This is a genomic window from Streptomyces sp. NPDC030862 (genome assembly GCF_055571835.1).
Genome location: NZ_JBVIEN010000004.1, coordinates 393513 through 448232 on the forward strand (window position 1 = coordinate 393513; position 54720 = coordinate 448232).

General features: G+C 72.6%; 53 protein-coding genes. 20 read left to right on the forward strand and 33 right to left on the reverse strand.

All coding sequences use genetic code 11. From position 1 onward, the window contains the following. Nucleotides 1-58: 58 nt before the first annotated feature. From ACZ42X_RS13595 to ACZ42X_RS13690, 20 genes are all read right to left on the reverse strand, one after another. Entirely contained in the window at nt 59-193 is a 135-nt protein-coding gene (locus ACZ42X_RS13595) for a hypothetical protein (protein ID WP_468288312.1), read from the reverse strand. Between the two features lie 15 nt (nt 194-208). Then, complete coding sequence (locus ACZ42X_RS13600) at nt 209-724, reverse strand: hypothetical protein (protein ID WP_468288314.1); 516 nt, start codon at nt 722-724, stop codon at nt 209-211. Nucleotides 725-913: 189 nt separating this feature from the next. After that, nucleotides 914-1750 carry a helix-turn-helix domain-containing protein gene (locus ACZ42X_RS13605; protein WP_468288317.1) on the reverse strand — a complete coding sequence of 279 codons (837 nt, stop codon included), beginning with the start codon at nt 1748-1750 and terminating at the stop codon, nt 914-916. Next, nucleotides 1747-2469 (reverse strand): DUF6879 family protein, encoded by a 723-nt coding sequence (locus tag ACZ42X_RS13610; protein ID WP_468288320.1) that lies wholly within the window; start codon nt 2467-2469, stop codon nt 1747-1749. Before ACZ42X_RS13610 ends, ACZ42X_RS13605 begins: the two co-directional genes overlap by 4 nt. Nucleotides 2470-2922: 453 nt before the next feature. Next, a complete protein-coding gene (locus ACZ42X_RS13615; protein ID WP_468288323.1) occupies nt 2923-4380 on the reverse strand; it encodes a catalase in 1458 nt (485 codons plus the stop codon). Between the two features lie 218 nt (nt 4381-4598). Continuing rightward, entirely contained in the window at nt 4599-5489 is an 891-nt protein-coding gene (locus tag ACZ42X_RS13620) for a 2-hydroxy-3-oxopropionate reductase (RefSeq protein ID WP_361416295.1), read from the reverse strand. Between the two features lie 36 nt (nt 5490-5525). Continuing rightward, the gene (locus ACZ42X_RS13625) at nt 5526-6365 is read right to left on the reverse strand and encodes a TIM barrel protein (protein ID WP_468288326.1); all 840 of its coding nucleotides are present in this window, start codon (nt 6363-6365) and stop codon (nt 5526-5528) included. Between the two features lie 238 nt (nt 6366-6603). After that, nucleotides 6604-7335, reverse strand: a complete 732-nt coding sequence (locus ACZ42X_RS13630) for a hypothetical protein (protein WP_468288329.1) — start codon at nt 7333-7335, stop codon at nt 6604-6606. Nucleotides 7336-7360: 25 nt separating this feature from the next. After that, a complete protein-coding gene (locus ACZ42X_RS13635) occupies nt 7361-7972 on the reverse strand; it encodes a hypothetical protein (protein ID WP_468288332.1) in 612 nt (203 codons plus the stop codon). Then, on the reverse strand, nt 7945-9285 hold the full coding sequence (locus tag ACZ42X_RS13640) for an MCE family protein (protein WP_468288334.1): 1341 nt from the start codon (nt 9283-9285) through the stop codon (nt 7945-7947). Before ACZ42X_RS13640 ends, ACZ42X_RS13635 begins: the two co-directional genes overlap by 28 nt. Continuing rightward, on the reverse strand, nt 9282-10592 hold the full coding sequence (locus tag ACZ42X_RS13645; protein WP_468288779.1) for an MCE family protein: 1311 nt from the start codon (nt 10590-10592) through the stop codon (nt 9282-9284). Before ACZ42X_RS13645 ends, ACZ42X_RS13640 begins: the two co-directional genes overlap by 4 nt. Nucleotides 10593-10648: 56 nt before the next feature. Further along, entirely contained in the window at nt 10649-11773 is a 1125-nt protein-coding gene (locus ACZ42X_RS13650) for an MCE family protein (RefSeq protein ID WP_468288337.1), read from the reverse strand. Beyond that, nucleotides 11770-12750, reverse strand: a complete 981-nt coding sequence (locus tag ACZ42X_RS13655) for an MCE family protein (RefSeq protein ID WP_468288340.1) — start codon at nt 12748-12750, stop codon at nt 11770-11772. The genes ACZ42X_RS13650 and ACZ42X_RS13655 overlap by 4 nt, the downstream gene beginning before the upstream one ends. A gap of 32 nt (nt 12751-12782) precedes the next feature. Beyond that, nucleotides 12783-13823 (reverse strand): MCE family protein, encoded by a 1041-nt coding sequence (locus ACZ42X_RS13660; RefSeq protein WP_468288343.1) that lies wholly within the window; start codon nt 13821-13823, stop codon nt 12783-12785. Next, a complete protein-coding gene (locus tag ACZ42X_RS13665) occupies nt 13820-15085 on the reverse strand; it encodes an MCE family protein (protein WP_468288346.1) in 1266 nt (421 codons plus the stop codon). The genes ACZ42X_RS13660 and ACZ42X_RS13665 overlap by 4 nt, the downstream gene beginning before the upstream one ends. A gap of 5 nt (nt 15086-15090) precedes the next feature. Beyond that, nucleotides 15091-15897, reverse strand: coding sequence for an MlaE family ABC transporter permease (locus ACZ42X_RS13670; RefSeq protein ID WP_361416279.1), 807 nt, complete (start codon nt 15895-15897; stop codon nt 15091-15093). Between the two features lie 4 nt (nt 15898-15901). After that, nucleotides 15902-16672, reverse strand: coding sequence for an MlaE family ABC transporter permease (locus tag ACZ42X_RS13675; RefSeq protein WP_468288350.1), 771 nt, complete (start codon nt 16670-16672; stop codon nt 15902-15904). Beyond that, the gene (locus ACZ42X_RS13680) at nt 16669-17619 is read right to left on the reverse strand and encodes an ABC transporter ATP-binding protein (RefSeq protein WP_468288353.1); all 951 of its coding nucleotides are present in this window, start codon (nt 17617-17619) and stop codon (nt 16669-16671) included. Before ACZ42X_RS13680 ends, ACZ42X_RS13675 begins: the two co-directional genes overlap by 4 nt. Nucleotides 17620-17723: 104 nt before the next feature. Next, on the reverse strand, nt 17724-18755 hold the full coding sequence (locus ACZ42X_RS13685) for an RNA polymerase sigma factor (RefSeq protein ID WP_468288356.1): 1032 nt from the start codon (nt 18753-18755) through the stop codon (nt 17724-17726). Nucleotides 18756-18805: 50 nt separating this feature from the next. After that, on the reverse strand, nt 18806-19849 hold the full coding sequence (locus ACZ42X_RS13690; protein ID WP_468288782.1) for a lytic transglycosylase domain-containing protein: 1044 nt from the start codon (nt 19847-19849) through the stop codon (nt 18806-18808). Nucleotides 19850-20053: 204 nt separating this feature from the next. Between ACZ42X_RS13690 and ACZ42X_RS13695 the strand changes: the two genes are divergently transcribed. The 8 genes from ACZ42X_RS13695 (at nt 20054) to ACZ42X_RS13730 (ending at nt 27504) form a co-directional block, all read left to right on the forward strand. Beyond that, nucleotides 20054-20317, forward strand: a complete 264-nt coding sequence (locus ACZ42X_RS13695; protein WP_361416271.1) for a YkoF family thiamine-binding protein — start codon at nt 20054-20056, stop codon at nt 20315-20317. Continuing rightward, on the forward strand, nt 20314-20691 hold the full coding sequence (locus ACZ42X_RS13700) for a helix-turn-helix domain-containing protein (RefSeq protein WP_361416269.1): 378 nt from the start codon (nt 20314-20316) through the stop codon (nt 20689-20691). Before ACZ42X_RS13695 ends, ACZ42X_RS13700 begins: the two co-directional genes overlap by 4 nt. 154 nt (nt 20692-20845) lie before the next feature. Continuing rightward, nucleotides 20846-21391 carry a 2-oxo-4-hydroxy-4-carboxy-5-ureidoimidazoline decarboxylase gene (uraD, locus tag ACZ42X_RS13705; protein WP_468288360.1) on the forward strand — a complete coding sequence of 182 codons (546 nt, stop codon included), beginning with the start codon at nt 20846-20848 and terminating at the stop codon, nt 21389-21391. Then, nucleotides 21388-21777 (forward strand): hydroxyisourate hydrolase, encoded by a 390-nt coding sequence (gene uraH / locus ACZ42X_RS13710; RefSeq protein WP_361416265.1) that lies wholly within the window; start codon nt 21388-21390, stop codon nt 21775-21777. The genes uraD and uraH overlap by 4 nt, the downstream gene beginning before the upstream one ends. A gap of 7 nt (nt 21778-21784) precedes the next feature. Continuing rightward, nucleotides 21785-22708, forward strand: a complete 924-nt coding sequence (pucL, locus tag ACZ42X_RS13715; RefSeq protein WP_361416263.1) for a factor-independent urate hydroxylase — start codon at nt 21785-21787, stop codon at nt 22706-22708. Nucleotides 22709-22778: 70 nt separating this feature from the next. Then, complete coding sequence (locus ACZ42X_RS13720; protein WP_468288364.1) at nt 22779-24260, forward strand: nucleobase:cation symporter-2 family protein; 1482 nt, start codon at nt 22779-22781, stop codon at nt 24258-24260. Nucleotides 24261-24311: 51 nt separating this feature from the next. Further along, nucleotides 24312-25712 (forward strand): 8-oxoguanine deaminase, encoded by a 1401-nt coding sequence (locus ACZ42X_RS13725; RefSeq protein ID WP_468288367.1) that lies wholly within the window; start codon nt 24312-24314, stop codon nt 25710-25712. Between the two features lie 322 nt (nt 25713-26034). Beyond that, nucleotides 26035-27504, forward strand: a complete 1470-nt coding sequence (locus tag ACZ42X_RS13730; RefSeq protein WP_468288370.1) for a nucleobase:cation symporter-2 family protein — start codon at nt 26035-26037, stop codon at nt 27502-27504. 170 nt (nt 27505-27674) lie between these two features. On the opposite strand, the gene ACZ42X_RS13735 is transcribed toward ACZ42X_RS13730, so the two are convergent. Together ACZ42X_RS13735 and ACZ42X_RS13740 are read right to left on the reverse strand one after the other, a co-directional pair. Beyond that, nucleotides 27675-28250 (reverse strand): TIGR03086 family metal-binding protein, encoded by a 576-nt coding sequence (locus tag ACZ42X_RS13735; protein ID WP_468288373.1) that lies wholly within the window; start codon nt 28248-28250, stop codon nt 27675-27677. Nucleotides 28251-28350: 100 nt separating this feature from the next. Next, complete coding sequence (locus ACZ42X_RS13740; protein WP_468288375.1) at nt 28351-28944, reverse strand: hypothetical protein; 594 nt, start codon at nt 28942-28944, stop codon at nt 28351-28353. 138 nt (nt 28945-29082) lie between these two features. On the opposite strand from ACZ42X_RS13740, the gene ACZ42X_RS13745 reads away from it, so the two are divergent. Further along, nucleotides 29083-31254 (forward strand): hypothetical protein, encoded by a 2172-nt coding sequence (locus ACZ42X_RS13745; RefSeq protein WP_468288378.1) that lies wholly within the window; start codon nt 29083-29085, stop codon nt 31252-31254. Here the strand turns inward: ACZ42X_RS13745 and ACZ42X_RS13750 are convergent. After that, complete coding sequence (locus tag ACZ42X_RS13750) at nt 31235-32200, reverse strand: hypothetical protein (RefSeq protein ID WP_468288381.1); 966 nt, start codon at nt 32198-32200, stop codon at nt 31235-31237. The genes ACZ42X_RS13745 and ACZ42X_RS13750 overlap by 20 nt on opposite strands. Next, complete coding sequence (locus tag ACZ42X_RS13755; protein ID WP_468288383.1) at nt 32104-33504, reverse strand: flavin-dependent oxidoreductase; 1401 nt, start codon at nt 33502-33504, stop codon at nt 32104-32106. Before ACZ42X_RS13755 ends, ACZ42X_RS13750 begins: the two co-directional genes overlap by 97 nt. Before the next feature lie 286 nt (nt 33505-33790). Between ACZ42X_RS13755 and ACZ42X_RS13760 the strand changes: the two genes are divergently transcribed. Both ACZ42X_RS13760 and ACZ42X_RS13765 read left to right on the forward strand, forming a co-directional pair. Next, nucleotides 33791-34531 (forward strand): hypothetical protein, encoded by a 741-nt coding sequence (locus ACZ42X_RS13760; RefSeq protein ID WP_468288386.1) that lies wholly within the window; start codon nt 33791-33793, stop codon nt 34529-34531. 87 nt (nt 34532-34618) lie between these two features. Then, the gene (locus ACZ42X_RS13765) at nt 34619-35611 is read left to right on the forward strand and encodes a fibronectin type III domain-containing protein (RefSeq protein WP_468288389.1); all 993 of its coding nucleotides are present in this window, start codon (nt 34619-34621) and stop codon (nt 35609-35611) included. Between the two features lie 22 nt (nt 35612-35633). On the opposite strand, the gene ACZ42X_RS13770 is transcribed toward ACZ42X_RS13765, so the two are convergent. Then, on the reverse strand, nt 35634-36230 hold the full coding sequence (locus ACZ42X_RS13770) for a TetR/AcrR family transcriptional regulator (RefSeq protein ID WP_468288392.1): 597 nt from the start codon (nt 36228-36230) through the stop codon (nt 35634-35636). 65 nt (nt 36231-36295) lie between these two features. Here ACZ42X_RS13770 and ACZ42X_RS13775 point away from each other — a divergent pair, with 65 nt between their 5' ends. Beyond that, on the forward strand, nt 36296-36694 hold the full coding sequence (locus tag ACZ42X_RS13775) for a DUF6463 family protein (RefSeq protein ID WP_468288395.1): 399 nt from the start codon (nt 36296-36298) through the stop codon (nt 36692-36694). 69 nt (nt 36695-36763) lie between these two features. Here ACZ42X_RS13775 and aceB read toward each other — a convergent pair whose 3' ends face one another. Both aceB and ACZ42X_RS13785 read right to left on the reverse strand, forming a co-directional pair. Continuing rightward, nucleotides 36764-38386, reverse strand: a complete 1623-nt coding sequence (gene aceB / locus ACZ42X_RS13780) for a malate synthase A (RefSeq protein WP_468288397.1) — start codon at nt 38384-38386, stop codon at nt 36764-36766. Between the two features lie 240 nt (nt 38387-38626). Beyond that, nucleotides 38627-39253, reverse strand: coding sequence for a nucleotidyltransferase family protein (locus ACZ42X_RS13785; RefSeq protein ID WP_468288400.1), 627 nt, complete (start codon nt 39251-39253; stop codon nt 38627-38629). A 106-nt stretch (nt 39254-39359) separates the two neighbouring features. On the opposite strand from ACZ42X_RS13785, the gene ACZ42X_RS13790 reads away from it, so the two are divergent. Next, a complete protein-coding gene (locus tag ACZ42X_RS13790; RefSeq protein WP_468288403.1) occupies nt 39360-41195 on the forward strand; it encodes a serine/threonine-protein kinase in 1836 nt (611 codons plus the stop codon). A gap of 129 nt (nt 41196-41324) precedes the next feature. After that, complete coding sequence (locus tag ACZ42X_RS13795) at nt 41325-41687, forward strand: DUF5955 family protein (protein WP_468288406.1); 363 nt, start codon at nt 41325-41327, stop codon at nt 41685-41687. Between the two features lie 136 nt (nt 41688-41823). On the opposite strand, the gene ACZ42X_RS13800 is transcribed toward ACZ42X_RS13795, so the two are convergent. Continuing rightward, nucleotides 41824-42444 (reverse strand): response regulator, encoded by a 621-nt coding sequence (locus ACZ42X_RS13800; RefSeq protein ID WP_468288409.1) that lies wholly within the window; start codon nt 42442-42444, stop codon nt 41824-41826. Further along, on the reverse strand, nt 42441-43637 hold the full coding sequence (locus ACZ42X_RS13805) for a sensor histidine kinase (RefSeq protein WP_468288412.1): 1197 nt from the start codon (nt 43635-43637) through the stop codon (nt 42441-42443). The genes ACZ42X_RS13800 and ACZ42X_RS13805 overlap by 4 nt, the downstream gene beginning before the upstream one ends. 112 nt (nt 43638-43749) lie before the next feature. Between ACZ42X_RS13805 and ACZ42X_RS13810 the strand changes: the two genes are divergently transcribed. Together ACZ42X_RS13810 and ACZ42X_RS13815 are read left to right on the forward strand one after the other, a co-directional pair. Beyond that, the gene (locus ACZ42X_RS13810) at nt 43750-44826 is read left to right on the forward strand and encodes an ABC transporter permease (protein WP_468288415.1); all 1077 of its coding nucleotides are present in this window, start codon (nt 43750-43752) and stop codon (nt 44824-44826) included. Nucleotides 44827-44831: 5 nt separating this feature from the next. After that, nucleotides 44832-45521, forward strand: a complete 690-nt coding sequence (locus ACZ42X_RS13815) for an ABC transporter ATP-binding protein (protein ID WP_468288785.1) — start codon at nt 44832-44834, stop codon at nt 45519-45521. A 57-nt stretch (nt 45522-45578) separates the two neighbouring features. Here ACZ42X_RS13815 and ACZ42X_RS13820 read toward each other — a convergent pair whose 3' ends face one another. Then, entirely contained in the window at nt 45579-46391 is an 813-nt protein-coding gene (locus ACZ42X_RS13820; protein ID WP_361416220.1) for an IclR family transcriptional regulator, read from the reverse strand. Nucleotides 46392-46767: 376 nt separating this feature from the next. Between ACZ42X_RS13820 and allB the strand changes: the two genes are divergently transcribed. Next, nucleotides 46768-48120 carry an allantoinase AllB gene (allB, locus tag ACZ42X_RS13825; RefSeq protein WP_468288419.1) on the forward strand — a complete coding sequence of 451 codons (1353 nt, stop codon included), beginning with the start codon at nt 46768-46770 and terminating at the stop codon, nt 48118-48120. A 5-nt stretch (nt 48121-48125) separates the two neighbouring features. Further along, nucleotides 48126-49238, forward strand: a complete 1113-nt coding sequence (gene alc, locus ACZ42X_RS13830) for an allantoicase (RefSeq protein WP_468288422.1) — start codon at nt 48126-48128, stop codon at nt 49236-49238. A 228-nt stretch (nt 49239-49466) separates the two neighbouring features. Here the strand turns inward: alc and ACZ42X_RS13835 are convergent, their stop codons facing one another. Continuing rightward, complete coding sequence (locus ACZ42X_RS13835) at nt 49467-50216, reverse strand: SDR family oxidoreductase (protein WP_468288425.1); 750 nt, start codon at nt 50214-50216, stop codon at nt 49467-49469. Nucleotides 50217-50429: 213 nt separating this feature from the next. Here ACZ42X_RS13835 and ACZ42X_RS13840 point away from each other — a divergent pair, with 213 nt between their 5' ends. After that, a complete protein-coding gene (locus ACZ42X_RS13840) occupies nt 50430-51050 on the forward strand; it encodes a dihydrofolate reductase family protein (RefSeq protein WP_468288788.1) in 621 nt (206 codons plus the stop codon). Between the two features lie 43 nt (nt 51051-51093). Here the strand turns inward: ACZ42X_RS13840 and ACZ42X_RS13845 are convergent, their stop codons facing one another. Both ACZ42X_RS13845 and ACZ42X_RS13850 read right to left on the reverse strand, forming a co-directional pair. Then, the gene (locus tag ACZ42X_RS13845; RefSeq protein ID WP_468288427.1) at nt 51094-52518 is read right to left on the reverse strand and encodes a hypothetical protein; all 1425 of its coding nucleotides are present in this window, start codon (nt 52516-52518) and stop codon (nt 51094-51096) included. Beyond that, a complete protein-coding gene (locus tag ACZ42X_RS13850) occupies nt 52515-53537 on the reverse strand; it encodes a hypothetical protein (RefSeq protein ID WP_468288430.1) in 1023 nt (340 codons plus the stop codon). The genes ACZ42X_RS13845 and ACZ42X_RS13850 overlap by 4 nt, the downstream gene beginning before the upstream one ends. A 194-nt stretch (nt 53538-53731) precedes the next feature. Here ACZ42X_RS13850 and ACZ42X_RS13855 point away from each other — a divergent pair. Further along, a partial coding sequence (locus ACZ42X_RS13855) for a DMT family transporter (protein WP_468288433.1) occupies nt 53732-54720 on the forward strand: 989 nt, incomplete at its 3' end.

Below are 54720 nucleotides of genomic sequence, written 5' to 3' on the forward strand. Positions count from 1 at the left end.
CGGCCATCGTGTCGCTCATCTGTGCCTCCTGTGTAGGTGGTGCCGGATGTGGCGGGGCTCAGAGGTGGCGCTCGGTCGAGGTGCGCCGGGTGTACGGGGCGTCGCGCGGTCCGCAGTCGGGATGCCGGTAGTCGTCCGGACGGGCGCCGGACCCGCACTCGATGGGCTCCAGCTTCTCGGACTCGCCGTGCACCGCCGTTCGATCCCGTCATGGCCTCCTCCGCTCGTAGGCGCGGCGCAGGTGGCCGCGCAGGAGGCGGGGGTCCGTCAGCACGCCGTCGCCGGTCGGCGGATACAGCCACGTCCGGCCGCGACCCGTCACACCGGGCGCCGGGCAGAGCAGCGCACCGCCGCGCCCCACGCACACCGTGCCGCGCAGGTCCTCCCACGTCTCGACCGCACCCGCCGGTACGAGAAACTCGACGGTCTGGCGGGGCCGGCAGTACAGCACGGGCCCGAGCGGGGCGGGCATGTTGGCCAGCTCGTCCAGGGCCCGCATACCGAGGGAGTCGGTGGCGCGCAGGACGTCGAACCGTACGCCGAGCGGTACGTCGGCGAGGTGGTCGGGGTTGTCGGCCCACTGGGTCAGGATGATCGACGGCGGGTCCATCACGGACGCGAGCCACAGGGCGCCGGCGCTGGTCCGGCTGGGTGCCCGGGTCGGGAGCACCTTGTACAGCGGGGATTCGCCACGGTCCGCCGCGCACTGCTGATGGGCGAACACGTGGTACCCGCCGTGCTCATCTCTGTGGACCCGCACACATGCGTCGGCGTCCGGCCTCGGACAGTAGGTGCAGTGCCTTCGACTATCAGTGATCGCCGTCATGGGCAGGACGGTAGGGATGCGCGAGAATCTACGGCGCCCGTGATTCCGAATGATTCTCAGGACGCCTTCGGTGATTCCCGTGGATGCTCAAGCAGCGGCGAGCGCGGCCCGCGCCCGGGCGATGATCCTGTGGGCGGAGGCACCGTAGACGGCGGGCTTCTCCAACCGCTCCCACACCCGGCGGTACAGCTGCAGGCTGTCGTTGTCGTCGAGCCACTGCTCGGCGTGCCAGTCCTCGACGATCACCAGGCGCTCGTCGTACATCCAGAAGCCACCGGCAGGCGGGAGGACCGCGGCGGCACCGAGCGGGACGATGCCGAGACGGACGGTATCCAGGCCGATAACACCGACAAGTCGGTCCAGTTGGGCGGCGAGGACCGCCGGGGGGCACACGGCAGCGTAAAGGGCGGCTTCCCACATGACGATGTCGAAGACGCGGCCGGGCTCGTAGAGGAGCGCCTGGCGCCGCATGCGCGCCCGGACTGCGTCGTCGGTGTCCCGAACGGACTGGTGCAGCTCGCTGTAGCGGGTGAAGATGGCCCGTGCGTAGTCGGCGGTTTGGAGAATGCCCACGATCATGGAGCTTTCCCACGCCCGTAGGTGGGACGACCGCTCGTACTCGGCGGTGAGGGCGTCCTGCACAGGCCGGTGTCCGGCGGACAGTTGCCGGCGCCAGGAGCGCACCCTCGATTCCAGGCCCTGTACGCGGGCCACCAGCTCGGCCGCGACCTCCGGTTGCTCAGCAGCCTCGGCCCACGCGCGGACGTCATCGACAGTGGCGGTCTGGCGGCCCGTCTCCAGTTTGGAGACCTTCGACTGCCCCCAACCGAGGCGTTCCGCGAACGCGCGGCCCGACACAGGGCCGCGCAGCTCGCGCAGGCGCTCACCGAGGGCGGCACGGGCCTGCTGGAAGTCGGTCGTCACCTCTTGGACGGTACCGCGTGATGCCACGCGGCTTCGCGTACTTGGCAGTAACGCAGCACCTCGACGGGATTCGTGACCAGCTCTACCCCTGTCAGCTCGTCCGCCTGGTCGAAGTGGAGGAGTGCGACAACGCGAGAGTCGAAGATCCAGAAGTCCTCTTCGGGGAGCCGCAGCTCCTCGGCATGGGCACGGGTGAGCGTGCGGATGTCCTCACCCACGGCACGGTTGCGATGCGCGTTGTTGGCGAGGTACAGCTGCCCGGGTGTTGCAGGCGTATCGACGATCCGTACGCGCTCGAACCGCTTGCCGAGCGCGGTCTGCTCGCGACGCTCGCGGCACCACGGGTCATCGAGGTCCCACTCGACCAGGGCGCCGGCCGCGAACTGGCGGTACGTGTCCTGGTGCTCGTCCCAGGCGTAGCGGCGACGGGACTCCAGGCGCCACGCGGAGTGCTTGAGACTGGTGAACATGCCGTCGAACTCGTCAAAGCCGATCCACTGCGGCACGTGCACGGGCTCCTTCGGGCCGAAGTTGGCGAGGAGCTCGCGCGGCACGACGACGGCGCCCTCCTCGTTCGTGAGGTTGTCGAGTTGGCTGAGCTCGGCCGGGTCGGTGACCCTGTCGCCCTGGACGATGTAGGCGCCGGTCGGCGTCTCGTAGAGGGTGGGGCAACCGTTGTTCCCGCTGTTGGTGCCGACCTTGCGTAGGCGCCGTGCCATGCGTCCCCCTGGTGTCGGGCGAGTGGGTGCCCGCACCGTAACGGAGGATGCTGAAAGGGCAACACCACGCCGCCACAGCTGGAAGCGAACACAGAAGAGCGCGGCGTTGGGGACCGTAAACCCAACGCCGCGCTCGGCTCTGCGATCTTCAGTTGCTCACACGTGGATACGTGGTGACCGTCCGACGGTGCGAGGCTGGCGCGACAGGACGTTCGCGCCGCCGGACGGAGATCATGGGGGAGGTATCGGGACCGCGGCGGCGGCGACGGGAGGTTCCGTCGTCCCTTCCTTCAGGTCAAGAAGGGGACGGGCTCCCTACCACCGCACTGGCTCGCACGCCGCCACGGTCCTCGATCTGGTCCGTCACACCGACCACCCCTCATCCGGGCCGGTGTTCCGGACCGCGTACGGCGACAGACCTCCCGTCGGTCGCCGTACGCCGCCTGGTGAGGCTCAGTCCTCGCGCAGGGCGCGGACCGCCTCCTCGACGCGCTTGCCGTACTCCGGGTCGGCGGCGTGGAAGTGGGCCAGGTTCTTCTCGATGACGTCCTCGCGGGAGACCTGCGACAGGCCGCCGGCGATGTTCGCCACCAGGCGCTGCTTCTCCTCCTCCGACATCAGGCGGTAGAGCTCACCGGCCTGGAAGAAGTCGTCGTCCTTGGTGTGCAGCGGCGCGGCGTGCGTGCCGGTGTAGCCGGCGACGGCCAGCGGGGCGGAGAGCGCCGCGTCGGTCTGTGCGGGACCGGCGTAGGAGTTGGGCTCGTAGTTCTTGTCGTGGCGCGAGCCGTTGCGGGTGGCCATGAAGCCGTCGCGGCCGTAGTTGTCGGCGACCGTCGCCTTGGGGGCGTTCACCGGGAGCTGGGTGTGGTTGACACCGAGGCGGTAGCGGTGGGCGTCCGCGTAGGCGAAGAGGCGGCCCTGGAGCATCTTGTCCGGGGAGGGGCCGATGCCGGGAACGAAGTTGTTCGGCGAGAAGGCGGCCTGCTCGACCTCGGCGAAGACGTTGTCCGGGTTGCGGTCCAGGACCATGCGGCCCACGCGCTGGAGCGGGTAGTCGGCGTGCGGCCACACCTTGGTGAGGTCGAACGGGTTGAAGCGGTAGTCCGCCGCCTCGTGCGCCGGCATGATCTGCACGTACAGGGTCCACGAGGGGTTCACACCGCGCTCGATGGCCTGGAGCAGGTCGGTCTGGTGCGAGTTCGCGTCCTTGCCGACCACCTCGGCGGCCTGCTCGGACGACAGGCAGCGGATGCCCTGGTTCGTCTTGAAGTGGTACTTGACGAAGAAGGCCTCGCCCTGGGCGTTCGTCCACTGGTAGGTGTGCGAGCCGTAGCCGTTCATGTGACGGTACGAGGCCGGGATGCCGCGGTCACCCATCAGCCAGGTGATCTGGTGCGTCGCCTCGGGGGCGTGCGCCCAGAAGTCCCAGACGTTGTCCGGCTCCTGCTTGCCCGTGAAGGGGTCGCGCTTCTGGGAGTGGATGAAGTCGGGGAACTTGATCGGGTCCTTGATGAAGAACACCGGGGTGTTGTTGCCGACGAGGTCGTAGTTGCCCTCTTCGGTGTAGAACTTCACCGCGAAGCCGCGCGGGTCGCGGACGGCGTCCGCGCCACCCAGCGAGTCGGCCACGGTGGAGAAGCGGATGAAGAGCTCCGTGCGCTTGCCGACCTCGGAGAGGAAGTCCGCCTTGGTGTACGCGGTGACGTCGTCGGTCACCTCGAAGTAGCCGTACGCACCGGAACCACGGGCGTGCACCACGCGCTCCGGGATGCGCTCCCGGTTGAAGCGGGCGAGCTTCTCCAGCAGGTGCTGGTCCTGGAGGAGGAGCGGGCCACCGACGCCGGCGGTGGCGGAGTTCTGGTTGTCGGCGACCGGGGCGCCGGACTCGGTCGTAAGCACGCGCTTCGACATGGTGACCTTCCGTGCAGGAGCTGCTGAGCGGTGTCAGGAGCGTAAATTCGCTCCCGATGAATCGTCAACAGTTTGTTGAAATGAAGGTGGTGAATCCGGGCCGCGGCTGCGCTTGGGCGCGACAGGACAGGTGTCAGCGCAGCCACGGCCCGGATGCCGGGGGGAGGGCCCTCAGGCCCTCGGGCGAGCCGCCGGGCGGAACCGGCGGCTCACCGGGATCAGACCTGCTGGCCGGAGAGGCGCTCGACGGCGCGCAGCAGGGCCGAGTGGTCCAGGCCGCCGTCGCCCTGCGCGCGCAGGGAGGCGACGAGCTGCGCGACCACGGCGCCGACCGGAAGGGCCGCACCCACGTTGCGGGCGGCGTCGGTGACGATGCCCATGTCCTTGTGGTGCAGGTCGATCCGGAAACCGGGCTTGAAGTCGCGGTTGAGGAAGTTGTCCTTCTTGCGGGTCAGGACCGTGGAGCCGGCCAGACCGCCGTTGAGGACGTCCAGGGCCGCGGCGAGGTCCACGCCGGACTTCTCCAGGAAGACGACGGCCTCGGCGCACGCCTGGATGTTGACCGCCACGATGAGCTGGTTGGCGGCCTTCACCGTCTGGCCGGAGCCGTGCGGGCCACAGAGCACGATGGTCTTGCCGAGGGCCTCGAGGATCGGCTTGGCCTCGTCGAAGTCGGCCTGCTCGCCGCCGACCATGATCGACAGTACGGCCTCGATGGCGCCGGCCTCACCGCCGGAGACGGGGGCGTCCAGGACGCGGATGCCCTTCTCCTTGGCGTTCTTGGCCAGGTCGACGGAGGTCTGCGGGGTGATCGAGGACATGTCGATCAGCAGGGCGCCCGACTTGGCGTTCTCCAGGATGCCCTCGGGGCCGTAGGCGATGGCCTCGACCTGCGGGGAGGCGGGCACCATCGTGATGACCACGTCGGCGTCCTTGACGGCCTCGGCGATCGAGCCGGCGGCCGTGCCGCCCGCCTTGGCCAGGCGGTCCAGCTTGTCCTGCTCCAGGGTGTAGCCGGTGACCTGGTAGCCGGCCTTGATCAGGTTCTCGGACATGGGGGAGCCCATGATGCCGAGGCCGATCCACGCGATCTTGGGGAGATTGCTCATGAGGTGCCTCTCAAAAACTGGTGGTGCGGGAAGAAGTCAGCGGGCCGCGCGGGCCTCGGCCGGGAGCCAGTCGAAGGACTCGGCGCTCGGGCGGTCGCCGGCCTTGTACTCCAGGCCGACCCAGCCGTCGTAACCGGCCTTCTTGAGCTGGTCGAGCAGCTCCTCCAGCGGCAGCGAGCCGGTGCCCGGCGCGCCACGGCCCGGGTTGTCCGCGATCTGGACGTGGCCGGTCTTCGCGGCGTACGCCTCGATGACCTCGCCGACGTTCTCGCCGTTCATCGACAGGTGGTAGATGTCGAGGAGGAACTTGGCGTTGCCGAGGCTGGTCGCCGCGTTCACCTTGTCGATGACCTCGATCGCGGCCGGGGCGCTCACCAGCGGGTAGAGCGGCGACTCCGGCTTGTTGAGGGTCTCGACGAGGAGGATCGCGCCCACCCGGTCGGCGGCGCGGGCCGCGGCGACCAGGTTCTCCAGGGCGAGCTCGTCCTGGACGGCCGGGTCGACGCCCTCGACGCGGTTGCCATAGAGCGCGTTGAGCGCCTTGCAGCCGACCGAGGCGGCGAAGTCCGCGGCCACGTCGATGTTGGCGCGGAAGCGGTCCGACTCCTCACCCGGGACGGACAGTGCGCCGCGGTCCGGGCCCGGAAGGGCGCCGGCGTAGAAGTTCAGGCCCACCAGCTGGGTGCCGGCGTCGTCCAGCGCCTTCTTCAGGGCGTCGAGTTCGCTCTGGTCGGGCGTGGGCGTCTCGATCCAGGGCCACCACAGCTCGACCGCCGTGAAGCCCGCCGCGGCGGCAGCCGCGGGGCGCTCCAGGAGCGGGAGTTCCGTGAAGAGGATCGACAGGTTCACATCGAAGCGCTGGTCCGTGTATCCCATGAGGGGTTCGGCGCTCCTTCCGTATTGCGGAAGTTCGTTTCTGCTTAACGGAAGATTGCCTGGCGGGGGGGACGGCTGTCAAGACCGGCACGCAAAACGGGCACACAAAAAGGCGCCTTCCGGACGATGGCCCGGAAGGCGCCTGGGGATCCCTGTGCGGTTGTACGGAAAGAAGGGGCCGGAAGAGTCGGCGGAAGGGCCGGAGCGCCGGGTCGGAGCGCTGGGTCAGAGCGCTGGGTCAGAGCGCGTCGACGGCGCTCACCTTCCACCCCTCCGACGTGCGCGTGAGCGTCATGCGCACCCGGTTCAGGTCCACGCGCGGCCCCGACACCTGGGTGCTCGTGGTGACCTGGTTCACGAAGAGCAGCACCACGGCCCGGTCCGGCGAGGCCGACACCACCGACACCGCCGGGGCGCCACCGTCCGGCGGCTCGACCACCGACGCCTTCACCACGCCCCGGTACTTCTTCGCTGTCGGCGCCACCACGCTCGTGGTCGTCCTGCGGTACTCGTCGCGGAACGCGCCCGTCAGACGCGCCCGCGCCGCCGCGAAGTCCTTCTCCAGGCGCCGGTGGTCGTACGAGAGCACCACCGGAGCCGCCTCGCGCGCCGCCTCGGCCGCCTCCGCCCGCGCCCGGTCGGTGCCCCGCCCGTCCGCGTACGCCCGTACGAGCACGGCGAGCGCCACCACCCCCGCCACCAGCAGCACGGCGAGCACGGCGAGCAGCGCGGGGCGCCGGCGCCCCGGAGGCGGCCCGTCCGGTCCCTCCCAGTCGGGGGCCTCCCAGTCCGGCTCCGGCGGCGGTGCCTGTGCGCCCGGCTCCTCCCGCGCGCGCAGGGTCCGGCCGGACACCACAGGGGCGCCGGGGGCGGCCCGCTCGGCGCGCTTGGCCGCCGCGCGGGCGGCGGCCGGCAGGGAGCGACGGGCAGGGGATCCGGCGCCCCGGCCCCGGGTGGTCGTGTTCGCCACGGGGTTTCTCCTTTCGGTCGGCCGGTCAGCCGACGAACTCGACGCCGGACGTCAGCCAGCGCCCGTCCTCGCGTACGAGATCGAGCTGGAGCCGGTAGGTACGGGCCTGGCCCTGCGGCGCGGCCGTGTTGGTCACCTTGGAGTCGGCGACCACCAGCACGCGCGCCGACCGCTCGTCGGCGCGGACGATGCCCGCCTCCAGCACCTGGCCCTCCGACACCGACTTGTTGGCGGCCACCAGCTTCGTCAGCTGCGCCGTCTGCGCCGCGAACTGCTCCTTGAACTCGCCCGTGGCGCCCTTCAGGACATTGCCGCTGTCCCGTCCGTAGTGCCGGTAGTCGAGCGAGGTGAAGTTCAGCGCCGACTGGCGGGCGGCGGCGAGGATGTCCTGGCGGCGCTTCTCCTCGGCCCGCTGCCCGTACACCTGCACGCTCAGCCAGCCCGAGGCGGCCGTCACCGCCACGGTCGCCACCGCCAGCGTCGCGGGCATGGCCCGGCCCCGGCGCGCGGCCGCCCGCAGGCGCCGCAGCGCGTGGGCGCAGCGCCGCCGCACGGCCCCTGCCATGCCGGCGGTCATGCCGGCGGTCACGCCATGGGTCATGTCGGCGGTCATGCCATCGGTCCGACGAGCAGCCATTGCCAAGAGTCCTTTCCGAACATGCTCTGTTCGCCGCCCGTCGAGCCGATCTCGACGAGCCTGCCGCCCGGACCGGCGGCGGCGCCGGTCGCCGGGTCGTACGGGGTGACGTGCGGCGTGGCCTGCGGGGCGCCGTACGCCGCCGGGCCGGCGCCGCCACCACGGGCAGCTCCCGAGGGGCCCGGCGCGTTCTGCGCGCCGCGCACCGAGGTCTGCGAGCCGCGCGGGGCCGCGCAGTGCGCCCGCGTGTTCGCCGGGCGCTCGCTCGTGTCGGCCGGGTCGCGGCGCTGGGTGCCGTACCCCTGCCGGCACGCGGGCGGGTCGTCGGCGCCGACGACGAGCCCGAAGTGGGTGGTGCCGTCGCCGGGGATCACCGTGTAGCTGCCGGAGACCACCACCGGGAAGGTGACCAGCGCCTGCTCCACGCCGGGCAGCCGGGCCACCGTGACCTGGCCGCCGCTGATGAGGTTCCCGAGCAGCACCGGCACATGGGGCCGGGTCGAGGTCAGCAGCGAGTCGAGCTCCTGCGCGGCGGGCGCGCCCGCGCCGATCAGCCGGCGCAGGTCGCCGTCGCTCGACTTCAGCTCGGCGGTCAGGGCCGCCAGGTCCTCCGAGAAGGCCTTGATCGCCGAACCGTTGTCCGCCTGGGTCTTCAGGACCGTCCGCGAGTCCTCGATCAGGGCGATGGTCTGCGGCAGGGAGTCCGACGCCGACTCCACGAGCCGGTTCCCGGACTCCACCAGCCGGCTCAGCTCCGGGCCCGTGCCCGCGAACGCCTTGCCCAGCTCGTCGACCGTGACCCGCAGGTCCTCCTTGCCGACGGAGTTCACCAGCCGGTCCAGGCTCAGCACGAGCTCGGTGGCCGGCAGCGGTACGCGCGTGTCGCGGCGCGGGATCGTGGAGCCGTCGCGCAGGTACGGGCCGCCCGCGCCGCGCGGCTGGAGGTCGACGTACTGCTCGCCGACGGCGGAACGGTTCGCTACGACCGCGACCGTGTCCGCCGGGATCCGCACCCCGTCCTCGATGTCCAGCTCCACCGTGACCCCGTCGCCCACCCGGTCGCCGGCCCCCTCGCCGGTCCCGTCGCCGCCGGTGAGCCGCAGCTCGCCCACCCGGCCCACCGGCACGCCGCGGTACGTCACCTCCGCGCCCGCGAAGACGCCTCCGGAGTCGGCGAAGTCGGCGTGGACGCGGTAGCCGCGGTCGAGGATCGCGTCGGCGATCCCGGTGTACTGGGCGCCGACGTACGACACGCCCACGGCGGTCACGGTGGCGAAGGCGAGGAGCTGGGCCTTGACCGTACGGGTGATCACGGTTGCATCCCCTTCAGCAGCAGTTCCGCGAGCGCGGTGTCGTACGAGCCCGCATGCGAGCCTCCGTACGAGACCTGCGTACCGGTGCACACCGGCGGGCAGAGCGCGCCCTCGCCCTCCCCCTCGCCGCCCCCGGTGCCTCCGCCCGGTGGCCGCGGCAGCGGGTCGGGTGCCGGCGCACCGGGCACCTCCGGTACGCCGGGGGCCTCCGGCGCCTCCGGCAGCTTCGGCACCTCCGGCAGCCCGGGCGCCTCCGGGAGCCCCGGTACGCCCGGCACCTCCGGGAGGCCGGGCGCCGTCGGCGGCTCGTCGTCGAGGTTTCCGTAGATGCTCGCCAGGTCCAGATCGGCGGTGACCCTGAGGTTGACGTAATCGCCCTTGATCGCGTCCACGGCGTTGCGCGGGAAGGGGTACGTGGTCAGCAGCTCCAGGGCGTTCGGCAGATCGTCGCCCGCCTTGTTCAGCTGCTCCAGGATCGGCCGCAGGCTGCGGAGGTTGGCGACGACGTCGGAGCGCGAGGCGTTGATCACCTCCGTGCCGGTGGTGCTCAGCGCCGACAGGGAGGTGAGCATCGCCGTCAGCTTGGTCCGCTGGTCCGCCAGCACCTTCAGGGCGGGCGGCAGGGTGTCGACGGCCTGCGCGATGGTCTTCTTCTCCGCCGCGAGCCGCTGGGAGAGCCGGTCGAGACCGGCCAGGGCGCGGACGATCTCGGCGCGCTGCGCGTCGAGGCCGCCGATGAAGGTGTCGAGCTCCTTCAGCAGCGACTTCACCCGGTTCTCGCGGCCCTCCAGGGCCTTGTTGAGCTCCGTGGTGATCGTCTTGAGCTGGGCGACCCCGCCGCCGTTGAGCAGCGCCGACAGTGCCGACAGCACCTCCTCGATCTCCGGGTTGCGCCCGGAGCGCGACAGCGGGATGCGCGCCCCGTCCTTCAGCCGCCCGGCCGGCGCCGCGTCCACGGGAGCCGACAGCGCCACGTACTTCTCGCCGAGCATGCTCGTCTGGCGCAGCTCGGCGACCGCGTTGGCCGGCAGCTTCACCGAGTCGTCGACGCGCAGCCGCACGCGCGCGTGCCAGCCGTCCAGCTCCACCTTCTCGACCGCGCCCACGGTCACGTGGTTCACCTTCACCGCGGACTGCGGCACCAGGTCCAGGACGTCCCGGAACTCGACCGTGACGCGGTACGCGTCGCCGTCGGCGGCCGCACCGCCCGGCAGGCCGACGTCGTACAGGCCGTCGAAGCCGCAGCCCGACAGCAGCAGCGAACCGGTGGCCGACCACACCACGGCCGTCACGCGCAGCGCCCTGATGCGTCCGTCCCTGACGCGTCCGCCCCTGATGGGTCCGCCCCTCATGCGTCCGTCCCTCATGCGTCAGCCTCCAGGATTCCGCCGAGCGTCCGGTCGACCGGGCCGCTCCCGGCGACCGGCGACGCGGACGTGAGCGGCTCCGGAAGCGAGTCGAACAGCTTCCTCAGCTCCGCGCAGTCCTTGGCCTTCGCCTCGCCCGTGGTGGAGAGCAGGGAGCACAGCAGCGAGGCCGGGTCCTGGGGGTGGTCGGGGTTGTTGCGGGTGTCGAGCGTCCCGGAGGACGGGTTGTAGGCGTTCTGGAGGTTCGACAGACCGGTCGGCGCCACCTCCAGCAGCTCCGCGAGCGCGGCGCGCTGCGTGACCAGCACCTTGGTGACCTTGGAGAGCCCCTCCACGTTCGTGGTCAGCGCCTTCTTGTTGTCCCGTACGAACGCGGACACGTCGGCGAGCGCCACGCCCAGGTGCCGCAGCGCGGCCGCCAGGTCCTTGCGCTCGGCGGCGAGCTGGTCGGCGACCTGCGCCAGGCTGTCGTTGAACGACCGCACGCTCTTGTCGTCGGCCGCCAGCGCCGCCGTGAAGACCTGGAGGTTGCGGACGGTCGAGAACAGGTCCTGCCGGCCGTCCGACAGCGTGGTCACCGCCAGGGACAGGTCCTCCACCGTCTGGTGCAGCTTGGCGCCCTGCCCTTCGAGGTTGTCCGCGCTCACCCCCAGCAGCCGGGAGAGGGACCCGTCCTTGTTCGCGCCGCGCGGGCCGAGCGCCTCGGCCGTCGTGTGCAGGCTGTCGAAGACGCGGTCCAGCTCGACGGGCACGGCCGTCCGCTCCTCCGGGATGACGTCGCCGTCGCGCAGCCGCTCGCCGCCCCGGTACACCGGGAGCAGCTGGACGTAGCGGTCGCTGACGACGGAGGAGTTGATGATGGCGGCCCGGGCCCCGGCCGGGACCGCGCGCTCGGAGTCGTACTCCAGCGTGACCCGCACCCGCTGGCCCTGCGGGGTGATCTCCTTGACCTCGCCGATGCGCACGCCCAGCACGCGGACGTCGGAGCCGGGGTAGATGCCGACCGTGCGCGGGAAGTACGCGGTGACGCGCACCGGCTCCGAGCGGGGCCACAGCACCACGGTGGCGGCGGCGACGACCGCGAGGGCGACGATCAGGGTGAGCACGCGTCGCTTCGTCACGAGGCACCTCCCGTGCGCGGGACCACCGGGGCGGCGACCATGTTCTGGATGTAGCTGTCGAACCAGCGGCCGTTGCCGAGGGTGTTGGTGAAGACCCGGACGTACGGCGCCATCAGCTTGATGGAGCGGTCCAGGCTCGCCTGATTGCGTTCGAGCATCGCCACCACCTGGTTCAGGCCCTCCAGGGCCGGGCCGATCTGCGCCTTGTTGTCCCGGACCAGGCCGGAGAGCTGGATGCCGAGGGCGGCGGAGCTCTTGAGCAGCGCGTGGATCGCCGCCCGGCGCCGGGCGATCTCCGTGAAGAGCGCGTCGCCGTCCTCGACGAGCTTCGTGAACTCACCCGAGCGCGCCGCGAGCACCCCGCTCACGCCGTTGGCGTGGGCCAGCAGCTCGCGCAGCGCCTGGTCGCGGGAGGCCACCGTGCGGGAGATCCGCGACAGGCCCTGGATCGACGCCCGCACCTCGTCCGGGGAGTCCTCGAAGGTGGTGGAGATGGTGTCCAGCGCCGTCGCCAGCCGCTCCGTGTCGACCTGCTCGGTCGTGGTCGTCAGATCGCTGAAGGCGGCGACGACGTCGTACGCCGGGGTCGTGCGGTTCAGCGGGATCTCGCTGCCGGGTGCCAGCTGCCCGGGGCCCTTCGGCTCCAGGGCGAGGTACTTGGCGCCCAGGATCGTCTTGATGCGGATGGCGGCCCCCGTCCGCGTACCGAACGCGGGGTCGCCCTTGACCCGGAACACCACCTTGACGTGGTCGCCGTCGAGGTCCACCTCGTCGACCTTGCCGACCTTCACCCCGGCGATGCGCACCTCGTCACCGGGCTTGAGGCCGCCCGCCTCCGAGAAGGCGGCGCTGTACGTCTCGCCGTCGCCGATCAGCGGCAGGCTGTCGGCGTTGAAGGCGGCGACGGTGAGGAGGGCGAGGGCCGTGAGGCCCGCGGCGCCGATGGTGACGGGGTTCCGGTCCCGGAAGGGGATCATGCGGGGTTTCATGCGGGGCCGCTTCAGCCTTTTCATGCGCACCTCGCCCGGGCGACGTGGAGCTCGGGGGTGATGACTTCCTTCGTCTTCGGCAGCACGATCCGGCCGTCGAAGTCGCAGAGGTAGAAGTTGAACCACGAGCCGTACGAGGCGGTCCTCGTCAGCTTGGTCAGCTTGTTCGGCAGCCGCTTCAGCACGCCCTCCACGGTCTTCTCGTTCTCGTTCAGCGTTCCGGTGAGCTCGGTCAGCTCGGCGATGTCGTCCTTGAGGGGCGGCCGGGCCTCCGTGAGCAGGCCGGAGGTGGCCTCGGTCAGGTTGTTGATGTTCACGAGCGACTCGCCGATGGGCTTGCGGTCGGCGGCCAGGCCGGAGATCAGCCGCTGGAGCTGCTGGATCAGCCCGGAGAAGCGGGCGCCCCGCTGGTCGAGCGTCGCCAGGGTGGTGTTGAGGTTGTCGATCACCGAGCCGATCAGCTGGTCCCGGTCCGCGAGCGTGGTGGTGAGCGACGCCGTGTGCGCGAGCAGGCTGTTGACCGTGCCGCCCTCGCCCTGGAACGTCTTGATGATCTCGGTGGCGAGCTGGTTGACGTCCTCGGGGCTGAGCGCCGCGAAGAGCGGCTTGAAGCCGTTCAGCAGCGCGTTGAGGTCCAGCGCGGGCTGCGTACGGGCGAGCGGGATGGTGCCCCCGGGCCGCAGCAGCCGGGTGCCGTCGCCGGCCCCCTCCGTCAGGGCGATGTAGCGCTGGCCGACCAGGCTGCGGTAGCGGATGACGGCGCCGGTGCCGGCCGGCAGCGGCCGGTCCTCGGTGACGGTGAAGGTCACCTCCGCGAGCGTGCGGTCCTTGATGGCGATCTCCTCGACCTCACCGACGCGTACGCCTGCGACCCGGATGTCGTCTCCCTCCTCCAGGCTGGTGACATCGCTGAACACCGCCTTGTACGTGTGCTCGGGGGTGAAGGAGATGTTGACGATGGTCGCCGCCAGCAGCGTGGTCGCCAGGACCGTCACCCCCGCGAAGAGGCCGAACTTGACCAGCGGCGCCGCGGTGCCGCGCGCGTTCGTCACCCGGCTCATGCGACGCTCACCGCCGTCCCGCGCGCCATCGGGCCGAACAGCAGCGTCGCCACCGCCGGCACCTCGTCCGCCGGTACGCCCATCACGGGAGCGACGAGCGCGCCCACGGCGCGCTGCTCGGCGGCTGTGGCGGACGAGGGGCGGGCGCCCGGCGCGCCGTGGCCGGGGTGCGCGTCCCGCGTACCGTCGTCGAGCTTGGTGTGCCCGGCCGGCACCGCCGGTCCGGGCAGGCCCCGGCAGTTGGGGCCCGACCGCTCGCGGTAGCGGGGCTGCTCGCCGGGCTCGTACCCCGGCCGCTGCCGGACGATTTCCAGGGTGATGCGCATCTCTCCCCCTCTGAAGGTCTCCTCGGCCGCGGCCTCCTGCCTCACCAGCCCCTTGAGGAGGCACGGGTACTCGGGCGCGTAACGGGCGAACAGCGCCAGGGTGGGGCGGGAGACGCGGCCCAGGGTGATGAGCCGGTCGCCGTTCTCGTCGAGGAAGCCCTCGGCGGTGCGGGAGACCGTGGCCGTGGAGGTGAACAGGGCGGCCAGCTGGTCCTGCTTCTCGACGATCGTGCGACTGGTGGTGAGCGTGTTGCGCAGGATGCGCAGCAGGTCGGGCGCGGCGTCCCCGTACACCTCGGCCACATCGGCGAACCGCGTGATGTCCTCCTTGATGGACGGCATGTGCGGGTTGAGGCGGCGCAGGTAGTCCTCCACGCGGACCAGGTTGTCGCCGATCCGGTCGCCCCGGCCCTCCAGCGCCGTGGCGAACGCGGACAGGGTGGCGTTGAGTTCGGCGGGCTTCACCGTCCGCAGCAACGGCAGCAGGTCGTTCATCAGCTGCTGCACCTCGATGCCCACCTTGGTGCGGTCCTGGGTGATGACGTCCCCGGCGCGGATGGGCCGGCCCGCCGGCTTCCCCGGGGGCGCCACGAGATCGACGTACTTCTCGCCGAACAGCGTCTTGGGCAGCAGCCGCGCGTGCACGTTCGCCGGGATGCGCGCCGTGTGCTCCGGCTTGAGCGCGATGTCCAGCGTCGCCTTCTCGCCGTCGGCCCGTACGTCCCTGACCTCCCCCACCAGCAGGCCGCGCAGCTTGACGTCGGCGCGCGGCTCCAGCTGGTTGCCGAGGGTGTCCGCCTCCAGTGTGATGCGGACGACGGAGGTGAAGACCTGCTGGTAGACGGCGACGCAGAGGGAGAGGAGCAGGGCGAGGACGGCGAGGAAGACGACGCCGTACAGCCGCAGTTTCAGTTTCGGTTTCACCGGTGTGCGCATCGGCCCTACCCCGCGATCCGTACGGTCGTGCCGGCGCCCCAGATCGCCAGGCTGAGGAAGAAGTCCAGGACGTTGATCGCCACGATGGACGTGCGCACCGCGCGGCCGACGGCGACGCCGACACCGGCCGGACCGCCGCGCGCGTAGTAGCCGTAGTAGCAGTGCACCAGGATGATCACGACGGCGAAGACGATCACCTTGCCGAACGACCACAGCACGTCGACCGGCGGCAGGTACTGCTGGAAGTAGTGGTCGTACGTCCCCGCCGACTGGCCGTAGTAGCCGGTGGTGATGGTGCGGGCGGCGAAGTACGAGGACAGCAGCCCGACGACGTACAGCGGGATGACGGCGACGAACCCGGCGATCATCCGGGTGGTGACGAGGAAGGGCAGCGACGGGACGCCCATGACCTCCAGGGCGTCCGTCTCCTCGCTGATCCGCATCGCGCCGAGCTGCGCCGTGAACCCCGCGCCGACGGTGGCGGAGAGCGCGAGCCCGGCGACCAGCGGGGCGATCTCGCGGGTGTTGAAGTACGCGGAGAGGAACGCCACGAAGTTCGACGTGCCGAGCTGGTTGAGCGCCGCGTACCCCTGGAGCCCCACTTCGGTGCCGGTGAAGAAGGAGAGGAACGCGATGACGCCGACGGTGCCGCCGACGACCGCGAGCGCGCCGCGCCCGAAGCTCACCTCGGCGAGCAGACGCAGGATCTCCTTCTTGTAGCGGCGCAGGGTGCGGCCGGTCCAGGCGAGCGAGCGGCCGTAGAAGGCGAGTTGGGCGCCCAGCTCCTCCAGGCGGTGCAACAGAGCGGCCATGCGATCACCCCTTCTGCGGAACGGCTTGGAAGTACACGGCGGTCAGCACGAAGTTCGTCACGAAGAGCAACATGAAGGTGATCACCACGGACTGGTTGACGGCGTCGCCGACACCCTTCGGACCGCCCTTCGCCGTCAGGCCCTTGTACGAGGCGACGATCGCCGAGATGGCGCCGAAGACCAGTGCCTTGAACTCGGCGGCCCACAGATCGGAGATCTGCGCCAGGGAGGTGAAGGAGGCGAGGTACGCGCCCGGTGTGCCGCCCTGGAGGACGACGTTGAAGAAGTAGCCGCCCGCGACGCCGACGACGGAGACCAGGCCGTTGAGGAGGACCGCGACCAGCATGGAGGCGAGGACGCGCGGGACGACGAGCCGGTGGATCGGGTCGATGCCCAGCACCTGCATCGCGTCGATCTCCTCGCGGATCTTGCGTGCCCCGAGGTCCGCGCAGATCGCGGTGCCGCCGGCGCCCGCGATCAGCAGCGCCGTGACGATGGGGGAGGCCTCGCGCAGGACGGCGAGGACGGAGGCGGCGCCGGAGAACGACTGGGCGCCCAGCTGGCGCGTGAGGCTGCCGATCTGGAGGGCGATGACCGCGCCGAAGGGGATCGACACGAGCGCCGTCGGCAGGATGGTGACGCTCGCGATGAACCACGCCTGCTGGATGAACTCCCGTACCTGGAAGGGGCGGCGGGGCAGCGTGCGCAGCACGTCCAGGGCCAGCGCGAAGAGGCTGCCGGAGTGGCGCAGGGCGCCGACGGGGGAGAGGCTCACTCGGCCACCGCCTCCTTCACCGTTTCCTTCGCCGTTTCCTTCACCGCTTCCTCGCGCCGTGCGATGGCCCGCCAGCGGTCGGGGCGGTCGATCCCGGCGCTCGGCAGCAGCCGGGGCGTCAGGGGCGCCGGGGCGTCGTCCGACCGGTCGATCTGGGCCAGCTCCTGCTCGACCTGTGCGGCGTCCTTCTCCTCCGCCATGCCGATCGGGCCCTGCATGCGACCGTTCAGGAACTGCCGTACGACGGGCTCCTCGCTGGTCAGCAGCTGGTCGCGGGGGCCGAACATCACCAGCTCGCGGCGGAAGAGCAGGCCGATGTTGTCGGGGACCTGGCGGGCCGAGGCGATGTCGTGCGTGACGATCAGGAACGTCGCGTCGATCTGCGCGTTGAGGTCGACGATCAGCTGGTTGAGGTAGGCGACGCGGACCGGGTCGAGGCCGGAGTCCGGTTCGTCGAAGAGGATGATCTCCGGGTCGAGGACCAGCGCGCGGGCCAGCCCGGCGCGCTTGCGCATGCCACCGGAGATCTCACCGGGGAGCTTCTCCTCGGCGCCGATCAGGCCGACCATGTCCATCTTCTCGAGGACGACGCGCTTGATCTCGCCCTCGGACTTGCGGGTGTGCTCGCGGAGCGGGAAGGCGATGTTGTCGTACAGGTTCATCGACCCGAACAGCGCGCCGTCCTGGAACAGCACCCCGAAGAGCTTGCGCACCTCGTAGAGGTCGTGTTCGCGGAGGGTGGTGACGTCCCGGCCCGCGATGCGGATCGAGCCCCGGTCGGGCTTGAGAAGCCCGACGAGCGTCTTGAGGAAGACCGACTTGCCCGTGCCCGAGGGGCCGAGCATCACCGAGATCTCCCCGGCGGGCAGTGTCAGCGAGACGTCCTGCCAGATGACCTGGTCGCCGAAGGACTTCGTCAGCCCTTCCACGCAGATCTCGACACCCATCCGGTTCACCCTTCAGCCCGTGAGCAGCTCCGTCGTCTGCTCTACGGGGCGGGGCAGGGTGTCCGTCGCGGCGATCCGGAATTTTTTTCCGGAGGGACTCTCCGTCAGGGGGCGGGGAGCTCCACCGGGAGCTCCGGGAGCTTTGGGGCCGGTACGGGGACGGGGGGCTGCACCTGGGGGAGGGGCGCCTCCGGAACGCGGAGCTCCGGGACCTCGGGGAGCGGCGGCACGTCCGCGACGTTCCCGACCGCCGGGACCGCCGGGACCTCCGGGACCGCGGGGAGCGGCGGGACCTCCGGGAGCGTCGGCGTGGGCAGCGGCAGGGGCGGCAGGGACGGCAGCGGCGGCTGCGTCGGAGCCGTACGGTCCACGGGGGCCGGCTTCGTGGACGGCGTCGCCGCCGTCGGCGCCGGTGCCGGCGTCCGGGAGGGTGGAGGCGACGGCGCCACGGCCGTGCGCCGGGCGTCGGCCGCCTCCGAGGTCACCGGCGCGGACGCGGGCCGGTCCTGGGCCGGCGGCCGGTCCTGGGCGTGCGGCAGCACGAACCCGGCCACGGCGAGGGTCGCGGCCGTCGAGGCGGCGGCCACCGCCACCTGAGTGGAGCGCGGACGCCCGCGCCCGCAGAGCCACAGCAGCAGCGCCAGCGTGGCGGCCAGCGAGTTGCGCAGGGTGCGGCGGGCGCGGGCCAGCAGCGACTCGACCGTGCGGTAGCTGAGGCCCATCTTGTGGGCGACCTGCCCGACGTCCAGGTCCTCGGACTTCAGCCAGAGGGCCTCCGCCTGGCGCGCGGGCAGCTCCCCGCTGCGTACCGCCAGCCACCTCGCCTCGGCGCGGTCGCACACGAGCTCGTCGACCGGCGCCGGGCCGGGCGGGACCAGCGCGGCGGCCCGGGCGGGGTCCGTGTCGCGGTGGACCTGGCGGTACCGGTCGACGCACAGCCGCATCGTGACCGTGGTCAGCCAGGCGCCGAGGCGCTCGTCGTCGAGGTGCGGCTGCTCGGCGGCGCGCAGCATCGCCTCGTGCACGGCGTCCTCGGCGTCCTCCAGGCTCATGGACCTGCGCCGGGCCACCTTGAGCAGCTGCTCGCGATGGCTCCACGCCCGCTGCCAGCGGTCATCGGACACGTCCGTCGCCATGAGGGCCCCTTCGCGCTACCCGCCGGTACAGCCTCCGGCGGGACGCGACATTACCGCCCGGTATCCGGAATTGTGGAGGGGGCTGCGGGCATCGAGTCCTGACCGTTGCCGAGCGGCGGACCGGGGAGGACGGCATCGGCATCCGGAAGCGGAAGGTGAGATTCCGTAGGCGGTGCTTCCGGGGCCTCTCGTGTACCGGTCGGCCGTGGCCGGGCCGGCTCCGAAGGCGGAGACGGTTCCGCGCGCTTCGGCGGTACGGGGCTGGGACCGGCCTTCGCCGGGGCGCTCGACCGCCCCGGGGCGGGGGAGCGGGACGGCTCCGGGGCCGGCGTGCGCGACGGCTCCGCGCTCATCGCGGGACCGGCGACCGCCACGGGGTCCCCGCCGAGGAAGTACGCGTACCAGGCCCTCACCGTCCGCAGGTAGGCCGCCGAGTGGTTGTAGCCGAGGATCGCCCGGTCCAAGTCGGCGGGGTCGGCCAGGTCGCGCCCGCCCGCGCAGAGGTAGCGTCCGGCGGCCAGCGCCGCGTCGTGGACGTTCCCCGGGTCGGCGCGGCCGTCGCCGTTGCCGTCGGCGCCCCAGGCGGCCCAGGTCGACGGGATGAACTGCATCGGCCCGACCGCGCGGTCGTACACCGCGTCCCCGTCGTACGCCCCGCCGTCCGTGTCCCTGATCAGCGCGAAGCCGTTCCCGTCGAGCCGGGGGCCCAGGATGGGCCGCACGGTCGTGCCGTCGGCGGTGAGGCGCCCGCCGCGCGCCTGGCCCGACTCCACCTGGCCGATCGCCGCGAGCAGCTGCCAGCGCAGGCCGCAGCCCGGCGCACTGCTCGCGAGCGCGGTCTCGGCGTGCCGGTAGGCGGCCAGGACGGCGGCGGGCAGCGTTCCGCCGAGGCCGCTGTCCCCGGTGGCCGCGGCTGTGCCTGTGATCGCGGGGGCGGTCGCCGTCCCCTTCCCGGTCCGCAGCGGCGGCAGCTCCGTGCGGTACGGCGAGTCGCCCGTCACGCTGGGACCCGTCGCGACGAGGCCCCGCCCGCCGGACTCGTCCGTGGCCGAGGCGGCCGCGCCCGGCGCCTGCGAGGCGGTCAGCGCCACCATCGCCGCCGCCGCGAGCGCCGTGCCCCTGACAGCCGTTGCCTTGCGTCCGCTTTCCTGCTCGCGTTCCGTCACCGCGTACGCCCTCCCTGCCCGTCCGGCCCTGTCACCGGCTCTACGGGGCGGGAGGCCCGGTCCGTCGCGCGGGGCGGGGCGATTTTCGGGACCGGCGGCGGAAGGCGGTCCGCCGGGCCTTACCGTGGGGGCATGCAGCGACTGAGAGTGGAGTTCACGACCGAGCCGTTCGACCTGGACGAGGCCCCCGCGCACGCGCTGGTGGCGCGCGAGGTCATCGAGGCGGCCGACCTGGACGCCGTGGACGTGGGCCCCTTCGGCAACACCGCCGAGGGCGGCGCGGACGCGGTGCTCACCGCCGTCGACGCGCTTCTGCGGCGGGCTCTGGGCGCGGGCGCCACCCGGGTGTCGTTGCAGGTCAACGTAATCGGCGACGCCGGAGAGGACGACAAGTGACCGAGCCGGGAGATCACCCCCTGGTCACCGCGGTGAAGCCGCTGGTGGACGCGATGGGCGCCGAGATACTGACCCCCCAGCAGGCCGCGGCCGACGATGTCGTCCTCGCGTGGGAGGGCGTGGAGATCCTGGCCGTACGGCTTCCGCAGCTCGCCGACTCGCTGGAGCGCATCCTGGCGGCGATGGAGCGGCGCCACGGCATGCCGCTGTCCGCGCTGGACCGCAAGACGAAGCAGTCGGTGGTCCGTACCCTGGAGGCGCGCGGAGCCTTCTCGGTGCGGCACGGCGTGGAGACGGTGGCGAACGCCCTCGGCGTCAGTCGTTTCACCGTCTACAACTACCTGAACAGGGAAAACGCCGCGAAGAGTGAGTAGCTGAACACGTTGGGTAGAAAGCCGCCGTCCGCATGTCGGGACGGCGGCTTTTGTGTCACCGAAGTTTCAACAAAGTGTTGACGGGGCGTTGGCGGAGGGCGTTAGCTATCCGCAGCCCGTCAAAGCACAGCGAAAAACAGCCACGGAGGCTCCCGTGACCTCGAGTTCACAGCGCCTTTCGGGGGACGACAGCACCCCCGAGACCCCCGCGGGCCTCACCCGGTTCAACACCTCGGCGGACGGCGACGCGCTCGCCGCCCTGCACGAGGTGTGCGCCAGTTCGGCGTGGGGCAGCAAGCTGCTGGCCCAGCGCCCGTACGCCACCACCGAAGCCCTCCTCCTCGCCAGCGACGCCGCCATGGCCGAGCTGACCGCGGAGGACCTGGCCGAGGCGATGGCGGGGCACCCGCCGATCGGCCGCCCGAAGCCTGGTGACCCCACCTCCTCCCGGGAGCAGAGCGGGATGGCCGGCGCCTCCGAGGCGCTCAAAGCGGAAATGCTCGAGCTGAACCTGGCCTACCAGGACAAGTTCGGGCACGTCTTCCTGATCTGCGCCACCGGCAGGACCGGCGAGCAGATGCGCGACGCGGTCCGCGAGCGGATCGAGAACTCGCCCGAGCAGGAGCGGGAGATCGTCCGCACCGAACTGGGCAAGATCAACCGCATCCGCCTGACCCGTCTCGTAGAGGAAGCAGCATGAGCACGGAAACCACCGCCTCGGTGTCCACGCACATCCTGGACACCAGCATCGGCCGCCCCGCCGAGGGCGTCGCCATCTCCCTCGCGGCCCGCAGCGGCTCCGACGCGGAGTGGGTGGCGCTCGGCGGCTCGCAGACCGATGCGGACGGGCGTTGCAAGGACCTGCCGGCCCTGCCGGAAGGCACCACCCACGTACGTCTCGACTTCGAGACCGAGGCGTACTTCGACAAGAAGCAAGCCGAGGCGCAGCAGGACGCCCCCCGCGTAAGGGACAGCGGCGCGTTCTTCCCGGAGGTGGCGATCACGTTCGCCGTCGTACCGGGCGAGCACTACCACGTACCGCTGCTGCTCAACCCGTTCGGCTACTCCGTTTACCGAGGGAGCTAGCAGACACATGCCCACGATTCTCGGCCAGAACCAGTACGGCAAAGCAGAGAACCGCGTCGTCAAGATCACGCGGGACGGCGACACCCACCACATCAAGGACCTGAACGTCTCGGTCGCCCTCTCCGGCGACATGGACGAGGTGCACTACTCGGGTTCGAACGCCAACGTCCTGCCGACCGACACCACCAAGAACACGGTGTACGCGTTCGCCAAGGAGTACGGCATCGAGTCCGCCGAGCAGTTCGGCATCCACCTCGCCCGTCACTTCGTGACGTCGCAGGAGCCGATCCACCGGGCGCGCATCCGCATCGAGGAGTACGCCTGGGAGCGCATCGAGACCTCGGACGCCAACTCCAAGTTCATCGGCGCCGACGAGGTCAAGCACTCCTTCGTCCGCAAGGGCCAGGAGACCCGCGTCAGCGAGATCACCTACGATGGTGAGAACTGGCAGGTCATCTCCGGTCTGAAGGACCTGGTCGTCATGAACTCCACCAACTCGGAGTTCTGGGGCTACGTCAAGGACAAGTACACGACCCTGCAGGAGGCGTACGACCGCATCCTGGCGACCCAGGTCTCCGGCCGCTGGCGGTTCAACTGGACCGACGACGAGCAGCGGATGCCCAACTGGGAGCGGTCCTACGAGCAGGTCAGGAAGCACATGCTCCAGGCCTTCGCGGAGACCTACTCCCTCTCGCTGCAGCAGACGCTGTACCAGATGGGTTCGCGCATCATCAACAACCGGTCGGAGATCGACGAGGTGCGCTTCTCCCTGCCGAACAAGCACCACTTCCTGGTCGACCTCGAGCCGTTCGGGCTCAAGAACGACAACGAGGTCTACTTCGCGGCCGACCGCCCGTACGGCCTGATCGAGGCCACCATCCTGCGGGACGGCGTCGAGCCCCAGATCCCGGTCGACATGACCAACCTCTGAGCCAGGCCGTTGACCGCCCCGCCCGCCCGACCCCGGTCGGGCGGGGCGGCACGGACCGGAGGGACCAGCAATGGCACAGCCTGCAGGGCCGGCATCCGAAGGCCCGTGTTCCACCTCGCCGGACGCCACCGCGCCGCCCGGTGCCGCCCCGGAGGTGCTCACCTCCGCGGCCCACCCCGCACCCCGGAGCGCCGCCGGCCCGGACGGCGTCGTCGACTGCCACCCCGTCGACGAGAAACTGCCCTTCTCGCGGCTCGTCCCCGCCGCGCTCCAGCACATCGCCGCCATGTACGCGGGTGTCGTCACCCCTCCGCTCATCATCGGGCAGGCCGTCGGCCTGGACGCGGCCGGCATGACCCGCCTCATCGCCGCGAGCCTGCTCATCGCCGGGCTCGCGACCATCCTCCAGACCATCGGCATCACCAACATCGCCGGGAACCGGCTGCCGTTCGTGAACGCCGCCTCCTCCGCCGGCATCGCACCGATGCTCGCCATCGCCGAGACCAGCGCCCCCGGCCACCAACTGCCCGCCATCTACGGCGCGGTGATGGTCGCCGGAGTGTTCTGCCTCGCCGTCGGGCCCTTCTTCGGCCGGCTGCTCCGCTTCTTCCCGCCCCTCGTCACCGGCGTCGTCATCACCCTCATCGGGGTGACCCTGATGCCCGTACCGGTCGGCTGGGCGCAGGGCGGGGACAAGACCGCCGCCGACTTCGGCGCCATGAAGTACCTGGCGCTCGCCGCCTTCACGCTCGTCGTGATCCTGCTCTTCCAGCGCTTCGGCAAGGGCTTCGTCAAGCAGATCGCCCTGCTGCTGGGCCTGTTCATCGGCACGCTCGCCGCGATCCCCTTCGGGATGGCCGACTTCAGCTCCCTGCGCGAGGCACCGGTCGCCGCGCTGCCCGCGCCCTTCGCCTTCGGCGCGCCCGAGTTCCAGCCCGCCGCGATCCTCTCCCTGTGCATCGTGATGCTGGTGCTGATGACCGAGTCCAGCGCCGGCATGCTCGCCCTCGGTGAGATCTGCGAGCGGCGCACCGACGGGAAGACCATCACCCGCGGCCTGCGCACGGACGGCATCGCCACGCTCGTCGGTCCCGTCTTCGGCGGCTTCCCCACCTCGGCCTTCGCCCAGAACGTCGGCGTCGTCTCCCTCACCCGGGTGCGCAGCCGCTACGTCGTCGCGGTCGCGGGCGGAGCACTCCTCGTCCTCGGCGCCTTCCCGGTCCTCGGTGCGGTCGTCTCGCTGGTCCCTATGCCCGTCCTGGGCGGTGCCGGTATCGTGCTGTTCGGTTCGATCGCGGTCAGCGGCATCCGTACGCTCTCCGAGGCCGGACTGGACGACAGCTCCAACATCATCCTGGTGGCCGTCGCACTCGGAGCCGGCATCATCCCGCTCGCCGCGCCCACCTTCTACGCCGGATTCCCCGCCTGGGCACAGACCGTGCTCGGCTCCGGGATCAGCGCGGGAGCGCTCGTCGCGGTCCTGCTCAACTTGTTCTTCCACCATCTCGGCACCCGGAGCCGTCACGCGGCCCCGGCACTCAAATCCTCCTAGGGTCCTGCCGTGCCCACACAGCCACTGCCATTGAAAGAAGAAGGAAGCACCATGGCACCTTCGGCAGCCCAGAGCGCTACCCAGCGCATCGTGATCGAGAACTGCGCCATCGCGACCGTCGACGCGAACGACACCGAGTACGCCTCGGGTCACCTCGTCATCGCGGGCAACAGGATCGAGTCGATCGGAGCAGGCAAGGCCCCCGAGGGCCTGGAGAACGTGGTCCGGCGGATCGACGCCACCGGCCATCTGGCCACCCCGGGCCTGGTCAACACGCACCACCACTTCTACCAGTGGATCACCCGTGGCCTGGCCACCGACCACAACCTCTTCAACTGGCTCGTCGCCCTGTACCCGACGTGGGCGCGCATCGACGAGCAGATGGGGTACTCGGCGGCCCAGGGGTCCCTCGCCATGATGGCCCGCGGCGGCGTCACCACCGCCATGGACCACCACTACGTCTTCCCGAAGAACTCCGGCGACCTGTCCGGGGCCATCATCAAGGCCGCCTCCGAGATGGGCGTCCGCTTCACCCTGGCCCGCGGCTCCATGGACCGCAGCGAGAAGGACGGCGGCCTGCCGCCGGACTTCGCCGTCGAGACCCTCGAGGGCGCGCTCGCCGCGACCGAGGAGACCGTCAAGAAGCACCACGACGCCTCCTTCGACGCCATGACGCAGGTCGCCGTCGCGCCGTGCTCCCCCTTCTCCGTCTCCACCGAGCTGCTCAAGCAGGGTGCCGAGCTGGCCCGCCGCCTGGGCGTGCGCCTGCACACCCACGGCTCGGAGACCGTGGAGGAGGAGCAGTTCTGCAAGGAACTGTTCGGCATGGGCCCGACCGACTACTTCGAGTCGACCGGCTGGCTCGGTGAGGACGTGTGGATGGCGCACTGCGTCCACATGAACGACTCCGACATCGAGGCCTTCGCCCGGACGAAGACCGGCGTCGCGCACTGCCCGTCGTCCAACGCCCGCCTCGCCGCCGGCATCGCCCGCGTACCGGACATGCTGAAGGCCGGCGTCCCGGTCGGCCTCGGCGTCGACGGCACCGCCTCCAACGAGTCCGGTGAGCTCCACACCGAGCTGCGCAACGCGCTGCTGATCAACCGCCTCAACAGCGTGCACCGCGAGGCCGCCCTCAACGCCCGCCAGGCGCTGCGCCTCGGCACCTACGGCGGCGCCCAGGTCCTCGGCCGTGCCGAGCAGATCGGCTCCCTGGAGGCGGGCAAGCTCGCCGACCTGGTGCTGTGGAAGCTGGACACCCTCGCGCACGCCTCCATCGCCGACCCGGTGACCGCCCTCGTCTTCGGCGCGGCGGCCCCGGTCACCGCGTCGTTCGTCAACGGCGAGCAGATCGTCGAGAACAACCGCCTGCTGACGGTCGACGAGGACGCCATCGCGCGCTCCACCCGGGACGAGGCCCAGCGCCTCGCCCGCATCGCCGCCCAGGGCTGAGCCCCTGGCACCACACTCCGGCCGGGTACCTGACACCCGGCCGGACATCGCCACCCGGCCGGTTCCTCCGGCCGGGCGGGGCGATCCACGAAGTCCGGTCGAGGGGGACGGCCCTCGACCGGTCGCCGTGGACCCGAGCGGGGTCCATGGCAGCCGGGCCGGGGGGTGCGTACCAAAGAGTGGTACCCGCACCCCCCGGAACGGTGAACGCGTGTCCTCCTTCCCCACGTCCGACGACACGCACCGGGCGCACTACCTGCAACACCGCACCACCTCCCTGAAATCCACGTCATCGCGCGTGTAACCGACCGGAGGAACCGCTGTGGCCGCCAAGCCCAGGTTTCGCAACCCCGAAGACACCCCCGACCCCGAGTCCCCGGACGTGGGAGCCGCTGCCGAGGACCGGAAGCATCCGGTCGACGAAAAGCTTCCGCCCGGCAAGATGCTCACCAGCGGCCTCCAGCACGTGGCCGCGATGTACGCGGGCGTGGTGGCCCCGCCCCTGATCGTCGGAGCGGCCGTCGGCCTCTCCGGCACCGAACTCACCTTCCTGACCGGCGCCAGCCTCTTCACCGCCGGCCTCGCCACCTTCCTCCAGACCCTCGGGATCTGGAAGATCGGCGCCCGGCTGCCGTTCGTCAACGGCGTCACCTTCGCCGGTGTCGCGCCGATGATCGCGATCGTCGACACCACCGACGACAAGGCCGACGCACTGCCCCTGATCTTCGGCGCGGTCATCGTCGCCGGTGTGCTGGGCTTCATCGCCGCGCCGTTCTTCAGCAAGCTGGTCCGCTTCTTCCCGCCGGTCGTCACCGGCACGGTCATCACCCTGATCGGTGTCTCGCTGCTGCCCGTCGCCTTCGGCTGGGCCCAAGGACCCAATCCGGCGGCCAAGGACTACGGTTCGACCACCTACCTCACCCTCGCGGCCATCACGCTCGTCCTGGTCCTGGTGCTGCGCCGGTTCACGCGCGGCTTCGTCAAGCAGATCGCCGTCCTCATCGGCCTGGTGCTCGGCACGCTGATCGCCATACCCTTCGGCGTCACCGACTTCAGCCCCGTCACCGAGGCCGACATCGTCGGCTTCCCCACCCCCTTCCACTTCGGCGCCCCGCAGTTCGCGCTCGCCGCGATCATCTCCATGTGCGTGGTGATGCTCGTGTCGATGACCGAGTCGACCGCCGACATGCTGGCGCTCGGCGAGATCGTCGACCGGCCCGCCGACGAGAAGACCATCGCCGCCGGTCTGCGCGCCGACACCCTCGGCTCGGCGATCAGCCCCTTCTTCAACGGCTTCATGTGCAGCGCCTTCGCGCAGAACATCGGCCTGGTCGCCATGACCCGCATCCGCAGCCGCTTCGTGGTCGCGGCGGGCGGCGGCTTCCTGGTCCTGATGGGCCTGTCCCCGGTCGCCGCCTCGCTCATCTCCGTCGTGCCCCGCCCGGTGCTGGGCGGCGCGGGCGTGGTCCTCTTCGGCTCCGTCGCCGCGAGCGGCATCCAGACGCTGGTCAAGGCCGGCCTGGAGAAGGACAACAACGTCCTCATCGTGGCCGTCTCGCTGGCCGTCGGCATCATCCCGATCACGGCCCCGGAGTTCTACCACGCCTTCCCGGAGACCGCGAAGATCATCCTGGACTCCGGTATCTCCACCGGCTGTGTCGCCGCCGTCCTGCTCAACCTGGTCTTCAACCACCTGGGCGGCCGCCGCGACGACGACGAGGTGACGGCCCCGATGGAGCCGGGCGACGAGATCTCCGAGACCCGCACGGCCAAGACCGCACCGGTGCACTGACCCGTGCACTTAGCCCCATCCGTGCACTTAGCCCCATCACCACGTCCCACCACCACGCCCGGCCGTCACACCCGCTCGGCTCCGCCGTCCCCGCCTCGGCCCCGTAGGGAGACCTCCTTACGGGGCCGAGACGCGCCATTTCCTGCCCCGCGCCGTCCCCCGCCGGGCCCTTACGCGCCCGGCCAGTCAGGGCGCCGCCCGCTCAGCCCCACCACGCGGTCGAGCAGCGGCGCCTCGTCCGGCACCTTCACCGGCGGCCCGAACGGGCCCCGCTCCGCCGGGCTGTCGGCCGTCGGTGCCAGCAGCGCCTGGCACGCCCGCAGCGCCTCCTCGTCGGCGGCGTACTCCTGGCCGGTCGCGCGGGCCAGATCCCAGCCGTGCAGGACCAGCTCGTCGAGCGCCACCAGGCCCGCCACCTCTCCCGGCAGGGTGACACCGCCCGCCCGGGTGGTGCCCTCCCAGGCCTCGGGAGCCCGCCAGGCGTCGGCGAGCTCGTCGAGCCGGCGCGGCAGCGCGGTGCGCCAGTCGCCGTCGAGGGTCGGCAGGGCAGCCTCCGGGCTCGTGTCCGTGGTCGGCCCGAAGTCCTTCCGCGCGGCGTCCCGGAAGGCGAGCGCGAGCCCCGCGAGATGGCCCAGCAGGTGCCGCACGGCGTAGTCGGGACAGGGCGTCGGCGCGTCCAGCCGGTCGTCGTCGACGCCCTCCAGCAGCGCGGCCACCCGCCGGGCCGTGGGTCCGAGATCGAGCATGGTTTTCTCCTCCGTACCAAGGGCATTCCTCTGGCTTCCGTGGTGTTCGACCGGCGCGGGCCCCGAAACTCATCGCCCCGACCCCCTGTACCGGACCCGCTCACCGGATACGGCGCCGGCATTCGGCCGCCAGCCGCGGATACGCCCGCGCGATGGCCTCGTACACCCGACGCCGTAGCAACAGCTCGGCCTCCGCCCGCCCGGTCGCCCCGAACAGCCCGTCCAGCAGCGTGTCGTACCGCCCCAGCGCATGGCGCAGATAGTCCACCTGCCACCGCACCAACGCCCCCGCCGGGCCCGGCCCAGGGCCGCCGCCCCCGCCGTCACCCGGCCGGTCCCCGGCCGTCAGGCGCCGGTGCCGTACCGCCCGCCGCTCCAGCTCCGGACCGGGCAGCAACGGCACCCGGATCGGCTCCGCCCGGATCGCCGCCAACACCGCCTCCCGGCGCTTGTGCGCCGCCGCCCGCGCAGCCGCCGAGCCCGGCCCGGCCGCCGCCGCGCACGCCGCGAACTCCGGCGCCCGCTCCACCGCCTCCACCCGCGCCAGCAGGTACAGCCGCACCGGCGCGACCGACCAGCGGCGCGGGTCGCGCCCCTGCACATCCGGCTCACCGAGCAGCTCGCGCACCATCGCGTCCGTCCATCCACGCTGCCGCAGCCCGGCAGCCGTCACATACGTCAGCACCGACCCCATGTCGCCCCCATCCATCGTCACGGAGAGTGATGAACCCAGTGAAGCGCACGCCACTGACAACGGACTCTGATCGCCCATTCGAACCAACACCACGTGAGTACGCCGCTCCCTCCCCCCGGGCGCCCATACGCTCCGGGAGTGACCCGTACCACTGCCCTGAACACCGGACGTGACGACTTCCTCAGCTGGGCGGAGACGGAGCAGGGCGTCACCCTGCCTCTACGCCCGGCCGACGCCGTCCTCACGCTGCTGGCCCTGCGCGGCGCCGACCGGCGCGCGGGCGTGCCCGAGCCGACGCCGCAGCTCCTGCGCCACGTCCTCCACGAGGACCTGCCGGTGCTGCTCCACGCGACCCCGGACGAGCTCGCCGCCGTACCCCGCGTGCTCACCGCCCTCGCCGACCGGGTCCGTGCCGCGCACCGCCTGAACGCCAAGCGCCACGCCCGCCTCCTCGACGCCGTACAGGAGGCCGTGCCGGAGTACGAGCGGGCCATGAACGACCCCCTGAACCTGACCTGGCCCCGCTGGTACGCGTCCCTCCTCCGGGCCGACGGCACCGACCCGGACGACCCCGAAGCCGTACGGGCCTGGCTCGCCGCGTACGCGCGCACCCCACGCGCCGAGCGGCGGCAGCTTCCCCCGGAGGTGCCGCGCGCCGACGTGGCCGCCCGCACCTTCGCCGCCCAGGCGCTGCTCACCGAGGCGCTCCTGGACGCGTCCGCCCGCGACACCGGGGGCGCCACGCCCGCGGGCCGCCTGCTGCCCGGGCCCCTCCTCGACGCCGCGGGCCCCGACGAACTCGAGCGTCTCGCGGCCGAGCTCAGCGACCGCTGGACCGCCGCAGGGCTCGGCGAGGCGCTCGCCGGCCCGTGCGCCGACCTCGCGCCCGGCCCCGAGGCCCTGCCCCACATCGCCCTCGCGGACCGCCTGCTCGACGAACACCTCGACTACTACGGCGAATCCGGACTCCCGTTGCCGCCGCCGCCCGCGCTCCCCGCACCCGACGAGGTCCGGGGCCTGCTGCGGGCGGCCCCGCTCCCGGCCGCCCTCGCCGCGGGCGCCGACGACGACCTGAGCGAACTCGCCGAGCGCTGCGGCTTCCCCGAACCGGCCACCGCCGTCTGGAACGAGGGAACCCCGCAGGAGCTCACCGAACTCGCCGCCGACATCCTGGCCGCCACGGTGGAGCGCATCGCCGCCGCCGACGCGGAGGGGGAAGGAGAGGGGGAGGACGAGGACGAGTACGCCCTCGACGCGGCGCACGTCCTGTACTCCCTCTACGAACGCGGCGGCACCCCGGAGTCCGTCGCCCGCAAGGCCTCCGACGTCGCCGGCGGGCCACCGCTCCCGCCGGAGCTGGAGGACGCCCCGGCCGAGGTCCCCGACACGGCGCCGGCGGCCTATGAGACCCCCTCACCGGAGGAGCTGTCCGCCCTGCTCCACCGCCCCGGCCTCACCGAGGCCGACCGCGCCGCACTCGACGGCCACGCCCGCTCCCTGGCCGCCGTCGTGGACCGGCTCGCCGAGACCGGCTGCGTCTTCCGCACCGGCGACGCCTACGGCCTCACCCCGCTCGGCGACGCCGTCATGCGCCACCTGCTGACCGTGGCCCATGTCGCCGCCCCCGACCGGGACGCCGTCCTGACCTGGAAGGCGGACCGGGTCGTCACCGCCGTCGAGTACTGGCCGCCGGCCATCGCCGCCGCGACCCTCACCGCCTGGACGGACGGCCGGGGCGGCACCGACGACGCCTGGAGCGAGCTCCTCGCCGCCGTCTCCGCGTCCGCCCACCCCAGCTCCACCCTCTTCGCCCACCTCGCGCTCGCCGGCATCCCCGACGCCCCGCTCCGCGCCGCACTGACCGACCCGGCCGTGGGCGCCTACGCCCACCGCCTCCTCCGCGACCGCGGCGAGGAGGCCCCGTACGACCCGGTCCCGCTCACCGCCCGCGCTCTGCTCCTCCTGGACGACCTGCACACGCGCTGGACGGAGGACATGCGCGCCCTCATCGAGGCGGCCGCCGCTGAGGAGGAGGCCCACGAGCCGGAGCCGAAGCCGGAGCCGGAGCCGGAGCCGAAGCCGAAGCCGGAGCCCGCCCCGACGGCCCTGCTCGACGCCTTCGACGCGGCCGCCGCGGCCTGGCCCGGCGGCGCGACGGCCCTCGTCGACGCCCTCGCCGCCGCCCACCCCTCCGCGCTCGTCCTCCTGGACGACCTGCGCGCCCGCCACCCGGACAGCCGTGTCGCATCCCTGGCCGCCCGCGCGGTGAAGAACGCCCGCCGACGGTCGGCTACCGCGGGAAACCCGTGAGCGTGACGGTGTAGTCGTCGTGACCGGGCCGGTACGCCATGCAGTAGCGCGTCGGGTACCGGCCCGGGATCCGCCAGGAGCGCGGTTGGGGGACCGGGGCGCAGGCACGGTGACCGGGGGTCGTGCGAAGACCCGCCAGGAAGGCCTTCGTGAGCATCGGCTCCATGAAGATGATCTCGCCCGCGTAGGCGCCGTAGATGAAGGTGTGCCCGGACAGGGAGCCGACGTCAGGAGGGCGGCTGTCCAGGTGTTCGCCCATGGCGCCCTCGGACGTCTCCGGGCTGGAGGGCGGGTAGCCGGGCGGGAGGTGCTCGGCGGGGACGGGCGCGGCGGCCGTGGGGAGCTGGGCGCAGTCGATGAGCAGGGCGCAGCGGCCGAGGCGGATGCGGTCGCGGACCTCGCGCGGGACGAGGTAGAAGTGCACGTCGAAGTGGGGGACGTCGTAGCGGCCGTGGGGCTGGTGGCCCTCGGGGTTCCAGTTGAACAGGACCCACCGGAACGGCGTTCCCGGCCGGCCGCCGGGCGGCAGCGCCAGCTCCAGGCCGTGGCCGCCGACGCACTCGTGCGACGGGTGGACGCGCCCGTCGCCGTCCGCGTCCAGGCAGTGCTCGCCGTCGGTCGGCGCGGTGGGCAGGCCGGTCAGGGCGGAGGCGGTGAGGACGACACCCACGGAGCGCGGCCGGCCGCCTGCGGAGTCGGTGAACACCCGGATCCGGCCCTCGCCGAGTCGCGCCGCCGGGCCGTACCGGGTGCCGTCCCCTTCCACCACCGCGGCCCCGGGTACGGGCTGCCGCGCCGGAATCGTCATCGCCGCCGCCGGGAGCAGCGCGAGCAGCAGGGCCGCCGACGTCAGCCGGGGCCCGAGGGCGCGGAGGGCGCGGCGGGAGGGGCGAGAGCCGGGGGAGTGGACGGAGCCGACGGAGCGGCGGGGGTGGACGAAGCGCATGCGGAAGCCGTTCGTGCCGGGACGCTCCAGGAGGAGCGTGCGTTGAGCCCCGCCGCGTCCACGCCGGTGACCTTGCGCGTGCAGGACCTGATGTCCGCCAGCTTGTGATCCGGCAGGACCTCGCGAATGTCGGAGAAGCCGTCCGGGGCAAGCATCTCCACCTGATGGAGCAGCGGGTCCGGCTCCAGCCGCCGGTGCGCGGCCAGCAGCGTGCTGGTCTCCGGGCGACGTATGGCGTCGTACCGCGCCAGCGCCTCGTCCACGTCGTGGTGGGCGAGCAGGTACGCCAGGACGCGCGCGTCGACGATGGCCTGGGACGCTCCGTTGGAGCCGGTCGGGTACAGCGGGTGGGCCGCGTCGCCCAGCAGGACGACCCGGCCGTCGACCCAGCTCGGCAGCGGGTCCCGGTCGATCATCGGGTACCGCAGCACGCGCGGCGCCGCCGCGATCGTGGCGTGGAGGTCCAGGAAGGGGACGCGCCAGCCGGCCAGGTGCGGCAGGACGACGCCGGGGGGCACGGCCGCGTCCCAGTCGGCGGGCGGCACCGTGGCGGGGCCGCCGCCGGGGCGGGTCTCCACGACCCAGTTCAGCGTGGACCGGCCGGACGCGTCCGGCGGTGAGACCGGGTAGACGACGGCCTTCACGCGGGAGTTGCAGCCCACGATGACCATCGTCCGCCCGTCCAGGAACGGCGGCGCGTGGCTCAGACCGCGCCACATGCACACGCCGTTCCAGATCGGCGGCCCCTCGTGCGGGTACATCGCCGCCCGGACGGCCGAGTTGATCCCGTCCGCGCCGATGAGCAGGTCGCAGGTGTACGGGGCCGGGTCCCCGGCCGCGTACGCTCGCACCCGCCGCCGCGTCCGGCCGGCCGGGTCCTGCTCGTACCCGGTCAGGCGCCTGCCCGTGACCACGGCGTGCGGACCGAGCCGCCGCCGCACCTCCCGCAGCAGCACCTCCTGGAGCCGGGCCCGGTGCACCGAGTACTGCGGCCAGTGGTAGCCGGCGGCCCGGCCGCGCGGCTCCGACCAGATCAGGCCGCCGTAGCGGTGGTGGTACTCCAACCGGGCCGTGGCGACCGCCCGTGACGCGAGGTCCTCGCCCAGGCCGAGCTCGGTGAGCTCCCGTACGGCGGCGGGCTGGAGGTTGATGCCCGCGCCGACGGCCCGCAGGCGCGGGCACGACTCCACGACCACGACGTCGTCCAGACCCGCCGCATGGAGGCTGAGTGCGGTCGTCAGCCCGCCGATCCCGGCACCCGCGATCAGAATCCGGGGAGAATTCTTTCCGCTGTGTGGCGTCATGTATGGCGTCATTTTCAACAGCCCTCCCAGGAGGTCCCCCATCAAAAATGCGGGTGGATCCGAAAAGGCACAAACGCAGACCGGAGCAGCTCGGCGTTCGTGCCCGTCGCCCGGGGGTCCTTCACTCGATCGGTCTAGACCCGTGTGCCGCCTAACGTGTGACGTGCTTTTAATTGAGCGTCGGCAACAGAAAGGCTGCGACATGAATCACGTGGCATTCGACGCGTGCGACATCCAGCGCCTCCAGCATGCTGTTGACTACGCACATCATGCGTCCAGGAGCACCGTGGAGACCCTTCTCCCGCCCTGGATGCCCGGCGCGCTGAAACAGGAAATCAAGAACCAGTGCATTGTGTCGCACTGTGCGACACTGTTGTTCCCCGCCTCCGAAGAATCGGCCGTCGAGTACTTCAGAGAAAATGGCTGGCGGGCGGCGGCGGTAATTCCGAGTGTTCTGGTGAAGCGCCGGCTCGTCGAGCGCCACGGGCTGCCGGAAGATGCGCGAATACTCGTCACGCGCCTGAGTGTGACCACCAATCCAGGGCCGCAGGTGGAGATATTCCTCTTTCCGCGATCCAGCCCGGGATACCGCCCGGAGGTCGCCGAGGAGGAGCGCGCCCACGGCTTCGAGAACCACGTGGGCCTCTTCCTGGACCAGCCCCAGCCCGCCGCGCTCGCCGCCCTGGCGGACCGGCTGGAGGGCGCGGGCTCGATGGTGTACGAGGGCTCCGCGCACAACCCCCACGAGAACACCACCATGCTGTACTTCGCGCCCGCCGCCCGCGTGGCGCGCGTGCGCCGCCGCTTCCCCCGGTGGGAACTGCAGTGCGCCGGCGATCTGACCGCGGTCGCCGAGGCCCGCCCCGTTCGGGCCGACGCGGTCGAGCGTGCCTACGCCGCGCTGCGCGAGAACTCCGCGACGACGATCTTCACGGCCCCGCTGGCATCGCCGTCGGCCTCGTCGACCCCGTCGGCCGCGCCAGGCTCGTCGGCCGTGCAGGCGCCCGTCGCCTCGACCCGCGCCTGAGATCCCGAGGGGCTCCGGGGTCTTGCCGCCCGGCCGCACCTGTGCCATATAGGTCTGGACCAATACTCCGGACCTGGAGGCCCGACCGTGCGACGCCCCTCCTCCCTCGCCGCCACCCCGGTCCGCGTGGCCGCCCTCCTGCTGGGCGCGAGCGTGAGCGTGAGCGCGTGCACCGCCGCCGCGCCCGACCGGGACAAGGACACCGGGCGCCCCTCGGCGCCCACCGGGGTGACGGCACAGGCGGGGAGCGCCACCTCCGTCCATGTGATGTGGCAGCCGGCCTCCGACGACACCGCGGTCACCGGATACGACGTGTACGAGCGGGGCCGCAAGGTCAGGAGCCTGCCGGCCGCCAGGACCATGGTGGACGTCGACCACCTCGCGCCCTCGACCGCGTACAGCTTCACCGTCCGCGCCCGCGACGCCGCCGGGAACGTCTCCGCGCCGAGTGCCCCCGTCCCGGTGACCACCCCCGCGCCCACGCCCGACGACCGCACCGCGCCCTCCCGGCCCTCGGGCCTGCGCGGCGCCGCCGACGGCAGCCGCGCGGCGACCCTGACCTGGCGGCCCGCCTCGGACGACCGGGCGGTCACGGCGTACGACGTCTACCAGGAGGACTCCCGTATCCACAGCGTCGCCGGCACCGCCACCACGGCCCGCCTCACCGGCCTGCGCCCCGGGACGGTCTACACCTTCACCGTCCGCGCCCGCGACGCCGCCGAGAACTCCTCGCCCGACAGCGACGCCGTCGACCTCACCACCGCCCCCGCGCCCGGCGCGCGCCCCGTCACCGCCCCCACGGACCTCGCGGCCACCGCGCTCAAGGGTGGCGAGATCCGGCTCACCTGGACTCCGCCGCGCACCGACGGCGGCGCTCCGGTCAAGGAGCACCAGCTGTACCTCAACGGCAGGTTCGCCACCACGATCGTCTGGGGCGCGCAGCCGCCGCCCGGCACGGCGACGTACGCCTTCACCGTCACCGACCGGCCCGGCACCCGCTACAGCGTCAAGCTCCGCGCCAAGCTGCCGGACGGCACCTGGGGCGACTTCTCCGCCCAGCGCACGGTGGTCGTGGCCTGACCGGGCCGGGCCGCCCGGTCGGTCAGACCGTCCCCGACAGCAGGGCGCTCGCCACCGTCTCCGCGACCGTACGGGCGAACTGCGGCGCCTTGTCGCGGTCTCCCATCAGCATCAGCAGCCAGACGAAGACCGGCCCGACCAGCAGCGCCTGCACGGTGGCCGGGTCGGGCAGCCCGGTCAGCTCACCGCGCGCCACGGCCCGCTGGAGCACCTCCGTCACGAGGAGCCGCTCGCGGGTGAGGAAGGTCTCCGAGAACCGGACCGCGAGGGCGGAGTCGCCGTAGATGTCCGCGAGCAGCCCGGCGAGCACGTCCATCGGCGCCGAGCCGAGCTGTGCGGCGATGGTCCCGCAGAGCGCGGCCAGGTCCCCGCGCAGGGAGCCGGTGTCCGGCGGCGCCTGCTCCCGCATGTCGTGCACCACCGCCGAGAAGATCATCTCCTGCTTGGTCGCGTACCGCCGGTAGATCGCGGCCTTCCCCACCCCGGCCCGCTCCGCCACCGCGCTGACGGTGAGGCCGACGTACCCGCGCTCGACCAGCAGCTCCCGGGTGGCGCGGACGATCGCGTGATCCACCTGGCTGTCCCGGGGGCGCCCGACTCCTTGTTTGGGGGTGATCATGGGCCTACTATACGGAACCGCTAGTATCGAAACTAGCGGTTCCGTAATACGTGTGGGGGGTTGGAATGATCAAGTGGGCTGGCCGCATCTTCGTGTTCCTGGGGGTCGTGCACACGCTCGGCGCGCTGGTCCCGACGTTCCCGCGCTACGCGGGTGACTGGTTCACCGGGGAGCTGTGGCCGCTCAAGGAGCAGCTCGTCGAGATGGGCCCGGCCATGGGCGCCTTCTGGCTGACCGTCGGCAGCTTCGGCGTCCCGCTCTTCGTCGTCGGCCTGCTGGTGCTCTGGCTGGACCGCCGGGGCATCGTGCCGCCGTTGTTCGTCGCGTGGACGCTGGGGATCTGGTCCGTGTTCGGCGCCGTGATGGTCGAGTTCGCGCCCTGGCCGCTGGTCTGGGTCGCCGTCGGGCTGCTGGTCGCCGGAGCCCGGCGCGCCGGGCGGGTGCCGGTGGCGCCGGCCGCCTGAGCCGGTCCCGGACATGGCTCCGCCCCCGGCGCTGTGCGGCGCCGGGGGCGGAGTGACCGGGTGGCGGCGTCAGCCGACCAGCTGCTCGTACGCGGGCAGCGTGAGGAAGTCCGCGTAGTCCGCGTCCAGCGAGACCTTCAGGAGCAGGTCGTGGGCCTCCTGCCACCTGCCGGCCGCGAAGGCCTCCTCGCCGATCTCCTCGCGGATCGCGGCGAGCTCCTCGGCGGCGACCTTGCGGGCCAGCTCGGCGGTGGCCTCCTCGCCGTTCTCGAAGACGACACCGGCGTTGATCCACTGCCAGATCTGCGAGCGCGAGATCTCGGCGGTCGCCGCGTCCTCCATCAGATTGAAGATGGCCACCGCGCCGAGGCCGCGCAGCCACGCCTCGATGTAGCGGATGCCGACCTGGACGGCGTTGCGCAGGCCCTCGTACGTCGGCTTCGCGTCGAGCGAGTCGATGGCGATGAGGTCGCCGGGCGCCACGGAGACGTCCTCGCGCAGGCGGTCCTTCTGGTTGGGCCTGTCGCCCAGCACCGCGTCGAAGGAGGCCATCGCGATCGGGACCAGGTCGGGGTGGGCGACCCAGGAGCCGTCGAAGCCGTCGTTCGCCTCGCGGTCCTTGTCCGCCTTGACCTTCTCGAAGGCGACCTTGTTGACCTCGGGGTCCTTGCGGGACGGGATGAACGCCGCCATGCCGCCGATCGCGTGCGCGCCCCGCTTGTGGCAGGTGCGCACCAGCAGCTCGGTGTACGCGCGCATGAACGGCGCCGTCATCGTCACCGCGTTGCGGTCCGGCAGGACGAACTTGGCCCCGCCGTCACGGAAGTTCTTGACGATGGAGAACAGGTAGTCCCAGCGGCCCGCGTTGAGGCCCGCGGCGTGGTCGCGGAGCTCGTAGAGGATCTCCTCCATCTCGTACGCCGCCGTGATCGTCTCGATCAGGACGGTCGCGCGGACGGTGCCCTGCGGGATGCCGACGTAGTCCTGCGCGAAGACGAAGATGTCGTTCCAGAGGCGGGCCTCCAGGTGCGACTCCGTCTTCGGGAGGTAGAAGTACGGCCCCTTGCCCAGGTCGATCAGGCGCTGGGCGTTGTGGAAGAAGTACAGGCCGAAGTCGACCAGCGCGCCGGGGACCGGGCGCCCGTCGAAGCGCAGGTGGCGCTCCTCCAGGTGCCAGCCGCGCGGACGCATGACGACCGTCGCGAGCTGGTCGGCCGGCTTGAGGGCGTACGACTTGCCGGTGCGCGGGTCGGTGAAGTCGATGCGCCGCTCGTAGGCGTCGATCAGGTTGAGCTGGCCGAGGACGACGTTCTCCCACGTGGGGGCGGAGGCGTCCTCGAAGTCGGCGAGCCAGACCTTGGCGCCCGAGTTGAGGGCGTTGATGGTCATCTTGCGGTCGGTCGGACCGGTGATCTCGACGCGGCGGTCGTTCAGCGCGGCCGGGGCCGGCGCGACCTTCCAGCTGTCGTCCTCACGGAGCTGTGCGGTCTCCGGGAGGAAGTCGAGCGTGCTGGTGCGGGCGATCTCGGCGCGGCGCTCCACGCGGCGGGCGAGGAGCTCGTCACGCCGGGGCGTGAACCGCCGGTGCAGCTCGGCCACGAAGGCCAGGGCCGCGTCGGTCAGGACCTCGTCCTGCCGGGGCAGGGGCTCGGCTTCGACGATGGCCAGCGGAGACGGCGCTGGTGCGGACATGAGCTGTCACTTCCTTCAGCGGGGGCTTTGGCGCGGCGCCATGCCGCGGCCGCCGGGCGTACGCGCGCGGCACTGAGTGCCGTGGGAGCCGAGATACGGTCACGGGCGCCTTCTGACGGTCGGGTGCTTCTGAACAGTGGATACTAGTTTCCTCATAGTGGAAGTTCAATGGTCTGTTGATGTCGAGATTCTCTGGGTCGACACAACGTGGCTCTGGGTGCCACCTCGTACACACGGCGTTCACTCCAGCCGCGCGAGATCCGCCGCGGTGTCGATGTCGTAGGCCTCCGCGACGTCCCCGCACTCCACGAGAGCGATCGCCGCCTCGTGCTCCCGCAGGTAGGCGCGTGCCCCCCGGTCGCCCTCCGCACTCGCCCTCACCTCCGCCCACCGGTCCGCCCCGAACAGCACCGGATGACCGCGCTTCCCGTCGTACGCGGCCGCCACCAGCGCGTTCCGCGCGCCGGACGTGCCGTACGCGCCCACCACCCGGGCCACCGCCTCCGCCCCGATCCCCGGCTGGTCCACCAGGGACACCACGACCGCGTCCGCGCCCGAACCGGCCAGCGACTCCAGCCCCGCGCGCAGCGACGAGCCCATGCCCCGCTCCCACTCCGGGTTGTCCACCAGGACGCACCCGGGCAGCGACGCCCGCTCCCGTACGGCGCCGGCGGCGGCCCCCAGCACCACGTGCACCACCGCGCAGCCGCCCTCGCGCAGCACCCGCACCGCGTGCTCCACCAGGGGGCGGCCCCGGTGCTCCAGCAGCGCCTTGGGCCGGCCGCCGAGCCTGCGGCCGCCGCCCGCGGCGAGCAGCAGTCCGGCGACGACGGCTTCGCGTGGTGTCTCTTCCCTGGTCTCATCCATGGGGAGTGCATACCTCATGACGCGGTCCCGCCCCGGCTTGGATAGGGTGCGGCTTTCGGCATTGGCGTGGGTGCGGTGCCAAGTCCTGGTCAGGAGACATGGGTTGATGAGTGGTGCTCCGCGTGGGGGAAGCGGCGGAACGGTCTTCCAGCCGCTCGAGGAGGGCGATCCGCGGTCCGTGGCCGGCTACCGGCTGTCCGCCCGGCTCGGCGCCGGCGGCATGGGTGCCGTGTACCTGTCGTACACCCCGGGCGGCCGCCCGGTCGCCATCAAGGTGATCCGGCCCGACTTCGCCGAGGACGCGGAATTCCGCCGCCGCTTCGCGCAGGAGGTGCGGGCGGCGCAACGAGTCCAGGGGCTGTACACCGCGCCCGTCATCGACGCCGACACCGACGCGCGCCGCCCCTGGCTCGCCACGGCGTACGTGCCCGGGCCGTCCCTCGCCGACGCCGTACGGGCCCACGGGCCGCTGCCCGTCGACACCGTCCTGCTGCTGGTCGCCGGGATCGCCGAGGCCCTCCAGGTCATCCACGGCGCGGGCATCGTCCACCGCGACCTCAAGCCCGCCAACGTCCTGCTCGCCGCGGACGGTCCGCGCGTCATCGACTTCGGCATCGCGCGCGCCGCCGACGCCACCTCGCTCACCGGCAGCGGCGTCACCATCGGCACCCCGTCCTTCATGGCGCCGGAACAGGCGGCGGGCCGCGAGGTCACCACCGCCACCGACGTCTTCGCGCTCGGCCAGGTCGCGGCGTACGCGGCGACCGGCAGCCCGGCCTTCGGCGAGGGCACCTCGCACGGGGTGCTGTACCGGATCGTCCACGAGGAGCCGGACCTCACCGGAGTGCCCGACCGGCTGCGGGAGTTGGTGACCCGCTGCCTGGACAAGGACCCGGCCGCCCGGCCGTCCGTCGCCGAGCTGCTCGCCCTGTGCCAGGGGGCCAGCGACCAGACCGCCCTGCGCCGCCCCGACGAGTGGCTGCCCGGCGCGGTCGCCGCGGACATCACCACCCGCACCGCGGCCCCCGCCCCGGCGGCGGCCACGACGCCGCCGCCCCCGGCGACGCCGCCGACCGTCGTACCGCCGACGGCCCCGGCCGCTCCGGCCGCTCCGGCCGCCGCGCCGCACCCTCCGACGGCTCCGGCGGCCCACGCCGCGCCTCCGCAGGGCTTCGGCCCGCCCGTACCGCTGCCACAGCAACCGCAGCAGCCCCAGCAGTACGCACCCGCGCACGCGCCGACGCCCGTGCCCGGCATGCCCGCGCCCACGGTGACGCCCGCACCCGTGCCCGCGACCGCCCGTAAGGCGTCGTCCTCCCGTACCGTCCTCGTCGCCGCCGTGGCCGCGGTGCTCGCCTTCGCCGTCGCGGGCGGCGTGACCGCCTTCTACCTGCTCAAGGGCGACGACGGTACGAAGCGCACGCAGGCGCGCGAACAGCCGGCCGCCCAGGGCGGCGACGACACCGGGGCGGACGACGGTGCCGCGGCCGGACACGAGACCCCGGCGGCCGCCGACCCCGCCAAGCCGTCCGGCCCGGCCACACCGCCCAAGGCCCCCGAGCCGGTGACGTACAAGGCGATCGACCTGCCGAGCGGGTACGAGGTGTCCCTCGCCGACGACCCCGTGAAGCCCAAGAACGGCAGCACCGGCTACGACCTCAGCTACAGCCTCGGCCTCTCCGCCAACGACGGCGGCCGCCTCGTCCTCCTGCGCAACGGCCAGGACCCGTCGCTGGCGACGTGCACGAGCGAGACGCGGTTCGCCACCTACATCTCCCAGGACATGCTGTCCAAGGGCTCGCGCCTCTGCCTGCAGACGAGCGCCGGGGACGTGGCCCTCGTCACGGTCCAGGGCTTCCCGCCCGAGTCCGACCCCAGCGACTACATCACCCTGGACCTGACCGTCTGGCGTGGGGCGATGGACGTCGAACAGGCGAGCTGAGGGACCTCCCCCCGTGTGGCGCGCGCCGGTGCGCGGACCGTTAATCTGTCCGCAACCGTCCGGTATCCGACCACCACCGCGGCGGGTGCGAGACCGCACAGGGGTGTGCGTGTGAGGGGGAAGAGAGCAGTGTTGCGAAGCATGGGGCAGAAGGGTGCGACGGGCGCAGGCTCCGGAACCGGCGAGGGCGCGGAGGACCCGCGGGTCACGGAGCTGCGCTCCGCCGTCGCCCGCCTGCGGCGCGAGCTGGCCGCGCACCCCGCGGAGTTCCTGGACCGCGGGATCGCCGAGGAGGAACTGGCCGCACTCGCCGCGATGGCCCGCGGCGGCGCCCCCGAGGTCCCGCGCCTGCGCCGCTCACTGCTCCTGATCGCCGGTGCGGTCGGCTCGGTGAGCGCCCTGGGTGCCGCCCTCACCGGCGTGCGCAACGCCGTGGAGCTCTTCGGCGGACCGGCGGGACCGTCGGGACCGGCGGGGCCGTCGGGCCCGTGATACGGGGTCGGGGTCGGTACGGGAGACGGGCGTGCTTGCGGAGGCGTCACGCGCCATGGGATCCATAGGCCGCCCGCGACGTCGACGGACGCTTCTGCCCGTGGTGCTCGGGGACGGCAGCGCCGCCGAGCGCGCCTCAGCGGCGGATCAGCCGCCGCTCCCTCGCCGCCGCCACTGCCGCCGTGCGCGAGTCCACGCCCAGCTTCGCGAAGACGTGCACCAGGTGCGACTTCACCGTCGCCTGGCTCAGGAAGAGCCGCTTGCTGATCTGCTGGTTGGACAGGCCCTCGCCCACCAGCTGCAGCACCTCCAGCTCGCGCCTGGTCAGCGCCTGCGCCGGGGTGCGCATCCGGTCCATCAGCCGGTGCGCGACGGCCGGCGCCAGCGCCGACTGCCCGGCCGCCGCCGTGCGCACCGCCGCCGACAGTTCCTCCGGGGGCGCGTCCTTGAGGAGGTAGCCGCTCGCGCCCGCCTCGACGGCCGCGAGGATGTCGGCGTCCGTGTCGTACGTCGTCAGCACGAGCACCCGGGGCGCGCCGGCGCGGGCGGTGATGGCCGCCGTCGCCTCCGCGCCGTCCATCCCGGGCCCGAAGCGCAGGTCCATCAGGACCACGTCCGCGTCCGGTGCCAGCTCCACGGCGCGCTCGGCCGTCGCGGCCTCGGCGACCACGGTGAAGTCGGGCTCCGTGTCGAGGACGGCCCGCAGACCGGCCCGTACGACGGGATGGTCGTCCGCGAGCAGCAGGCGGATCGTCATGCGGCCGCCTCCCGGGGCAGGGGCACCGACGGCAGCGGGAGGGCCACGGCGACGGCCGTGCCCTGGCCCGGCGCGGACTCCACGGTGAAGGACCCGCCGAGCGACTCCGCCCGCGAGCGCATCGCCGGGAGCCCGAAACCGCCGCTCGGAGAGGGGGCGCAGGCGCCCGGGTCGAAGCCCTTGCCGTCGTCGACCACGTCCAGCGTGACCGAGGCGTCCATGAAGGTCAGCGTGATCTCGGCACGCGCGGCACCCGCGTGCCGCACCGTGTTGGCCAGCGCCGACTGGGCGATCCGCAGCAGCGCCACCTCGTACGGCGTGGGCAGCGGCTGCGGCGTACCGCTCACGGAGAACCGCACCCGGGGTCCCGGCTCCGGTCCCGGTCCCGGCCCCGGCTCGCAGAGCCGCTCCAGGGCCGCCGCCAGCGAGCCGCGTTCCAGGTCGGCCGGCGCCAGCGCCCGGACGAACCGCCGCGCCTCCGCCAGGTTGTCCTGCGCGGCGTGGCGCGCCCGCTCGATGTGCGCGGCGGCCGGGGAGCCGTCCGGCAGGGCGCGCTCGGCGGCCCGCAGCAGCAGCTGGATGGAGGAGAGGCCCTGTGCGAGCGTGTCGTGGATCTCGCGTGCCAGCCGCTCCCGTTCCGCGAGCGTGCCCGCGTGCCGCTCCGCCGCCGCCAGCTCGGCCCGGGTCGCGATCAGCTCCTCGATGAGCCGCCTGCGCCGCTCGCTCTCGCGGTACAGCGCCTGGTAGCCCAGCACCGTCGCCACCGCGACCGCCGCCCCCAGCAGCGGCCCGATGAACGCCCCCGGGTTCAGCGGCGCGCCGTGGTGGACGTACGACAGGATCGCCGCGCCCGCGGTGGCGGCCACGGCCGGCAGGGACCACCGCACCGGCAGCAGGTGCAGGTGCAGGAAGTAGAGGGGGAACGCCGCCCACAGCCCGTCGGGGGTGAGACCCAGCAGCCCCAGCCAGGCCGCGCTCAGCACGCCCAGCCACAGCGCGGCGGCCGGCGCCGAGGTGCGTACGGGTGGCAGGACCGAGCCCGCCGCGTACACCGCGCCCATCACCGCGGCCGCCGCCACCACGGCCGGGTCGCCGGAGGACCGCAGCGCGGCGAGGGCCAGCAGCCCCGCCAGCAGCAGATGGAGACAGAGGCGCAGCACGCGCAGGACGGGGGTGAGGGAACGCGGATCCATGACCCGTCCAGGGTAGGTGCCGACGCCCCCGCCGCCCTCAACCGAAAGTTTGACGCGGGGGCCGTCCGACGCGCGATGCGGTGACCGGCGGAGCGTCGGCAGGCTGGGCGTCATGTTCGTGGCATGGAGAGATCTGCGGTTCGCCAAGGGGCGGTTCGCGCTGATGGGCACGGTGATCGTGTTGATCACCCTGCTGGTGGGGCTGTTGTCGGGCCTGACGGCCGGGCTCGCACGGGAGAACGTCTCGGCGATCACCGGGCTGCCCGCCGACCGGCTCGCCTTCGCGGCCCCGCCCCCCGGCCGGTCGGTGTCCTTCGCCGAGTCGGCCGTCCCGGAGAGCGCCTGGCGCGCCTGGTCCCGGCAGCCCGGCGTCACCGCCGCCGAACCGGTGGGCATCAGCACCCTGAACGCCACCACCGCGGGCGGCCGCACGGCGGCCGTCTCCGCCTTCGGTACGGCCCCGGGCGCCGGGATCGCCCCCGAGAGCGCGAAGCTCGGGCCCGGGAAGGCGGTCCTGTCGCGGTCGGCCGCCGACGAGCTCGGCGGGGCCGGGCCCGGTGACCGCGTACGGCTGGGATCCCGGGACCTGGCCGTGGTGGCGGTCGCGGGCGACGCCTCGTACAGCCATACGCCGGTGGTGTGGACGTCCCTGGCCGACTGGCACGCCATGGGGCCGGGGCGTACGGGGGCGACGGTCGTCGCCCTGCGGGGCGCGGGGATCGACGTGGCGGCGGGGGACCGGGCCGCCGGTACGCGGACGCTCGGCGTCGACGAGGCGCTCACCGCCATCGGCTCCTACCAGGCGGAGAACGGCTCGCTCCAGCTGATGCGCGGCTTCCTCTTCGCGATCTCGGCGCTCGTCATCGGAGCCTTCTTCACGGTGTGGACGATCCAGCGCGGCGGCGACGTGGCCGTGCTGAAGGCGCTCGGTGCCTCCACGCCGTACCTGCTGAAGGACGCCCTCGGGCAGGCGGCGCTGATGCTGGCCGGCGGGACGCTGCTCGGGACCGCGCTCGCGGTCGGCGTCGGCGCGCTGGTGAGCGGGGGCGACGTGCCCTTCGTCCTGGAGCCGGTGACCGTCCTGGGCCCGGCCGCTGTGATGATCGTCCTGGGAATGCTCGGAGCCGCCCTGTCCATCCGGCGGATCACCGCCGTCGACCCGCTGACCGCGCTGGGGAGCGCCCGATGACCACGATGAGCCTTGCCCTCGACGACGTGACCCTGACCTATCCGGACGGCGACGGCCGGGTCACCGCGCTCGACTCCGTCTCGCTCGCCGTGCCGCCGGGCACCCTCACGGCGGTCGTCGGACCCTCCGGCTCCGGCAAGTCCAGCCTGCTCGCCGTGGCCGCGACGCTGGTGACGCCCGACCGGGGGCGCGTGGTCGTCGCCGGGACCGACACCGGCATCCTCGACCGGGCGGGCAGGGCGGCCCTGCGGCGTGAGCACATCGGGATCGTGTTCCAGCAGCCGAACCTGCTGCCGTCGCTCACGGCCGCCGAGCAGCTGGTCGTGATGGCCCACCTGTCGGGCCGGCGCAACCGCGCGGCCGCCCGGGCGCGGGCCCTGGAGCTGCTGGACGCGGTGGGCCTCGCCGACCAGGCCGGGCGGCGGCCGCACCAGCTCTCCGGCGGTCAGCGCCAGCGCGTGAACATCGCGCGGGCGCTGATGAACGACCCGGCCGTGCTGCTGGTCGACGAGCCGACCAGCGCGCTGGACCACGAGCGGGGCGCGGCGGTCCTGGACCTGCTGGTCACGCTGACCCGGGCGCGCTCCACGGCCACCGTGCTGGTGACGCACGACCGCGCCCACCTCGACCGGACGGACCGCACGGTGACGGTCCGGGACGGCCGGCTGTCCGAGCGGCGGCCGGTACGGCTCTGAGGCTCAGCCGTGCCGGTACGGCTCTGAGGTTCAGCCGTGCCGGTACGGCTCTGAGGTTCAGCCCTGGCCGTTGGCGGCGGCGGTGTTCGCCAGGGCCGTCGACAGGTCCTGCGCGACCTCCTGCAGGATCGGGACGATCTTCTCCGTCGCCGCCTCCGTCACCCGGCCCGCGGGCCCGGAGATGGAGATCGCGGCGGCGGTGGGGGAGTCGGGCACCGAGACCGCGATGCAGCGCACCCCGATCTCCTGCTCGCTGTCGTCGACCGCGAACCCCGCCTCCCGCACCTGCACCAGGGCGTCGAGGAAGCCCTCCGGCGTGGTGATGGTCTTCTCCGTCGCGGCCGGCATCCCGGTACGGGCGAGCAGCGCGCGGACCTCCTCCGGCGGGGTGTGCGCCAGGAGCGCCTTGCCCACGCCGGTGGAATGCGGCAGCACGCGCCGGCCGACCTCGGTGAACATGCGCATCGAGTGCTTGGAGGGCACCTGCGCCACGTACACGATCTCGTCGCCGTCGAGCAGCGCCATGTTCGCGGTCTCGCCGGTCTCCTCGACCAGGCGGGCGAGGTACGGGCGGGCCCACGTGCCGAGCAGTCGCGCCGCGGACTCGCCGAGGCGGATGAGGCGGGGGCCGAGGGCGTACCGCCGGTTGGGCTGCTGGCGCACGTAGCCGCAGGCGACCAGCGTGCGCATCAGGCGGTGGATGGTGGGCAGCGGCAGCCCGCTGCTGGAGGAGAGCTCGCTCAGACCGACCTCGCCCCCGGCGTCGGCCATCCGCTCCAGGAGGTCGAAGGCACGCTCGAGGGACTGCACGCCGCCGGTCGCGGAGGCGGGCTTGGCGGCGTCGGTGGTGCTGGCGCTGGACGTCGGCACGGCACGGTCCTTTCGGGGCGGATGGGCAAGTCAGCAGCCTACCGGGCCGTCCGGCCGGGCACATCGCCCGCAGTGGGACGTCTTTGCCGGTCAGGGGCCGTTTGTCCGGGTGCTCGCCGGGATCGGTGGCTGCTCGCCGGACCTCCCTCTGTGGGTAGCTACGTTCCCTTGAATGAAATTATCTTTCCACTTCATGGAAACATCCAAGCCGCCTCCGCGCCACCGGGCCGGGCCCTCGGGGACCTCTTGACGGCACCGGATCGGAGGGGAAGACTCCCTCACAAGCTTCAACAGTTCGTTGAAGTTGAGATGTGTGCCGTGTGCCTTGCCTGTGCCTGTGCCTGTGCCGTGGGCTTGTCGGCGTTGGACGATGTGAATGGAGAACGACGGGAACGTGGACGTGAACCTGGTACTGCGCTCGACGCGCGTCATCACCCCCGAGGGGACGCGCGCCGCCTCGGTCGCCGTCGCCGACGGCAAGATCGCGGCGGTGCTGCCGTACGACGCCGAGGTGCCCGCCGGCGCCCGCCTGGAGGACGTCGGCGACGACGTCGTCCTCCCCGGCCTCGTCGACACCCACGTCCACGTGAACGACCCGGGCCGCACCGAGTGGGAGGGCTTCTGGACCGCCACCCGCGCGGCCGCGGCCGGCGGCATCACCACCCTCATCGACATGCCGCTCAACTCCCTCCCGCCCACCACGACCGTCGACAACCTCCGCACCAAGCAGGAGGTGGCCCGCCCCAAGGCCCACATCGACGTCGGCTTCTGGGGCGGCGCCCTGCCCGACAACGTCAAGGACCTGCGGCCCCTGCACGACGCCGGCGTCTTCGGCTTCAAGTGCTTCCTGTCGCCGTCCGGCGTGGACGAGTTCCCGCAGCTCGACCAGGAGCAGCTGACCGCCTCGCTCGCCGAGATCGCCGGCTTCGGCGGCCTGATGATCGTGCACGCCGAGGACCCGCACCACCTGGACGCGGCCCCGCAGAAGAACTCCCCGAAGTACGCCGACTTCCTCGCCTCCCGGCCGCGCGACGCCGAGAACACCGCCATCGAGAACCTGATCAACCAGGCCCGGCGGCTGAACGCCCGCGTGCACGTCCTGCACCTCTCCTCCAGCGACGCGCTGCCGATGATCGCCGCCGCCCGCCGCGAGGGCGTCCAGATCACCGTCGAGACCTGCCCGCACTTCCTCACCCTCACGGCCGAGGAGATCCCGGACGGGGCGACGGAGTTCAAGTGCTGCCCGCCCATCCGCGAGGCGAGCAACCAGGACGCCCTGTGGGAAGGCCTCGCGGACGGGACGATCGACTGCATCGTCTCCGACCACTCGCCCTCCACCGCCGACCTCAAGACCCCCGACTTCGCCACCGCGTGGGGCGGCATCTCCTCCCTCCAGCTGGGCCTGCCCGCCATCTGGACCGAGGCCCGCCGCCGCGGCCGCAGCCTCGAGGACGTCGTCCGCTGGATGTCCACCGCCCCGGCCCGGCTCGCGGGCCTCGGCCAGAAGGGCGCCATCGAAGCGGGCCGGGACGCCGACTTCGCCGTCCTCGCGCCCGACGAGACCTTCACCGTCGACCCCGCCGAGCTCCAGCACCGCAACCGGGTCACGGCGTACGCGGGCAAGACCCTGCACGGCGTCGTGAAGTCCACCTGGCTGCGCGGTGAGCGCATCGCCGACAACGGCACCCTGGCCGAGCCGAGTGGCCGGCTCCTCGAAAGGACCAAGTGACACCCGTGACCGCCATACCCAGCTTCACCGGCGACGCGAACCCCTACGGCGGCGGCGACCCGTACGCCGACTACCGCACCGCCGACTTCGCCTTCACCAGCCTGGTCGACCTGGCCGACCGCCGCCTCGGCGCGGGCGTCATCGCCGCCAACGACGAGTTCTTCGCCGAGCGCGAGAACATGCTCAAGCCCGAGCCCGCCGAGTTCGACCCCGAGCACTTCGGCCACAAGGGCAAGATCATGGACGGCTGGGAGACCCGCCGCCGCCGCGGCGTCTCCGCCGACGAGCCGCACCCGACCGCCGAGGACCACGACTGGGCGCTCGTACGCCTCGGCGCGCCCGGCGTCGTACGCGGCATCGTCGTCGACACCGCCCACTTCCGCGGCAACTACCCGCAGGCCGTCTCCATCGAGGCGACTTCGGTGGCCGGCTCCCCGTCGCCCGAGGCCCTCCTCGCCCCCGACGTGAAGTGGACGACGCTCGTCCCGCGCACCGCCATCGGCGGCCACGCGGCCAACGGCTTCGCCGTCGACGTCGAGCAGCGCTTCACGCACCTGCGCGTCAACCAGCACCCCGACGGCGGCATCGCCCGCCTGCGCGTCTACGGCGAGGTCGCCCCCGACCCGGCGTGGCTCGGCGTGCTCGGCACCTTCGACGTCGTCGCGCTGGAGAACGGCGGCCGCGTCGAGGACGCCTCCGACCGCTTCTACTCGCCGGCCACCAACACCATCCAGCCGGGCCGCTCCCGCAAGATGGACGACGGCTGGGAGACCCGCCGCCGCCGCGACAAGGGCAACGACTGGATCCGCTACCAGCTGGTCGAGCAGTCCGCGATCCGCGCGGTCGAGATCGACACCGCGTACCTCAAGGGCAACAGCGCAGGCTGGGCGGCCCTGTCCGTACGCGACGGCGAGAGCGGCGAGTGGACCGAGTTCCTGTCGCGCACCCGCCTCCAGCCGGACACCAACCACCGGTTCGTCCTGCCGGAGCCGGTCGTGGGCACCCACGTCCGCATCGACATCTACCCCGACGGCGGCATCTCCCGCCTGCGGCTGTTCGGCTCGCTGACGGACGAGGGCGCGAAGCGCCTCACCGCCCGCCACGAGGAGCTCAGCTGACCGTATGACCCGGGCAGCACGACACCTGCCCGCACGCGAGCGGCGCACCGGCCCGACAGCACCGGTGCGCCCTCGCGCCCTTTCCACGCCTGCGGCTCCGGCACGCCCGGACCCTATGCGCGCACGCCCTGCTCGCGGCTTCCGCGACCGCCGTGCGTGCTGCTCCCCGTGCCTGCTGCTCCAGGCGCCCGCAGCGCCCGCCGCCTTCGTGGGGCCCGGCCGCGCCCGCTACGCCGCGTGGCCGCCGTCCACCGCGAACTCGGCGCCCGTCACGTACCCCGCCTCCTCGCCGGCGAGGTACGCCACCATCGACGCCACCTCGTCCGGCGCGCCGAAGCGCCCCAGCGCCGTCATCGCGCGCTGGCCGTCCGCGTACGGGCCGTCCGCCGGATTCAGGTCCGTGTCGACGGGCCCCGGGTGGACCACGTTCGCCGTGATGCCCCGGCCGCCGAGCTCCCGCGCCAGCGCCTTGGTCAGGCCGGACAGCGCGGACTTGCTCATCGCGTAGAGCGTTCCGCCGGGCCCCGGCACGCGGTGGGTCATGCACGTACCGATGGTCACGATCCGCCCGCCCCGTGCCATGCGCGCCGCCCCCGCCTGCGAGGCCAGGAACACGCCGCGGACGTTCACCGCGAGGACCCGGTCCACGTCCGCGAGCGTCAGGCTCTCCAGCGGGCCGAGCACCCCGACCCCCGCGTTGTTCACCAGCACGTCGAGCCGCCCGCCGCCCAGCGCCTCGGCGGCGCGCTCCACCGCGCCCGCCGCCGCCGACGCGTCGGCCGCGTCCGCGCGCAGGGCGATCCCGCACCGCCCGGTCGCCTCGATCCTCCGTACGACCTCCCGGGCCGCGTCCTCATCGCGTACGTAGGTGAGGGCGACGTCCGCGCCCTCCCGGGCCAGCCGCAGCGCGATCGCGGCGCCGATGCCGCGGCTGCCGCCGGTGACCAGAGCGGTCCTGCCGTTCAAGGTGGCCTCCATGCCGTCGTCCTCCGTGCTTCCTTCGGAAGTGGTTGCGCGGTCAATCACATCCGAGGGACCGCCGTACCGCTGGCGGCGATCGGACACGGAGATCCACTGCCGGCCGAAGGGCGACTTCCGGCCGCGGGCGCGGTCCGGCCATGTGACGGACGATGAAGGAGGACCTGCTGAGAAAGGTCTGATGAGACGGGCCTGATGAGAAAGGCACCAGCCATGGCCAAGCTCACCCTCACCTCCTTCGTGACGCTCGACGGCGTGATGCAGGCCCCCGGCGGCCCCGACGAGGACCGCACCGACGGCTTCGCGTACGGCGGCTGGAGCGTGCCGTTCGTGGACGAGGAGTTCGGGCGGTTCATCGACGAGGTCTTCCAGCGGGTGGACTGCTTCCTCCTCGGCCGGCGGACGTACGAGATCTTCGCCTCGTACTGGCCCAAGGTCACCGACGAGAGCGATCCCGTCGCGAGCCGCCTCAACACCCTGCCCAAGTACGTGGTCTCCACGACCCTCGACACGGCCGACTGGCACAACTCCACCGTGATCAAAGGCGACCTGACCGAGGAGGTGAACCGCCTCAAGCAGCGGCCCGGCCGCGAGATCCAGGTCCACGGCAGCGCCCGCCTCGCTCAGAGCCTCATCGCGCACGGGCTGGTCGACGAGATGAACCTCCTCGTCTACCCGGTCTTCCTCGGCAAGGGCCGCCGCCTCTTCCCCGACGGCGGGACCCCGACCGCCTTCGAGCTCACCGGCCACCGTACGACCACCACCGGCGTCACCATCCAGACCTACCGGACCGCCGGGCCCGCCCAGTTCGGCACCTTCCAGCCCGGGGAGTGAGGGCTCGCAGGGCGGAGCCTCGCCCCGGCGGAGCCGCCGTCCGCTAGAACCGCCCGCGCCGCGGCTCGCGGTAATCCTCGGTCGTCGCCGGACGGGACTTCCCCGCCCCCGGGGCGAGCACGAACGGCTCGCCGCCGTTGGTCACGGTGAACCGGTGGATCTCACCGCTGCCGGTGGTCACCGTCACCTCGGCGGTGAAGGCGAAGGTGGCCTGCTCGGCGTAGATCCCGCCCGTGACCGACGCCGTGTAGTGGCCATGGTGCTGCACCAGGGACATGACCTCCGTCCCGCTGTCGATCCATGGGAGCCGCTTCCCGGCTCCGTCGGTGGGCCGCCAGTTCGGGTCGTACTTCAACGAGCCGCTCGGGAACGGCCCCAGGGCGTGCAGGGTGTCGAGATACGCGGTGCGGTCCTCGACGGGGTATTCCCCGTCGTCCCTCCACTCCGGCCCCGCGCACCCGTAGTGATGGCGGGGCCCGGACGGCATCCGCACCCGATGGATCCGCAGGAACGCGTCAACCCGGAGGATCTCGTATGGCGCCGAGATCTGCAGCTCGAAGGGGGTGCGCCCGGCCATGGTTCCGCCCCGTGCGACGAGCGCCCTGCGCATGCGCTCGCAGGCCACGCCCGCCACATCCAGGTTCCCGTCGACGGCGGCCAGGGCGTCGACCTTCCGGTCCGTCTCCATGAGCCACCTGCCCTGGAACTGCTCCACCGGAGAGGCGATTCCGCGGACCGAGACGCCGCCCTTTTCCGCAGGGTCCCCGTGTGCGCGGGACAGGGGTATCCCCACCCGCTGGGCGAAGTCGATGTCCGCGTCGGACGCCAGGCGCGGCATGGGCGGGGCGATACGGAACGGCAGGCCGTCGTCATCGAGCCGTACGGTCCGGGACCGGCCGTCCTGAACCGTGTCCAGCTCGATCCACCACTCGCACGCACATGTGCGCGTCGTGACATGCAGGGTGCCGGTGGTGACGCCGCCGGCCCGTACGGAGCGCAGCACCCGTTTGTGCGGCGACGCGGTATCCAGCTCCAGGGTGTCGTGGTGGACGAAGGGCGCCCCCGCCGCCGGCGTGCCCGCGCAGCCCACGTCGTCCCCGCGGGGGGCGTCGATCCTCGGGCCCCTGACCACCCGGATGCCACGGATCACCACGGAGGATCCGGCCGGGGCGGAGACCGTGTACGCGACGGCCGCGGTCCCGCGCGGCACGGCCCGCTGCTCCGTGGCCCAGCGGAACAAGGCGCGGCAGCCCTCGGTCGGGGCCAAGGTGTCCTTGGGCGCCGCACCTGCCTCGGGCGGGACGGTGGCCGTCCACAACCCGCCCTTGCCCTGGAGGACCGGCGCACCCATGGCACGCGCGGCGGGCGGCTCGGCGGGCCCGGCGGGCCGGTGCAGCAGGCCGGCCGCGAGGGCCGAGCACACGGCGGCGACGGCGACGGCGACCGCCACGGCCGCAGCTCTCCTCATGACCGCACCCATGCGTTCTTCTGGAGATCGCAGCGGTAGCGGGGCTCGGTCTCGGCCGGGTCCGGAGCGAGGCGGAAGGGCCGGCCCGAATCGTCCACGAGGATGCTTCCCTTGCGGCCGGCCTGTTCGTACCGGACCTCGATGGCGAACTCGTACGTCCTGCTCCCGGCGAGGATGAGGATGTCGAAGATGCCGGGGTCGTCCTGCCTCGCGAGCTGGTACCTGGGATGCGGGTACTGGCCGAGGACCTTGCCGTCGGCGTCGAGCGCCATGGCCGGGATGTGCGGCTTGGCCAGGTCCAGGCGCACATAGCTCGGTTCGGCGGCGCCCTGCGGTCCCCCGCACGCATAGGACGGTCCGGGAGGGGCGGGCCGCTCGTCCAGGACGCGGGCGCGCACGGATGTGATCACCGCGGGTGCCTTGGCGAAGTTGAGCAGGGTCAGGCGTACGCGGATGGCCTGCGCGTGGACACCGCCGTCGCGCACCATGCCGTCCAGGTCGCCGAACGGGTCCTCCATGGCGAAGTTCAGGTCCGTGCGCGCGGTGGCCTCACCGGCGCGCACGATGCGCTTGTCCCGGCTGACGTCCCACCACATCTCCGAGTGCCCGCTCAGCCCGGCCGTGCCGGGGGCGGGCGCCTTGCTGGTCCAGGAGTCGAAATACACGGCGAGGAAGGCGGCGATGACCGCGCTGGCGACGATGCCGGTCAGCGTGGCGAGCACGGCCGGGCCCCGGGTGCGGACCTGCCGCACCACCCGCCCGCCCCGGTCGCCCGGTTCCTCCGAGCCCCGCGGGTCCTCCGCGTTCTCCGCGCCATCGGTGGCCTGGGCCTGGGCCGTGGGCGTGTCCGGCGTGTCCGGCACCTCCGGCGTCGTGGGAGGCTCCGGTGTCTCCGGTGTCTCCGGCGTCTCCGACCGGTCCGGCGTCGTCGGCGGCGCCTGCGCTTCCGGCTCCTCCGATCCCCCCGCGCCCGCGCCCGTACTCGTACTCGCCTGCGCTTCCCGTTCGAGCTCAGCCATCCCTACCCCCGTGGTGAAGAGAACGACGCTGCCATGGGCAACCCGTGCGTACGCAACTCTCTTTCCCCTCAAGGCGGTTCACGACCACACGCCACGGCGGGGTTTCCCGGCGGGCGGGGCGGACGGTACGGTGACCGTCCGCGTGCGAGCCGCCGACGCCTCCACACCACCCAGGCACCCTGGAGACCGGCCGCATGTCGTCGCTCGCCGCCCCCGCGCCCCCCTACGCCCGGAGGGCTTGGCTCACCGACCTGCCCGTGCTGCTCGTCGCGGCCGTCTGGGGCGGCAGCTACCTCGCCGCCAAGGGCATCACCACCGCGCACACCGTGATCGCGGTGCTGGTCCTGCGCTTCGCGGTGGTCCTGCCCGTGCTCGTCGCCGCCGGGTGGCGCGCGCTGCGCGCCCTGACGGCGGCCCAGTGGCGCGGGGCCGGCGTCCTCGGAGCCGTGCTGAGCGGCATCTTCCTGCTGGAGACGTACGGGGTCGTCCACACCTCCGCGACCAACGCCGGGCTCATCATCAGCCTCACCATGATCTTCACGCCGCTCGCCGAGGCGGCCCTGACCAGGATCCGCCCGTCCGGCTCCTTCCTGGCCGCCGCCGCCCTGTCGGTCGCGGGCGTGGTGCTGCTGACGCAGGGCGGCGGGCTCACCGCCCCCTCGGGCGGCGACCTGCTGATGCTGCTCGCCGCCCTCGCCCGTACGGTCCACGTCCTGGCCATGTCCCGTATCAAGGCCGTCCGGGACGCGGACGCGCTGTCGCTCACGACGGTCCAACTCGGCGGCGCGGTGGCCGTCTTCGCGCTGATCGCCGTCGCCGTGCCGGGGAGCGGCGCGTCGCCGTGGACGGTGGCGGCGGGCTTCGGGGTGAGGGAGTGGGCGGGGCTGCTCTTCCTCGCGGTCTTCTGCACGCTGTTCGCGTTCTTCGTGCAGATGTGGGCGGTACGCCGTACCTCGCCGTCCCGCGTGAGCCTGCTGCTCGGCACCGAGCCCCTGTGGGCGGCGGCGGCCGGTATCGCGGTCGCCCGCGAGCAGGTGGGCGCGGTGGGCATCGGCGGTGCCGTGCTCGTGCTCGCCGGGACGTGGTGGGGGAGGAGCGCCGCGGGGGCGAGGGGGGCGGAGGGGGAAACGGGGACCCGGGAAAAGGGGGCGGCCCGCCAGACACCACCACACCCCCCCAGGGA

Bases quoted from the DNA above. Each gene is read 5' to 3' on its own strand.
- ACZ42X_RS13610 (WP_468288320.1), bottom strand. From the start codon at position 2,469: ATGGCACGGCGCCTACGCAAGGTCGGCACCAACAGCGGGAACAACGGT.
- ACZ42X_RS13615 (WP_468288323.1), bottom strand. From the start codon at position 4,380: ATGTCGAAGCGCGTGCTTACGACCGAGTCCGGCGCCCCGGTCGCCGAC.
- ACZ42X_RS13620 (WP_361416295.1), bottom strand. From the start codon at position 5,489: ATGAGCAATCTCCCCAAGATCGCGTGGATCGGCCTCGGCATCATGGGC.
- ACZ42X_RS13625 (WP_468288326.1), bottom strand. From the start codon at position 6,365: ATGGGATACACGGACCAGCGCTTCGATGTGAACCTGTCGATCCTCTTC.
- ACZ42X_RS13635 (WP_468288332.1), bottom strand. From the start codon at position 7,972: ATGGCTGCTCGTCGGACCGATGGCATGACCGCCGACATGACCCATGGC.
- ACZ42X_RS13655 (WP_468288340.1), bottom strand. From the start codon at position 12,750: ATGATCCCCTTCCGGGACCGGAACCCCGTCACCATCGGCGCCGCGGGC.
- ACZ42X_RS13660 (WP_468288343.1), bottom strand. From the start codon at position 13,823: ATGAGCCGGGTGACGAACGCGCGCGGCACCGCGGCGCCGCTGGTCAAG.
- ACZ42X_RS13665 (WP_468288346.1), bottom strand. From the start codon at position 15,085: ATGCGCACACCGGTGAAACCGAAACTGAAACTGCGGCTGTACGGCGTC.
- ACZ42X_RS13670 (WP_361416279.1), bottom strand. From the start codon at position 15,897: ATGGCCGCTCTGTTGCACCGCCTGGAGGAGCTGGGCGCCCAACTCGCC.
- ACZ42X_RS13680 (WP_468288353.1), bottom strand. From the start codon at position 17,619: ATGGGTGTCGAGATCTGCGTGGAAGGGCTGACGAAGTCCTTCGGCGAC.
- ACZ42X_RS13685 (WP_468288356.1), bottom strand. From the start codon at position 18,755: ATGGCGACGGACGTGTCCGATGACCGCTGGCAGCGGGCGTGGAGCCAT.
- ACZ42X_RS13690 (WP_468288782.1), bottom strand. From the start codon at position 19,849: ATGGTGGCGCTGACCGCCTCGCAGGCGCCGGGCGCGGCCGCCTCGGCC.
- ACZ42X_RS13695 (WP_361416271.1), top strand. From the start codon at position 20,054: ATGCAGCGACTGAGAGTGGAGTTCACGACCGAGCCGTTCGACCTGGAC.
- uraH (WP_361416265.1), top strand. From the start codon at position 21,388: ATGAGCACGGAAACCACCGCCTCGGTGTCCACGCACATCCTGGACACC.
- pucL (WP_361416263.1), top strand. From the start codon at position 21,785: ATGCCCACGATTCTCGGCCAGAACCAGTACGGCAAAGCAGAGAACCGC.
- ACZ42X_RS13720 (WP_468288364.1), top strand. From the start codon at position 22,779: ATGGCACAGCCTGCAGGGCCGGCATCCGAAGGCCCGTGTTCCACCTCG.
- ACZ42X_RS13725 (WP_468288367.1), top strand. From the start codon at position 24,312: ATGGCACCTTCGGCAGCCCAGAGCGCTACCCAGCGCATCGTGATCGAG.
- ACZ42X_RS13735 (WP_468288373.1), bottom strand. From the start codon at position 28,250: ATGCTCGATCTCGGACCCACGGCCCGGCGGGTGGCCGCGCTGCTGGAG.
- ACZ42X_RS13740 (WP_468288375.1), bottom strand. From the start codon at position 28,944: ATGGGGTCGGTGCTGACGTATGTGACGGCTGCCGGGCTGCGGCAGCGT.
- ACZ42X_RS13750 (WP_468288381.1), bottom strand. From the start codon at position 32,200: ATGCGCTTCGTCCACCCCCGCCGCTCCGTCGGCTCCGTCCACTCCCCC.
- ACZ42X_RS13755 (WP_468288383.1), bottom strand. From the start codon at position 33,504: ATGACGCCACACAGCGGAAAGAATTCTCCCCGGATTCTGATCGCGGGT.
- ACZ42X_RS13770 (WP_468288392.1), bottom strand. From the start codon at position 36,230: ATGATCACCCCCAAACAAGGAGTCGGGCGCCCCCGGGACAGCCAGGTG.
- ACZ42X_RS13775 (WP_468288395.1), top strand. From the start codon at position 36,296: ATGATCAAGTGGGCTGGCCGCATCTTCGTGTTCCTGGGGGTCGTGCAC.
- aceB (WP_468288397.1), bottom strand. From the start codon at position 38,386: ATGTCCGCACCAGCGCCGTCTCCGCTGGCCATCGTCGAAGCCGAGCCC.
- ACZ42X_RS13785 (WP_468288400.1), bottom strand. From the start codon at position 39,253: ATGGATGAGACCAGGGAAGAGACACCACGCGAAGCCGTCGTCGCCGGA.
- ACZ42X_RS13790 (WP_468288403.1), top strand. From the start codon at position 39,360: ATGAGTGGTGCTCCGCGTGGGGGAAGCGGCGGAACGGTCTTCCAGCCG.
- ACZ42X_RS13800 (WP_468288409.1), bottom strand. From the start codon at position 42,444: ATGACGATCCGCCTGCTGCTCGCGGACGACCATCCCGTCGTACGGGCC.
- ACZ42X_RS13805 (WP_468288412.1), bottom strand. From the start codon at position 43,637: ATGGATCCGCGTTCCCTCACCCCCGTCCTGCGCGTGCTGCGCCTCTGT.
- ACZ42X_RS13810 (WP_468288415.1), top strand. From the start codon at position 43,750: ATGTTCGTGGCATGGAGAGATCTGCGGTTCGCCAAGGGGCGGTTCGCG.
- ACZ42X_RS13815 (WP_468288785.1), top strand. From the start codon at position 44,832: ATGAGCCTTGCCCTCGACGACGTGACCCTGACCTATCCGGACGGCGAC.
- allB (WP_468288419.1), top strand. From the start codon at position 46,768: ATGGAGAACGACGGGAACGTGGACGTGAACCTGGTACTGCGCTCGACG.
- ACZ42X_RS13835 (WP_468288425.1), bottom strand. From the start codon at position 50,216: ATGGAGGCCACCTTGAACGGCAGGACCGCTCTGGTCACCGGCGGCAGC.
- ACZ42X_RS13840 (WP_468288788.1), top strand. From the start codon at position 50,430: ATGGCCAAGCTCACCCTCACCTCCTTCGTGACGCTCGACGGCGTGATG.
- ACZ42X_RS13845 (WP_468288427.1), bottom strand. From the start codon at position 52,518: ATGAGGAGAGCTGCGGCCGTGGCGGTCGCCGTCGCCGTCGCCGCCGTG.
- ACZ42X_RS13850 (WP_468288430.1), bottom strand. From the start codon at position 53,537: ATGGCTGAGCTCGAACGGGAAGCGCAGGCGAGTACGAGTACGGGCGCG.